General features: G+C 34.2%; 55 protein-coding genes and 2 tRNA genes (2 of these 57 only partly in view). 32 read left to right on the top strand and 25 right to left on the bottom strand.

Annotated elements, in window-relative coordinates; genetic code table 11:
• The 5 genes from MTX13_RS02765 to folE form a co-directional block, all read right to left on the bottom strand.
• On the bottom strand, positions 1-53 hold the 5' end (the start) of the coding sequence (locus MTX13_RS02765) for a DUF192 domain-containing protein (protein ID WP_250432888.1). Its footprint begins 445 nt before the window's first position; only the first 53 of its 498 coding nucleotides appear in the window; its start codon is at positions 51-53; its stop codon lies beyond the left edge, outside the window.
• A 5-nt stretch (positions 54-58) separates the two neighbouring features.
• Positions 59-985: a prolipoprotein diacylglyceryl transferase gene (gene lgt / locus MTX13_RS02760; RefSeq protein WP_250432887.1), complete on the bottom strand. Its 927-nt coding sequence runs from the start codon at positions 983-985 to the stop codon at positions 59-61.
• 194 nt (positions 986-1,179) lie between these two features.
• Entirely contained in the window at positions 1,180-1,416 is a 237-nt protein-coding gene (gene yidD, locus MTX13_RS02755) for a membrane protein insertion efficiency factor YidD (RefSeq protein WP_250432886.1), read from the bottom strand.
• Positions 1,417-1,418: 2 nt separating this feature from the next.
• Positions 1,419-2,900, bottom strand: a complete 1,482-nt coding sequence (gene cysS, locus MTX13_RS02750; RefSeq protein ID WP_250432885.1) for a cysteine--tRNA ligase — start codon at positions 2,898-2,900, stop codon at positions 1,419-1,421.
• Between the two features lie 22 nt (positions 2,901-2,922).
• On the bottom strand, positions 2,923-3,600 hold the full coding sequence (folE, locus tag MTX13_RS02745) for a GTP cyclohydrolase I FolE (RefSeq protein ID WP_250432884.1): 678 nt from the start codon (positions 3,598-3,600) through the stop codon (positions 2,923-2,925).
• Positions 3,601-3,803: 203 nt separating this feature from the next.
• On the opposite strand from folE, the gene MTX13_RS02740 reads away from it, so the two are divergent.
• Complete coding sequence (locus MTX13_RS02740) at positions 3,804-9,773, top strand: T9SS type B sorting domain-containing protein (protein ID WP_250432883.1); 5,970 nt, start codon at positions 3,804-3,806, stop codon at positions 9,771-9,773.
• A gap of 94 nt (positions 9,774-9,867) precedes the next feature.
• On the opposite strand, the gene MTX13_RS02735 is transcribed toward MTX13_RS02740, so the two are convergent.
• Complete coding sequence (locus MTX13_RS02735; RefSeq protein ID WP_250432882.1) at positions 9,868-11,391, bottom strand: OmpP1/FadL family transporter; 1,524 nt, start codon at positions 11,389-11,391, stop codon at positions 9,868-9,870.
• 29 nt (positions 11,392-11,420) lie between these two features.
• Positions 11,421-12,437, bottom strand: a complete 1,017-nt coding sequence (locus tag MTX13_RS02730; protein WP_250432881.1) for a hypothetical protein — start codon at positions 12,435-12,437, stop codon at positions 11,421-11,423.
• 100 nt (positions 12,438-12,537) lie between these two features.
• On the opposite strand from MTX13_RS02730, the gene proS reads away from it, so the two are divergent.
• The 3 genes from proS (at position 12,538) to rpsT (ending at position 14,513) form a co-directional block, all read left to right on the top strand.
• The gene (gene proS / locus MTX13_RS02725; RefSeq protein WP_250432880.1) at positions 12,538-14,016 is read left to right on the top strand and encodes a proline--tRNA ligase; all 1,479 of its coding nucleotides are present in this window, start codon (positions 12,538-12,540) and stop codon (positions 14,014-14,016) included.
• 148 nt (positions 14,017-14,164) lie between these two features.
• Positions 14,165-14,236: transfer RNA gene (locus MTX13_RS02720), tRNA-Glu, on the top strand.
• Between the two features lie 25 nt (positions 14,237-14,261).
• Complete coding sequence (rpsT, locus tag MTX13_RS02715; RefSeq protein ID WP_223033064.1) at positions 14,262-14,513, top strand: 30S ribosomal protein S20; 252 nt, start codon at positions 14,262-14,264, stop codon at positions 14,511-14,513.
• A 140-nt stretch (positions 14,514-14,653) separates the two neighbouring features.
• On the opposite strand, the gene rho is transcribed toward rpsT, so the two are convergent.
• Positions 14,654-16,273, bottom strand: a complete 1,620-nt coding sequence (rho, locus tag MTX13_RS02710; protein WP_250432879.1) for a transcription termination factor Rho — start codon at positions 16,271-16,273, stop codon at positions 14,654-14,656.
• Positions 16,274-16,473: 200 nt separating this feature from the next.
• Between rho and MTX13_RS02705 the strand changes: the two genes are divergently transcribed.
• Positions 16,474-16,884, top strand: a complete 411-nt coding sequence (locus MTX13_RS02705) for a DUF4293 domain-containing protein (protein WP_250432878.1) — start codon at positions 16,474-16,476, stop codon at positions 16,882-16,884.
• Positions 16,885-17,014: 130 nt separating this feature from the next.
• Positions 17,015-17,515, top strand: coding sequence for a hypothetical protein (locus MTX13_RS02700; protein ID WP_250432877.1), 501 nt, complete (start codon positions 17,015-17,017; stop codon positions 17,513-17,515).
• A gap of 44 nt (positions 17,516-17,559) precedes the next feature.
• On the opposite strand, the gene MTX13_RS02695 is transcribed toward MTX13_RS02700, so the two are convergent.
• Positions 17,560-18,051 carry a metallophosphoesterase family protein gene (locus MTX13_RS02695; protein ID WP_250432876.1) on the bottom strand — a complete coding sequence of 164 codons (492 nt, stop codon included), beginning with the start codon at positions 18,049-18,051 and terminating at the stop codon, positions 17,560-17,562.
• A 101-nt stretch (positions 18,052-18,152) separates the two neighbouring features.
• On the opposite strand from MTX13_RS02695, the gene truA reads away from it, so the two are divergent.
• Together truA and MTX13_RS02685 are read left to right on the top strand one after the other, a co-directional pair.
• Positions 18,153-18,899, top strand: coding sequence for a tRNA pseudouridine(38-40) synthase TruA (gene truA / locus MTX13_RS02690; RefSeq protein ID WP_250432875.1), 747 nt, complete (start codon positions 18,153-18,155; stop codon positions 18,897-18,899).
• Positions 18,892-20,667: an ABC transporter ATP-binding protein gene (locus MTX13_RS02685; RefSeq protein WP_250432874.1), complete on the top strand. Its 1,776-nt coding sequence runs from the start codon at positions 18,892-18,894 to the stop codon at positions 20,665-20,667. Before truA ends, MTX13_RS02685 begins: the two co-directional genes overlap by 8 nt.
• Positions 20,668-20,671: 4 nt before the next feature.
• On the opposite strand, the gene MTX13_RS02680 is transcribed toward MTX13_RS02685, so the two are convergent.
• From MTX13_RS02680 to folP, 4 genes are read right to left on the bottom strand one after another with little or no spacing between them, the layout of a single operon-like run.
• A complete protein-coding gene (locus MTX13_RS02680) occupies positions 20,672-21,463 on the bottom strand; it encodes a DUF3667 domain-containing protein (RefSeq protein WP_250432873.1) in 792 nt (263 codons plus the stop codon).
• Positions 21,463-22,248, bottom strand: coding sequence for a diadenylate cyclase CdaA (gene cdaA, locus MTX13_RS02675; RefSeq protein ID WP_250432872.1), 786 nt, complete (start codon positions 22,246-22,248; stop codon positions 21,463-21,465). Before cdaA ends, MTX13_RS02680 begins: the two co-directional genes overlap by 1 nt.
• 35 nt (positions 22,249-22,283) lie before the next feature.
• Complete coding sequence (locus MTX13_RS02670) at positions 22,284-22,943, bottom strand: hypothetical protein (protein WP_250432871.1); 660 nt, start codon at positions 22,941-22,943, stop codon at positions 22,284-22,286.
• A gap of 1 nt (position 22,944) precedes the next feature.
• On the bottom strand, positions 22,945-23,769 hold the full coding sequence (folP, locus tag MTX13_RS02665; protein ID WP_250432870.1) for a dihydropteroate synthase: 825 nt from the start codon (positions 23,767-23,769) through the stop codon (positions 22,945-22,947).
• Positions 23,770-23,875: 106 nt separating this feature from the next.
• Here folP and MTX13_RS02660 point away from each other — a divergent pair, with 106 nt between their 5' ends.
• From MTX13_RS02660 to MTX13_RS02625, 8 genes are read left to right on the top strand one after another with little or no spacing between them, the layout of a single operon-like run.
• Positions 23,876-24,415, top strand: coding sequence for a DUF1599 domain-containing protein (locus tag MTX13_RS02660; protein ID WP_250432869.1), 540 nt, complete (start codon positions 23,876-23,878; stop codon positions 24,413-24,415).
• A gap of 3 nt (positions 24,416-24,418) precedes the next feature.
• Positions 24,419-25,513, top strand: coding sequence for a BT_3928 family protein (locus MTX13_RS02655; protein WP_250432868.1), 1,095 nt, complete (start codon positions 24,419-24,421; stop codon positions 25,511-25,513).
• Positions 25,514-25,517: 4 nt separating this feature from the next.
• Positions 25,518-26,594, top strand: coding sequence for an ABC transporter permease (locus tag MTX13_RS02650; RefSeq protein ID WP_250432867.1), 1,077 nt, complete (start codon positions 25,518-25,520; stop codon positions 26,592-26,594).
• On the top strand, positions 26,591-26,905 hold the full coding sequence (locus tag MTX13_RS02645; RefSeq protein WP_250432866.1) for a hypothetical protein: 315 nt from the start codon (positions 26,591-26,593) through the stop codon (positions 26,903-26,905). Before MTX13_RS02650 ends, MTX13_RS02645 begins: the two co-directional genes overlap by 4 nt.
• 40 nt (positions 26,906-26,945) lie before the next feature.
• The gene (gene tpiA / locus MTX13_RS02640; protein ID WP_250432865.1) at positions 26,946-27,695 is read left to right on the top strand and encodes a triose-phosphate isomerase; all 750 of its coding nucleotides are present in this window, start codon (positions 26,946-26,948) and stop codon (positions 27,693-27,695) included.
• Between the two features lie 15 nt (positions 27,696-27,710).
• On the top strand, positions 27,711-28,118 hold the full coding sequence (locus MTX13_RS02635; protein WP_250432864.1) for a hypothetical protein: 408 nt from the start codon (positions 27,711-27,713) through the stop codon (positions 28,116-28,118).
• Positions 28,119-28,127: 9 nt separating this feature from the next.
• Positions 28,128-28,964 (top strand): 50S ribosomal protein L11 methyltransferase, encoded by an 837-nt coding sequence (gene prmA, locus MTX13_RS02630; protein ID WP_250432863.1) that lies wholly within the window; start codon positions 28,128-28,130, stop codon positions 28,962-28,964.
• A gap of 14 nt (positions 28,965-28,978) precedes the next feature.
• Positions 28,979-29,254, top strand: coding sequence for an ATP-dependent Clp protease adaptor ClpS (locus tag MTX13_RS02625; RefSeq protein WP_250432862.1), 276 nt, complete (start codon positions 28,979-28,981; stop codon positions 29,252-29,254).
• A gap of 182 nt (positions 29,255-29,436) precedes the next feature.
• Here the strand turns inward: MTX13_RS02625 and MTX13_RS02620 are convergent, their stop codons facing one another.
• The 3 genes from MTX13_RS02620 to MTX13_RS02610 form a co-directional block, all read right to left on the bottom strand.
• Positions 29,437-30,096 (bottom strand): hypothetical protein, encoded by a 660-nt coding sequence (locus MTX13_RS02620; protein WP_250432861.1) that lies wholly within the window; start codon positions 30,094-30,096, stop codon positions 29,437-29,439.
• Positions 30,097-30,291: 195 nt separating this feature from the next.
• A tRNA-Arg gene (locus MTX13_RS02615) sits at positions 30,292-30,365 on the bottom strand.
• 57 nt (positions 30,366-30,422) lie between these two features.
• Positions 30,423-30,575, bottom strand: a complete 153-nt coding sequence (locus MTX13_RS02610) for an SsrA-binding protein (RefSeq protein WP_223033080.1) — start codon at positions 30,573-30,575, stop codon at positions 30,423-30,425.
• Between the two features lie 95 nt (positions 30,576-30,670).
• Between MTX13_RS02610 and MTX13_RS02605 the strand changes: the two genes are divergently transcribed.
• The gene (locus MTX13_RS02605) at positions 30,671-32,638 is read left to right on the top strand and encodes an endonuclease (RefSeq protein ID WP_250432860.1); all 1,968 of its coding nucleotides are present in this window, start codon (positions 30,671-30,673) and stop codon (positions 32,636-32,638) included.
• A gap of 46 nt (positions 32,639-32,684) precedes the next feature.
• Here MTX13_RS02605 and MTX13_RS02600 read toward each other — a convergent pair whose 3' ends face one another.
• Positions 32,685-35,045, bottom strand: a complete 2,361-nt coding sequence (locus tag MTX13_RS02600) for a M56 family metallopeptidase (protein ID WP_250432859.1) — start codon at positions 35,043-35,045, stop codon at positions 32,685-32,687.
• Between the two features lie 3 nt (positions 35,046-35,048).
• Positions 35,049-35,408, bottom strand: a complete 360-nt coding sequence (locus tag MTX13_RS02595) for a BlaI/MecI/CopY family transcriptional regulator (protein WP_223033083.1) — start codon at positions 35,406-35,408, stop codon at positions 35,049-35,051.
• A gap of 131 nt (positions 35,409-35,539) precedes the next feature.
• Between MTX13_RS02595 and MTX13_RS02590 the strand changes: the two genes are divergently transcribed.
• The 7 genes from MTX13_RS02590 (at position 35,540) to MTX13_RS02560 (ending at position 44,911) form a co-directional block, all read left to right on the top strand.
• A complete protein-coding gene (locus MTX13_RS02590; protein ID WP_250432858.1) occupies positions 35,540-36,493 on the top strand; it encodes a calcium/sodium antiporter in 954 nt (317 codons plus the stop codon).
• A 122-nt stretch (positions 36,494-36,615) separates the two neighbouring features.
• A complete protein-coding gene (locus tag MTX13_RS02585) occupies positions 36,616-38,802 on the top strand; it encodes a glutamine synthetase III family protein (RefSeq protein ID WP_250432857.1) in 2,187 nt (728 codons plus the stop codon).
• Between the two features lie 182 nt (positions 38,803-38,984).
• Positions 38,985-39,122: a hypothetical protein gene (locus MTX13_RS02580; protein WP_250432856.1), complete on the top strand. Its 138-nt coding sequence runs from the start codon at positions 38,985-38,987 to the stop codon at positions 39,120-39,122.
• A gap of 146 nt (positions 39,123-39,268) precedes the next feature.
• Positions 39,269-39,967, top strand: coding sequence for a Curli production assembly/transport component CsgG (locus tag MTX13_RS02575; RefSeq protein WP_250432855.1), 699 nt, complete (start codon positions 39,269-39,271; stop codon positions 39,965-39,967).
• A 36-nt stretch (positions 39,968-40,003) separates the two neighbouring features.
• Positions 40,004-41,182, top strand: coding sequence for an AIR synthase related protein (locus MTX13_RS02570; protein ID WP_250432854.1), 1,179 nt, complete (start codon positions 40,004-40,006; stop codon positions 41,180-41,182).
• A 36-nt stretch (positions 41,183-41,218) separates the two neighbouring features.
• Complete coding sequence (locus MTX13_RS02565; protein ID WP_250432853.1) at positions 41,219-42,187, top strand: DUF3078 domain-containing protein; 969 nt, start codon at positions 41,219-41,221, stop codon at positions 42,185-42,187.
• A 165-nt stretch (positions 42,188-42,352) separates the two neighbouring features.
• Positions 42,353-44,911 (top strand): adenosylcobalamin-dependent ribonucleoside-diphosphate reductase, encoded by a 2,559-nt coding sequence (locus MTX13_RS02560; RefSeq protein ID WP_250432852.1) that lies wholly within the window; start codon positions 42,353-42,355, stop codon positions 44,909-44,911.
• Positions 44,912-44,958: 47 nt separating this feature from the next.
• Here the strand turns inward: MTX13_RS02560 and MTX13_RS02555 are convergent, their stop codons facing one another.
• Positions 44,959-45,621, bottom strand: coding sequence for an ATP-binding cassette domain-containing protein (locus tag MTX13_RS02555; protein WP_250432851.1), 663 nt, complete (start codon positions 45,619-45,621; stop codon positions 44,959-44,961).
• Between the two features lie 410 nt (positions 45,622-46,031).
• Here MTX13_RS02555 and prfA point away from each other — a divergent pair, with 410 nt between their 5' ends.
• Genes prfA through MTX13_RS02540 form a run of 3 tightly spaced genes read left to right on the top strand, consistent with a single transcriptional unit; the run spans position 46,032 to position 48,806 of the window.
• Complete coding sequence (gene prfA, locus MTX13_RS02550) at positions 46,032-47,108, top strand: peptide chain release factor 1 (RefSeq protein ID WP_250432850.1); 1,077 nt, start codon at positions 46,032-46,034, stop codon at positions 47,106-47,108.
• A 34-nt stretch (positions 47,109-47,142) separates the two neighbouring features.
• Positions 47,143-47,961 (top strand): orotidine-5'-phosphate decarboxylase, encoded by an 819-nt coding sequence (gene pyrF / locus MTX13_RS02545; RefSeq protein WP_250432849.1) that lies wholly within the window; start codon positions 47,143-47,145, stop codon positions 47,959-47,961.
• Positions 47,962-48,008: 47 nt separating this feature from the next.
• Complete coding sequence (locus MTX13_RS02540) at positions 48,009-48,806, top strand: ABC transporter substrate-binding protein (protein WP_250432848.1); 798 nt, start codon at positions 48,009-48,011, stop codon at positions 48,804-48,806.
• Here MTX13_RS02540 and MTX13_RS02535 read toward each other — a convergent pair.
• Both MTX13_RS02535 and MTX13_RS02530 read right to left on the bottom strand, forming a co-directional pair.
• A complete protein-coding gene (locus MTX13_RS02535; protein ID WP_250432847.1) occupies positions 48,769-48,972 on the bottom strand; it encodes a Lacal_2735 family protein in 204 nt (67 codons plus the stop codon). The two genes, MTX13_RS02540 and MTX13_RS02535, sit on opposite strands and share 38 nt — an antisense overlap.
• Before the next feature lie 73 nt (positions 48,973-49,045).
• Positions 49,046-49,243 carry a Lacal_2735 family protein gene (locus MTX13_RS02530; RefSeq protein ID WP_250432846.1) on the bottom strand — a complete coding sequence of 66 codons (198 nt, stop codon included), beginning with the start codon at positions 49,241-49,243 and terminating at the stop codon, positions 49,046-49,048.
• 260 nt (positions 49,244-49,503) lie between these two features.
• Between MTX13_RS02530 and MTX13_RS02525 the strand changes: the two genes are divergently transcribed.
• Positions 49,504-50,004 (top strand): hypothetical protein, encoded by a 501-nt coding sequence (locus MTX13_RS02525; protein WP_250432845.1) that lies wholly within the window; start codon positions 49,504-49,506, stop codon positions 50,002-50,004.
• Positions 50,005-50,059: 55 nt separating this feature from the next.
• Here the strand turns inward: MTX13_RS02525 and MTX13_RS02520 are convergent, their stop codons facing one another.
• A complete protein-coding gene (locus MTX13_RS02520) occupies positions 50,060-50,968 on the bottom strand; it encodes a T9SS type A sorting domain-containing protein (protein WP_250432844.1) in 909 nt (302 codons plus the stop codon).
• 76 nt (positions 50,969-51,044) lie between these two features.
• Entirely contained in the window at positions 51,045-51,752 is a 708-nt protein-coding gene (locus tag MTX13_RS02515) for a DUF4197 domain-containing protein (protein WP_250432843.1), read from the bottom strand.
• Between the two features lie 42 nt (positions 51,753-51,794).
• Between MTX13_RS02515 and MTX13_RS02510 the strand changes: the two genes are divergently transcribed.
• From MTX13_RS02510 to MTX13_RS02500, 3 genes are all read left to right on the top strand, one after another.
• Complete coding sequence (locus tag MTX13_RS02510; protein WP_250432842.1) at positions 51,795-52,094, top strand: hypothetical protein; 300 nt, start codon at positions 51,795-51,797, stop codon at positions 52,092-52,094.
• The gene (locus tag MTX13_RS02505; RefSeq protein ID WP_250432841.1) at positions 52,049-52,750 is read left to right on the top strand and encodes an MBL fold metallo-hydrolase; all 702 of its coding nucleotides are present in this window, start codon (positions 52,049-52,051) and stop codon (positions 52,748-52,750) included. Before MTX13_RS02510 ends, MTX13_RS02505 begins: the two co-directional genes overlap by 46 nt.
• Before the next feature lie 83 nt (positions 52,751-52,833).
• Positions 52,834-56,280 (top strand): methylmalonyl-CoA mutase family protein, encoded by a 3,447-nt coding sequence (locus MTX13_RS02500; protein WP_250432840.1) that lies wholly within the window; start codon positions 52,834-52,836, stop codon positions 56,278-56,280.
• 18 nt (positions 56,281-56,298) lie between these two features.
• Here the strand turns inward: MTX13_RS02500 and MTX13_RS02495 are convergent, their stop codons facing one another.
• A complete protein-coding gene (locus tag MTX13_RS02495) occupies positions 56,299-56,694 on the bottom strand; it encodes a hypothetical protein (protein WP_250432839.1) in 396 nt (131 codons plus the stop codon).
• A 118-nt stretch (positions 56,695-56,812) separates the two neighbouring features.
• On the opposite strand from MTX13_RS02495, the gene MTX13_RS02490 reads away from it, so the two are divergent.
• Complete coding sequence (locus MTX13_RS02490; RefSeq protein ID WP_250432838.1) at positions 56,813-57,256, top strand: Lrp/AsnC family transcriptional regulator; 444 nt, start codon at positions 56,813-56,815, stop codon at positions 57,254-57,256.
• A 105-nt stretch (positions 57,257-57,361) separates the two neighbouring features.
• On the opposite strand, the gene MTX13_RS02485 is transcribed toward MTX13_RS02490, so the two are convergent.
• On the bottom strand, positions 57,362-57,671 hold the 3' portion of the coding sequence (locus tag MTX13_RS02485; RefSeq protein WP_250432837.1) for a hypothetical protein. 98 nt of this gene lie beyond the right edge of the window; 310 of the gene's 408 nt are visible here — the last part of the coding sequence; its start codon lies off the right edge, out of view; its stop codon occupies positions 57,362-57,364.

The following is a 57,671-nucleotide window of genomic DNA, read 5'->3' as shown; positions in this document are numbered from 1 at the left end:
AACATTGAAATACCAAAGGATAAACAAACAACTTTAAAATACTTACGAATCATTGAAATTATGACTTGGTTTTAGGTTTGTAAATAAACATAAAGTAGAGTCCTATGATTATAAATGGAATACTCAACATTTGTCCGGTGTTTAATCCCATCATAGTAATATATTCTTCGCCTTGAGGCTCTTTTACGAACTCTACAAAAAATCGTATAGTCCATAGCATCACTAAAAAGGCTCCAAATAAAAATCCGGTTTGCTCGCTTTTCTGTGTTTTAGTGTATATATACCATAAAATTAGAAAGACAAAAATATAGCAGAAAGATTCGTACAATTGTGCAGGATGTCTATACGGAACAGCGTCGAGCAAATTCTGAAATTGTGGGTTCTTGGTAACAGCTGCATAGGCATCTTTATAATCCTGTATACCTGTTTCTGCCACAATTTGACGCTTGCCATAAAAATCCTGAATAAAGCGGACGCCAAAAGCCGAATCGGTTACCTTTCCAATGATTTCAGAATTAATAAAATTTCCAATTCTAATAAAAATAGCACCAGAAGCTACTGGAATCACAACACGATCTAATATCCACATCAGCGATTTGTACTTATATTTTCTTCGGTATAAATACATTCCGATTATAATTCCTATGGCAGCACCATGGCTTGCCAATCCTTGAAATCCAGTAAACTCAAATTCTGGATTGAACCTAAAAGGCAGGAAGATGCTAAAAAAATCTTGAGATATTAACTCCGATTGATAAAATAGAACATGTCCAAGTCTTGCTCCCAGCATTGTGGCCAAAACGGTATAAATAAATAACGGATCTAAATAATCTAAATTTATCTTTTCTCTTGTGAAAATACGTTTCATAATATACCAACCTAAAAGGAAGGCAACTATCCACATAACACTGTAAAAATGTAATTTAAAATTACCGGCAATATCAATACCAGTAATAGGGTTCCAATCGAATTTTAATAAATACATAGATTATTATTTAGCGAAGTAAATATATACAATTGAAAACGGAAACGAAAGCAATGAAATATAATGATATGTTATTTTTTATCAAGCTTTTCAGGAACAGGATCGTAACCGCTGCATCCCCAAGGCGACAGAACGTTAAGAAAATGTACAGTGTACATTTTTAGAGATAGGGCGAGCAGGCGCGTGGGAAATTTTTAGTTGTCATCCTTTTCAGGAACAGGATCGTAACCGCTGCGCCCCCAAGGATGACAACTAAAAATCCTTTTTAGCGCCAAGCCTCCACCTTTCCACAAGCCGTGTTTCAATAAAGCTTCTTTAGAATAATGAGAACACGTTGGCTGAAACCTGCAACTAGCTGGTGTAAGAGGTGATATTAATGTTTGATAGATTTTAATTAAAAATAGAAAAGGTGTAATTAAAATCTTTTTCATAATTAATTGATGGAAAACGTTGTGCCTTCTCGACTATCGTTAAGTTGTATGCCTGCTGCAGCTAATTCGTCTCTAATTTTATCTGACAAAGCAAAATCTCTATTGGCTCGAGCTTCTTGACGCATTTTAATTAAAAGTTCAACTGCGCCAGATAATTTATCAGAATTATTTTCGGTTTTTGATGTGTTTTCCAGACCTAAAATATCAAAAGTAAAAGTGTTAATGGTCTCTTTTAATAGTTTTAAATCTTCAGGAGTTATAGTAGATTTTCCGTCCTTTATTTGATTAATGTATTTAACGGCCTCAAAGAGATTGGCAATCAATATTGGCGTATTGAAATCATCATTCATAGCATCGTAACATTTTTGTTTCCAGTCAGAAACATTAATTGATGATGATGATGATGATTTTAGTTTTTCTAATAAGTTAATAGCATCTATTAACCTGTTATAACCTTTTTCAGCGGCCAATAAGCCATCATTGGTTAAATCTAAAACACTTCTGTAAGCCGCTTGCATCATAAAAAAACGAATAACACCAGGAGCAAAGCCTTTAGACATAATATCATTGTCGCCAGAGAATAATTCAGCAGGATTAATATAATTTCCAGTTGATTTACTCATTCTGGATCCATTTAGCTCTAGCATATTGGCATGCATCCAGTATTTAACTGGTGATTGGTTTTTAGCGGCTTGATTTTGTGCAATCTCACATTCATGATGTGGGAATTTTAAGTCCATTCCACCACCGTGAATATCAAATTGCTCGCCTAAATATTTAGTACTCATGGCCGTACATTCCAAATGCCAACCTGGAAAACCATCACTCCAAGGTGAAGGCCAACGCATAATATGACTAGGTTCTGCTTTTTTCCATAAGGCAAAATCTTGTGGATTCTTTTTGTCACTTTGGCCATCTAAAGCACGTGTATTATGAATTAAATCGTCAAGCTTACGTTTGCTCAAAATGCCGTACTCATGAGACTCATTATATTTGTGAACATCAAAATAAACAGAGCCATTAATAACATAGGCAAAACCGTTGTCAATAATGGTTTGAATAAGTTCTATTTGCTCAATAATATGACCTGTTGCAGTAGGCTCAATGCTTGGCGGAAGAAAATTAAGTATTCGTAATACATTATGAAAATCAACAGTATAACGCTGGACGATTTCCATAGGTTCTATAGATTCTAATCGTGCTTTTTTTGTGATTTTATCCTCTCCAACATCGGCATCATCTTCAAGGTGTCCAGCATCCGTAATATTTCGAACATAACGCACTTTGTAGCCTAAATGTCTAAAATATCTGAATATCATGTCAAAAGACATAAATGTTCTAACATTACCTAAATGCACATTACTATAAACCGTAGGGCCACAAACATACATACCAACGTAACCATCGATTAATGGTTTAAAATGTTCTTTTTCACCACTTAACGTGTTGTATATTTTTATGTCTTGCTGCTTAAATAATTGCATGAGATGAGTAAATGCTATTTTATTAGAATTGAGTGTCTAACTTGATGTAGTCTAAAAATTCGCGACGTGTTTCCTTTTCTTTGAATTTACCTCCAAATTCTGAAGTTACCGTACTACTTTCAGTATCTCTAATGCCTCTTGAATTTACACATAAGTGTTTCGCATCAATAACGCAAGCAACATCTTCGGTCTGTAAGACTTCTTGAAGCTCTTTTACAATTTGAATGGTTAATCGCTCTTGTACCTGTGGCCTTTTCGCATAATAGTCAACAATTCTGTTCATTTTCGAAAGGCCAACAACTGTTCCATGGGAAATATATGCCACGTGCGCTTTACCTACTATTGGTAACAAGTGGTGTTCGCAAGTGGAATAAACTGTAATGTTTTTCTCAACAAGCATTTCACCGTATTTGTATTTATTCTCAAATGTTGATGCATTAGGTTTGCGTTTTGGGTCCAAACCACCAAATAATTCTTTTACAAACATTTTAGCAACACGATGAGGTGTTCCATTTAAGCTGTCATCATTTAAGTCTAGTCCAAGCGTCTCCATAATATGGCGTACATCGTCTTTAATGATATCAATTTTCTCATCTGTACTCAACGAAAATGCATCCTTTCTTAAAGGTGTGTCAGAGGATGTGCCTATGTGGTCATTTCCTAATGCGTCCAAATCTTCAATGTTATTATTAAATTTCATGAAATTGAAAATATATTAGTCTGCAAAGATACACAATTCCGTTTTTTTGCACATTGTATTAACAAACAATTAATTTCATCGATTAATTAAGGCGTTTTTCCTAAATTTTTCTTAATTTTCACGCCTCATATTAATATTGGATTAATAATCCTTTAACCCTTTAGTAATATAGCCCTGAAAAAAAATATTAAAAGTTCTTGTTTATGAAAAAGATAGCAGTATTATTTCTTTTATTTTCCTCATTTGTTATATCTAATTCTTGGGCGCAATTAAGCGCGATTGATGATGTTTTGGTTGGAAGGGCAAATAACCCGAATCCGTCTAATTCAAGTGGAGATAGGATTTATTTTAACGATTTATTTAACGGCACACCTATTACCGTGGCAACAATAGGTAATTTTACGATGACTGAAACAGTGCCAGACCCAACGGGCTTTACTACATTGAATACAGCATTTGGTTTTGTTGGTATAGCGGCCAATACCCCTCCTGGATTATACTATATAACTTATGAGATTTGTGAAAATGCCAACCCAACTAATTGTGATACTGCTGTTATAGAAATTAGAGTTTTTGAATCCACTACAAGTTCTGGTAGCGGGTCTTTTGATATGAATGTAACATCAAGTGCAGGTTCAATAAATTGTAGTGGAGATGTTTGTATTACCAATGGCGGCTGTATTGATCAAGCAACAGGAACTATTCCACCAATCACTCTGTCAGCTACATATACCGAGGTGGGAGAGAGTAATACATATGGCGTGAGATCAATTCCATTTAACCCACCATTTAGTTTTGGAGATACTGCTGGTGATACCAATCTTAATGTAGATGATATTTGGAGTAGTGTTTTAAACTTTGCTTTCGATTTTGAGTTTTATCAAAATGATTATCAAAGTTGTGTGTTGTCAACTAACGGAGCTGTAAGTTTTGATTTAAGCAATGCCAATACCTTCCATTATTGGACACCTGCAGCTGGGGCAACCATACCTAACAATACTGATGCTGCATTGGGAGATGGAAATATCTTTGGTGCCGTTCATGATATTTTTCCAGGAGCAGGAGGAGTTGATCCTAATACATACAACATTACATTTGGGGTAAAAGGTACTGCGCCTTTCCGTGTGTTTGTATTTAGCTTTTTTAATCCTCCACAATTTGGATGTACTACATTGAGAACTTCTCAAATGATTTTGTTTTATGAGTCTACAAATGTAATTGAAACCTATATTTTTCAAAAACCAGTTTGTTCAACATGGGCTGGCGGCCGTGCAGCTATAGGTATACAAAATGATGCTGGAACTCAAGGCATTGCGCCACCAGGTAGAAATACTGGTGTCTGGGATGTTTCGATTCCTGAAGCTTGGCAATTTTATCCGAACGGTACTCCAATCTATGATTTTGAATGGTTAGATGAAACAGGAGCAGTAATAGGAACTGATCCCACAAATTTAACGGTTACACCGAATACAACAACAACTTATATTGCCCAACTTACTTATACCGACGCTATAACAGGAGATGAATATGTGGCGGTTAGGCCTATTACTGTTGTGGTTCAACCTACACCAGTAATTACTTTAACAAGTAATAATTCTGTTTGCTCTGGTGGAGATGCCGAGTTTACAATAACAGGTTCAGAAGGTGATGTTGTAGACTATAATGTTAATGGAGGAGCAACCCAGCAAGTTACATTAGATGCTACTGGAGTTTTTGTGGTTACTATTCCAGGAATTACGGCAGATCAAACATTGAACCTAGAGAACGTTTATAATCCTAATTCAGGATGTAATGGTGCGTTAACACAATCAGAGACTGTTACAGTAAATAACTCCGGAAGTGCAACATTTACCTTAACGCCTACTTGTGATGGTGCTACAGCAACAATTACAGGAACTTCTGGCGGAACTTTTACTTTTAATCCTGTACCCACAGATGGAGCAACTCTTGATGCAAATACTGGAACAATTACAAACGGTGTTCCGGGAACGCAGTATACTTTAGAATATACAATAACAGGAGCTTGTAGTGCAACATCTTCTGAAGATGTTACCGTATTAACCGCAGATGATGCTAGTTTTACAACGACTCCAACATGTGATGGTGGTACTGTTACTATTACAGGTACAACAGGAGGAACTTTTACCTTTAACCCTGCGCCTACAGATGGTGCGGTTATTGATGCAACAACAGGGACAGTTACTAATGGAACATCTGGAGCTACTTATACCATTGAATACACAACAATGGGGTCTTGTCCAGCTACAAGTACAGAAGATGTTACTGCACTAACTGCATCAGATCCTTCCTTTACAACCACACCAACATGTGACGGAGGAACTGTCACTATAACTGGAGATACTGGTGGAACTTTTGCTTTTAATCCAGTGCCTACGGACGGTGCTGTAATTGACCCAGCGACTGGTGAGGTTACAGGAGGAACATCTGGAGCAACTTATACCATTGAGTATACTATTTCTGGTGCATGTGGATCGAGTAGTACAGAAGACGTAACGGTGTTAGCAACTGCTAATCCAGCATTCACTACAACAGATACTTGTGATGGCGGAACAGTTACAATAACAGGAGACACAGGTGGAACTTTTACTTTTAATCCCGTGCCTACCGATGGGGCAACAATAGATGCAGCAACAGGAGTTGTTACCAATGGCGTTCCAGGTACAACCTATACTATAGAATATACTATATCTGGTTCGTGTGGTGCAAGTTCTACTCAAGATATAACCGTATTGCCTAATGATGATGCTAGTTTTACAACTTCGCCAACATGTGATGGCGGAACCGTAACTATTACTGGTACAGTTGGCGGAACCTTCGCATTTAACCCAGTGCCAACTGATGGGGCTTCTATTGATACTTCAACAGGAACTGTTACTGGTGGAACATCAGGAACAACTTATACTATTGAATATACAACAACAGGTGTTTGTCCTGCTTCCTCAACACAAGATGTAACAGTTTTAACTACTGCAAATCCTACATTTACTACGACGCCAACTTGTGACGGAGGAACTGTAACTATAACTGGAGATACTGGTGGAACATTTACGTTTAATCCAGTGCCAACAGATACAGCAGCTATAGATCCAGTAACTGGTGAAGTTACTAATGGGACTTCAGGAGCTACCTATACCATTGAGTATACTATTTTTGGTTCTTGTGGAGCAAGTAGTACAGAAGATGTAACAGTATATTCACAAGAGGATCCCGCATTTACTGTTTTAGAAAACTGTGATGGTGGGACAATGACCATTGTTGGCGATTCGGGTGGTACTTTTGTTTTTAATCCAGTACCAACAGATGGTGCTACTATAGATTCAAATACAGGAGAAGTAACAGGTGGGACACCAGGTGCTACTTATACTGTTCAATATACTACTAGTGGGCCTTGTCCAGAATCTAGTTTTCAAAATGTAACTGTTTTACCAGCAGATGATGCTAGTTTTACAACTTCGCCAACATGTGACGGTGGAACTGTAACAATTATAGGGAATACTGGCGGATCATTTGCATTTAATCCAGTGCCGACGGATGGTGCTGTAATTGATGTGGCAACTGGAGAAGTTACTAATGGAACTTCTGGAACAACTTACACCATAGAATATACAACAGTTGGAGCATGTCCTGCTACAAGCACAGAAGATATTACAGTTATTGCAATTGATGATGCGTCGTTTACTGTGTCTCCAACTTGTGATGGAGGTACAGCAACTGTCACTGGTTTACCAGGTGGAACCTTTGCTTTTAACCCAGTACCCCCAGATAGCGCTGTAATTGATGTTGCAACAGGAGAAGTTACTGGCGGAACTCCTGGAGCTACTTATACTATTGAGTATACAACAAATGGGACTTGTCCGAATACATCAACAACAACATTAAATGTACACCCATTACCAACTGTTGTGAATCCTACACCGCTTGTGGTTTGTGACGATGCTACTCCAGATGGAATGGTTGAAATGGACTTAACTGTTAAAAATGACGAAATTTCTGGAAGTAATTCAAATTATAGCGTAACCTATTATAACTCATTAGTAGCTGCTCAAATGGGAACACCACAAGTAATGCCTTCAGATACAGCTTATGTAGGAACAGATGGTGAAACCCTTTATGTTAGAGTTGAGGATAATATTACAGGGTGTTACGATACTACAACTTTAATTTTAGAAGTTACAAACGGACCTTCAGTGGCTACTCCAACTCCATTACAAGAATGTGATGTTGATAATGATGGTCTTGCTACTTTTGATTTGTCTAGTGCTAGAGATGAAATTTTGGCTGTAGATCCAACTTTAATTGTGTCTTTCCATTTAACTCAACAAAATGCTTTAGATAATGTAAACCCTCAAGGTGATACACTTTCTAATGTTGCTGGACAGATTATTTATATAAGAGTAAGTTTTGGTACTGGAGCTGATTGTCCAACAGTAGTTGAATTAATGCTTATTGTTGAACCATCACCAGACGTTCCATCAAATATTGATCCTTATGCTTTGTGTGATGACGATGACGATGGTATTGTATCATTTAACTTGAACACTATGAATGATACTATTTATGGTACTCAAAACCCAGCTGATTTCACACTTACTTATCATGAAACTTTAGCCGATGCTGAAGCTGTTCCTGGAATGAATCCAATAGTTGAACCTCAATTGTCAGACTACGTATCCGGAAACACAACAATATATGTTCGTTTAGAAGGTACCAATGGATGTGTTACAGTAGGTCAATTCGATTTAGTTGTAAATCCATTGCCTGTAATTCCAGTAGATGCTCAAGACAGTATTTATGAAATTTGTGATGATTCAAATGATAATGATGGCTTTGCAACATTTGATTTAACAACACAAAATGATGCTTTAACAGGGGGGAATGCTTCACTAGTGGTTGACTATTATGAAACAATGATGGATATTCCTAATAATCCAATTGCAGATTATACAGCTTATGATAATACTTCAGTAGGAGGTTTGCCTCATAACCCACAAACACTTTTTGTAACTGTGACTGAAACTACCAGTGGAAGTAGTTGCTATGCACTTACAACATTAACGTTAGTGGTTAACACATTGCCGACACCTAATGATGTATTGCCAGATTTAATAGAATGTGATGATAATGACCCTGGTAATTTACAGGAAGAGTTTGATTTGACCCAAAATGAAGGGTTGATGCTTAATGATTTTGATGAGTCAGTTACTTATTATGAATCATTTGCTGATGCAGAATCTGGAGATAATGAAATAGCTACACCAACAAATTATACTAATATTTCTACCCCTCAAACTATTTATGTTCGAGTAACTAATACGGGAGACCCTGCAGATCCTAATGACGATGGGACAGGTTGCTATACTATTATTACGTTTGATTTAATAGTTAATCCACTTCCTGTATTTATTCCAGATGATCAATATGTTATATGTATAAACACAAATGGAACTGAAGTTGTTGGACCTCCAACTATTGACACAGGTTTAAATCCTGCTGAATACACTTTTGAATGGGTAGACCCAAATGGAACGATTGTGAGTATAGATTCAAGTTACACGGCTACACAAGCAGGAACTCATACTGTAGAGATAATCAATATTACTACAGGATGCTTTAATATTATACCAGTGGTAGTAGAAGAAAGTTCCCCTCCAGTTGTTAATGCAGAAGTTGTTACTGAAGCATTTGCAGATAATAATGTAATTTCTGTTACGGCAACAGGTGAAGCGTCTGCGATTTTTGAGTTCAGTATTGATAATGGCCCTTGGGTGAGTAATGAGCCAAACGATAATACATATACTTTTACTAATGTATTATATGGTGAACATGAAATTCAGGTTAGAGATATTAATGGTTGTGGTATAGCAAGTGATACTGTGTTTGTTATAGATTACCCGCTTTTCTTTACGCCAAATAACGATGGAGATAATGACTTATGGCAAATTTCCGGTATCAATCCAGATGCCGTTATCAATATATTTGATAGATATGGTAAGCTATTAAAACAATTAAGTCCGACAAGTCCCGGTTGGGATGGGACTTTAAATGGATATCCATTACCTACTAGTGATTATTGGTTTACAGTTGTATATAAAGAATCGCCAGATGATGAAGCCATGAAAGAATTCAAAGCTCATTTTACTTTAAAACGATAAGTAAATAAGGAAACACCAAGCAAATTGGCTTGATGACAATAAAAAAAGCTTGAGCTAGTAGCTCAAGCTTTTTTTATGTAATTATTTATATTAACTAAAGATTGAAAACAACAGTCATTGTGAAATTTGAGATTGTTGTATCCAAATTAGCACGATCAACCAAGCCAACATTATATAGTTGAGGATTGCTTTCACGTTTAGACTGATCAAAAGATAAATCTAGTTTTACAATATTGTTAAAATTATAACCTAAACCTGTAGACCAAGAATTTAAATCTCCAACAGCAATTTCATTTTTATATGGACTTTCTTCAAAACGATAGCCTCCTCTTAAACTTAAACGGTTTAGTTTTATTTCTGCTCCAACTCTATAAATTGAAGCAGCTCTTAAATTATTATTAATAATGTTGTTTTGTTCAGAAAAATAAAGATCAGATTTAGGTTTGAATTTAGTATTGCCGTAATCTTTTACAGAGTAATCAAAACTAATTAGGCCATAATTTCCAAATACATAAGCCAAGCTACCTGTAATTTTTCCAGGTGTTTGTAACCTGTAAGTAGGATAAATATTGACGATTAATGGATCTATGACTTGTGAAACATTTGAACCATTGTCATCCCTGACTGTCCTAATATATTGTGTGGTTTCGTCAGAAATGTTCATCCAAGTAGGAGAGTTGTAAGTAACCCCAGCTCGTAAACCATTGGTTACTTTTACTATGGTTCCTAATTGAAATGAAAACCCAGAACCTATTGTATAAAGACTATTGCCAAAATTTACTTGGCTAACAATGGATCCTTGATTATTATTTGTTTCAGTTAAATATGTGTAACTACTATAGTTAATAAAGTGGGAATTCAAATTCAGACCTATATATAAGCGGTTATTATATTCTGCAGCGGCATTAAAAGTGAATTTTCCATTGTAACCCGAAGAACTGTAATTATAATTATGGTTGTAATTTCCTCCACTAATATTTGAGGTGTATATAGTATTGTCGTCATTAAAATCATCAGGTTCTAATATATAGGATTCATAACCTAAAAAAGCTTGCTGATTTCCGTAGCCATACAAACTGCCTATTTCAGAGTAGGCTTGAGAATACGTTTCGCCTGGTAAAGCCGATATTTCATCTAGTCTTAAGCCATTGGCGTATTCTAAAAAATAACTATCAATAGAATTGATTGGGTTTACGCCATAAGCATACCAATCATTATCAAAATCTTGAATTTGTTCGTAGGAAACTCCTATAGTGAATTTGTTCCATTTCGAATTTTGGTTTCTATTATTAAAAACAAAAGCAGCTCCAGATTGTCCTAAATCAATATTTGAAAATGAATTTCCAGAATAGCCATTAAAATATTGGGTTTCATTTTTAACATGTTTATTCGATAAAGACATAGAAATATGACTTGAAGAAAAAACAGCCGAACCTGCAGGGTTTATACTAACAGCACTCATATCTCCTCCTAAAGCACCAAAAGCGCCGCTTAACGCTCTAAAACGAGCAGTTCCTTTAATTTCATCTTGAGAATAACGCAAGGCATCTGTTATGTCTTGAGCGTAGGTTGAAGACAAGCACAATGCGCTAATGATTGGAATCATTAATTTTTTCATAACAATTTTTTACTTGATTTAACTACAGATTAAATACCGCCTCTACCGCCACGGCTAGAGCCACCTCCACCTCGAGAAAAACCTCCGCCACCACTACTGGGTCTTGGTGAACTATAACTTCTGCTTGGAGCTGAAGATCTCGGTCTGGGTGATGAATTGTACTGTGATCGTGGTCTAGTTGACGAGTTAGACCTTGGCCTGGAAGTTGTTCCATTATAATTAGATCTAGGTCTTGAGGTAGAATTTGTGTTTGTTCTTGTTCTACCACTTCTAGGCTTTACGGTAGAATTTGAATTTGTTAACGAATTATTTGGTCTTCCTTCAGAATTTATTCTAGTTCTTCCAGAAGTTGTATAGCGTCTAGTAGTTGTATTTAAATAGCGCGATCTGCCTCTGGTATTTAAGTAATTATTATTGTAGGCTGTACGCGAATATCCATTTCTGTAAGACGACACACCTCTTCTTCCATTTACATATGAATAGCGGTATCCATTAGAATAGTATGGTGTAGGATAATAACATCCATAATAAGGTGGGTAATATCCCCAACCGTAGCCTGGGTAGCCCCAACCTGGACCCCAAGCCCAACCTGGATAGCCCCAGCCCCAACCAGCATTCCAACCCCAATAGTTGTTCCAGTATCCAGCATAGCCAAGCCCAAAACCACTGTATACATTTATGGAAACGCTACTTGTTTCTTGTCCCCAACCAGCATAATTATTGTAATCAACTTGAAGTGAATCGTTTTCTTCAGCATAATCACCTTCATATTCATCAACATCTGTAAAGACTTCATCTTCGGTGTAAATATCATATTCTGAAGCTTTCTCGTTAAAATAGTTCTTGTAAAATGTACTATTAGGATTATATTGTTCTGAAGGTGCTTGTTCAACATCTACATAGGTCACATCGTTACCTGAGGATCCGTAAATTCCATCGCTATCTTGAACAACTTGCTGACTGGATCCACATGAAGTTAAGATAAGCAATGCACTAATTAATGTAAATGGCACAAATTTTATGCTTGGGTAGTTTTTAAATTGCATATCTTCTATATTTAATTGTTGAACATAACAAAAATAGTTAGTTTTGCTGAACTATTTTTTTATTTAACATAGTCACAATTTTTGTGCCAAAAGTCTGTATATGAGCAAAAAACTTACAAGTAGGGAAGAGGATTATTCTAAATGGTATAACGAATTAGTTGTAAAGGCTGACTTGGCCGAGAATTCAGCTGTTAGAGGATGTATGGTAATTAAGCCTTATGGCTTTGCAATTTGGGAGAAAATTCAAGCAGAATTGGATAGAATGTTTAAGGAGACAGGACATCAAAACGCCTATTTTCCGCTTTTTGTACCAAAAAGCTTGTTTGAAGCTGAAGAGAAAAATGCTGAAGGATTTGCTAAAGAGTGTGCAGTTGTTACACATTATAGATTACAAAATGATCCTGATAATGCAGGTAAATTGCGTGTGGATCCAGAGGCTAGACTCGAAGAAGAGTTAGTAGTAAGACCAACAAGTGAGGCAATTATTTGGAATACTTATAAAGGCTGGATACAATCTTATAGAGATTTACCTATCCTGGTTAACCAATGGGCAAATGTGGTGCGTTGGGAAATGCGCACACGTTTATTTTTGAGAACTGCAGAATTTTTATGGCAGGAAGGGCATACGGCTCATGCCACAGAAAAGGAAGCTATAAAAGAAGCTGAATTAATGAACAATGTATACGCTACTTTTGTTGAGAATTTCATGGCAATTCCAGTAATTAAAGGTATAAAATCTGATAGTGAGCGTTTTGCAGGAGCAGTAGAAACATATTGTATTGAGGCCTTAATGCAAGATGGTAAAGCTCTACAGGCAGGAACATCACATTTTTTAGGTCAAAATTTTGCAAAAGCGTTTGATGTGAAGTTTGCCAATAAAGAAGGTAAGCAAGACTACGTTTGGGCTACATCTTGGGGTGTTTCTACACGGCTAATGGGAGCCCTAATAATGACTCATAGTGACGATCACGGATTGGTCTTACCACCAAATTTAGCACCCAATCAAGTAGTAATTGTACCAATTTACAAAAACGAGGAACAATTGAATGAGATATCTAAACTTGCCGATGTTATTATTGATGAATTACGATCTAAAGGTATTACGATAAAATTTGATGATCGTGATACGTTGCGACCTGGAGCTAAATTTGCACAACATGAATTGCAAGGTGTACCTTTAAGAATTGCCATTGGCCCAAAAGATTTGGAAAACGGAACAGTTGAATTAGCGCGTAGAGATACATTGTCAAAAGAAATTGTCGCTATAGATAATCTAACAACAAAAGTTGTAGATTTAATGGATGAAATTCAAGGCTCGTTATATAAAAAGGCATTAGATTTTAGAGATTCACACATCACAGAAGTTGATTCTTATGAAGATTTTAAGCATGTCATTGAAGAAAAAGGTGGTTTTGTTTCAGCGCATTGGGATGGAACTGAAGAGACAGAATCTAAAATAAAAGAAGAAACTAAAGCTACTATAAGATGTATTCCTTTAGATGATAAGGTTGAACCTGGAGTTTGTGTGTATTCTGGACAGCCTTCAAAACGTAGAGTATTGTTTGCGAAGGCCTACTAATTAATTTTTTTTCAAAAAAGATGATTTAGTTGTTGCAACATTTAAAAATAGTTGTATTTTTGCATCCGCAATGGAAACATTGAGAGTTATTTGAAAAGTATTGCAAGTTTAGATTTTTAAATTTATATTTGCGCACTCAAAACCAAATGGCCCGTTCGTCTATCGGCTAGGACGCCAGGTTTTCATCCTGGTAAGAGGGGTTCGATTCCCCTACGGGCTACAATTTTTAATAAGAAAAGAAACAAATGGCAAATCATAAGTCAGCGTTAAAGAGAATTAGAAGTAACGAAGCAAAGCGCTTAAGAAATAGATATAAGCACAAGACTACTCGTAATGCAATTAAAAAATTGCGTGATACTACGAATAAGAAGGAAGCTGAAGAATTATTGGTTTCTGTATCTTCTATGATTGATAAATTAGCGAAGAAAAATATTATTCATAATAACAAAGCAGCTAACCTTAAATCTGGTTTAGCAAAGCATGTCGCTGCACTTTAATAAGTATAACTAAAAAAATATAAGTAAGCTTCTCATATTTGAGAAGCTTTTTTTGTTTGTATAGATAAGTGTTTGCTAATGTAAACAAAAAAAAGCCTTGATTTTACTCAAGGCTTTCTTTTGTATAATAATCAAAAGTTTTATCCATTCATAGAGATTAAAAACTCTTCATTGTTTCTAGTTTGTTTAAAACGTTCATTAATAAATTCCATGGCTTCAACAGGGTTCATGTCGGCTAAATACTTACGCATAACCCACATACGTTGAATGGTATTGTCATCTAGCAATAAATCATCACGACGTGTACTAGATGAAGTTAAATCTATAGCTGGGAAAATTCTACGATTAGAAATCTTACGATCCAATTGTAATTCCATATTACCGGTTCCTTTAAACTCTTCAAAAATTACCTCATCCATTTTAGAGCCAGTTTCCGTCAATGCAGTAGCAATTATGGTTAACGAACCTCCGTTTTCAATATTTCGTGCAGCACCAAAGAAACGTTTTGGTTTGTGTAGGGCATTGGCATCTACGCCACCAGATAATATTTTTCCAGAGGCGGGTTGAACGGTATTGTAAGCTCTTGCCAAACGAGTAATTGAATCTAATAAAATGACTACATCATGGCCACATTCAACCAATCGTTTTGCTTTTTCTAAAACAATATTGGCAATTTTCACATGCTCGTGTGCTTCTTTATCAAAAGTTGAAGCAATAACTTCACCTCGCACATTACGCTGCATATCTGTTACTTCTTCTGGACGCTCATCAATTAATAAAATCATTTGATAAACTTCAGGGTGGTTTGCTGCTATAGCATTAGCCACATCCTTAAGTAACATGGTTTTACCTGTTTTAGGTTGCGAAACAATCATACCGCGTTGCCCTTTTCCAATTGGCGAGAACAAGTCCATAATACGGGTAGATATAGTACTTTGGCGTTCAGCTATGTTGAATTTTTCTTTTGGAAACAAAGGAGTAAGATGCTCAAAGGAAACCCGATCTCTAACAACTTCTGGTTTCTGACCATTTATTTTACTCACCTTTATTAAAGGAAAATATTTTTCACCCTCTTTAGGTGGTCTTACATGACCTAAAACTGTATCACCGGTTTTCAAACCAAATAAACGGATTTGCGATTGTGAAACATAAATATCATCAGGTGAAGACAGATAATTATAATCAGAAGATCTTAAAAACCCATAGCCATCCTGCATGATGTCTAATACACCTTCACTTTCAATAATGGCATCAAATTCAAAATCAGGTTCGCGATAGCGATTTCTGTTGTCTTTATTGCCATTGTTACCTTGCGAATTGTTTTTATTCTTGGTGTTATCGCGTTTTTGACGATTTTGATTATTGTCTTTTTTCTTATCGTCTTTAGTATTGGTATTGTCAGCATCCTTTTTTTGATTGGTATGCTGAGGTGCTTTTTGCTGACCCTTATCTTGTGTTGTTGTTTCTTTAACTTCAGGCTTATTGTCTGTACTTGAGCTGCTATCCTGTTTTTGTTTTTGAATTCGTTGTCTCGGGCGTTTTTGAGCAGGCTTTTTGTTGGTGTTATCACTTGAATTATCAGAAGATTTTTCGGCTGATACAACTTCTTTTACAGCTTTAGGATTGGCTGCTTGATGATCTAGGATTTGATATACTAAATCTAATTTTTTTAAGGAACGATATTTGGAAACGTTCAGTTTTTTAGCAATTTCCTGTAGTTCAGGAAGCTTCATTTCTTTTAATTGTGCTATTTCAAACATTGATGTTGAATTGAATGTTTTGATTAATTATTTTAAGTTGAATTATTCCGAAGAAAAATTGATCTTATCTTGAAGAATTAACAACTTACAACTGTGGCAGTTGCAAATTATTACTGCAATTATACAACTTTATTTTTATTTTTTTCGGCTAATTTTAAAAAAGAAACTATTATTTTTGTGCTCGATAAATTAAAAATGTAATGCTTCAAAGAATTCAAACGGTATACTTATTTATGGCTGCTGTAGTTTCAGCAGGATTAATTTATGTGTTTGAATTATGGACCAACCCAGAAGGTGTAAAGGTTTATGCGAATGACGTAAATTATGTGTTTGCTATTTTTTTAGTTTCAGCATTTTTTTCAATTTTATCAATATCAAGGTATAAAAACAGGAAGTCGCAATTTGTGTTGGGACGACTAAACATCATATTAAACTTTATTTTACTAGGAGTATTTGTGTATCAATCTCTAAATTTATCTGGAGAAACAGTAGTTTCAGAGAAAGGTATTGGGATTTTTCTTCCTATCGTTTCTATCGTGTTTTTGGCCTTGGCCAATAAAGCCATTAAAAAGGATGAAGATCTCGTAAAATCTGTAGATCGATTACGATAAACCTATTATCTTAGTATATTAGTGCGTGAGCCCAAGGTGAAGATCTTGGGCTTTTTTTTGTAAGAAAAGTTTGCTGATTATTATTATTATTATTATTGAAGTATATAAACTTAATCTAAAATATACTATTATGAAAAAAATCAATTTGCTTTTAACTTTTATTCTTTCCTCTTTTATTTTTATTTCATGCAACAAAGATGATTCTGATTTTGTTGTAGGTCAAGAATCCTTAACGATAGAGGAAATTTCAAACGTTAACTTAGTAAATACAGAAGGGAAACTAATTTCGACATCTACCTTAAAAACTAATTGGGAAGAGCAAATGAAAGAAGAAGGTTTTTTTGTTGAATTGAATACGTTTGAGATTATTGAAACTTATGATGAAAATAATAATAAATTGTATTTTTTAAAGACTACGAGTAAAGATGGTACAATTGAGACAGGAGCCTTTTTGTCTGTGGAAGATAATAATGTATACAAAGTAGGACAAAAGCAGTGTACCTGTACGGGTTGCCCAAATGGTTGTCATTTAGAGGTAAATGGTAACGAATGTACATGTTCAGGATGCCCTGAAGATACCAGTAAAAAATGTACAAAAACGGAATCTGTTATAATAGATACTGAACCATAATATAAACTTAAATAAAAAGCCCAAGGTGAAGATCTTGGGCTTTTTTATTTCTTAAGCTCTATCACTTCCAAATTTTCAATCTTTCTGCCATCAATGGTGAAGCGCAACATAGTGCGTACTTTATGAAAACCATGTTTGCCAACCGCTCCAGGGTTCATGTGCAATAAATTCAATTTTTTATCAGGCATGACTTTTAGTATATGCGAGTGCCCTGAAATAAACAATTGGGGTGGATTTTCTTCAATTTTTTCGCGAATGCGTGCATTATACTTATCGGGATAACCGCCTATGTGGGTTATCCAGACATCAACACCTTCGCACATAAATCTGTTGTCTAATGGAAATTCCAAACGTGCTTTTTCATCATCAATATTACCATAAACAGCCCGTAATGGTTTTAAGTTTTTAATACTGTCTGTTACTTTTAAATTACCAATATCGCCAGCATGCCAAACTTCGTCAGCTTGATTTACATGTTTGAAAATAGCATCATCTATGTAGCTGTGGGTATCAGAAAGTAAAAGGATTTTTTTCATGTTAGTTTCCTGTTGAATGCGGAATCTAGTTATATTAACGTTTTATTGAAATTTAAAGTTGGATAAAGTTTTATCTTTGCCTCTCACAAAAATAGACTTTCTTGCGATATTTTTTAGAACTTTCATATAATGGTAAGGCTTACCACGGTTGGCAAAATCAACCCAACGCTATTTCTGTACAGGAAGTTGTTGAAAATGCCTTGAGCAAATTATTGAATGCTGAAACTAAAATTGTTGGTGCTGGGCGCACAGATGCTGGTGTACATGCCAAACAAATGTTTGCCCATTTTGATTCGAATATCAAAATAGAAAACGATCATTTAAAATATAAGCTTAATGCGTTTTTACCACAGGATATAGCTGTCCACAATATTTTTCAGGTTCATAAAGATACGCATGCACGTTTTGATGCTATTGGTAGAACGTATTTATATCGTGTAGCTATAGAGAAAGATGCGTTTAATTTTGATTCAGCGTATTTCATGAAAAAACCATTGGATATAAATTTAATGAATCAAGCAACAAATCTATTATTGGGTCATAAAGATTTTCAATGCTTTTCTAAAACGCATACAGATGTAAAAACGTATTATTGTGATGTGAAAAAGGCAAAATGGGAACAGATTGGCAATGAACTACATTTCACAATAAAAGCAGATAGGTTTTTACGCAATATGGTTCGTGCCATAGTAGGAACATTGGTAAATGTTGGTTTAAAAAAAATAACAGTTGAAGATCTAGAAACTATAATAGCTTCGAAAAACAGAAGTGAAGCAGGGTATTCTGTTCCAGCACATGGCTTGTATCTAACTAAAATTGATTATCCAGAAACAATAATTAATGACTGACAAAAAGCAAAATAAAATATTCGATACGCAATTATTTAAAAAGCTAATGCTATTTATATCGCCTTATAAAAGTGTGTTTGTTGGTGTTTTGGATGCTGTTATCTTATTGGCTGTTTTGGGCGCAGCTCGACCCTATATCTTGCAGCAGGCGATAGATAATAACATTACAACAAAAACATTTGAAGGCTTTTTGCCCTACATCTTGTTAATGGGAGGCATGTTGTTGGGTGAGGTTATTTTTCAGTTACTTTTTATTTATTATGCTGGTTGGTTAGGACAAACGGTAGTAAAGGATATACGCGTAAAATTGTTCAACCATATGTTGGGCTTTAAAATGAAATATTTCAATAATTCTTCTGTAGGTGTACTAATTACAAGGGCAGTAACAGATATGGAGCGGATAGCTGATATTTTTGGGCAGGGCTTGTTTATGATATTTCGTGATTTGCTTACCATGTTGGTTGTTTCTGGCGTTATGATTTATATGAATTGGGAATTAAGCGTTATCGTATTTTTAATGTTGCCTTTGGTGTTGTATGCTACTCGTATTTTTCAAAAGTATATGAAAAAAGCTTTTGAAGAAGTGCGAACCGAAGTGTCCAATCTTAATTCTTTTGTTCAAGAGCGTGTTACTGGAATGAAGATTCTACAATTGTTTACGCGAGAAGATACCGAGTACAAAAAATTCAAAGCAATAAACGAAAGGCATAAACAAGGTTGGTTAAAGACCGTTTGGTATAACTCTATATTTTTCCCAATAGCTGAATTGTCATCATCGATAACCATTGGGCTTATAGCCTGGTATGGTGGTCTTAATACGGTTATAGGTCAAACCGCATCATTAGGTGATTTAACTGCCTTTATTATGATGATTCCTATGCTATTTAGGCCATTACGTCAAATTGCAGATAAGTTTAATACGCTACAGATGGGTATGGTCGCGGCAACACGTGTGTTTAAAGTATTGGAAACTACCTCACAGATTGACGATACCGGAACTCAAGTTGCAACACACTTTAAAGGCGAAATAACATTCAGTGATGTACATTTTAGCTATGTTGAGGATGAAGAGGTTTTAAAAGGCGTTTCTTTAAATCTCACCGCTGGTGAAACCATAGCGATTGTTGGTGCTACAGGAGCAGGTAAATCTACCATCATAAATTTATTAAATAGGTTTTATGATATTCAAGCGGGTAGTATTTTGATTGATAATATCAATATAAAAGATATGACATTAGCGTCATTGCGTAGCCAAATAGCTGTTGTACTTCAAGATGTATTTCTTTTTGCTGATACTATTTTAAACAATATTACATTAAACAATCCGCATATTACGGAACAGGAAGTTGTTCAAGCCGCAAAAGATATTGGTATTCATGAGTTTATTATGAGTTTGCCTAATGGTTATCATTATAACGTAAAAGAACGTGGCGTTATGCTTTCGTCGGGTCAGCGACAATTAATTTCATTTTTAAGGGCTTATGTTACCAATCCAAGTATCTTGGTCTTGGATGAAGCGACATCTTCGGTTGATTCCTATTCAGAACAGCTTATTCAAAACGCAACTGACAAGATAACCAAAGGAAGAACTTCAATTATCATTGCTCATAGATTGGCCACTGTAAAGAAAGCTGACAAAATTGTAGTTATGGATGCTGGGCAAATAGTTGAAGAGGGGACACATAATGAGTTGCTGCAAAAAACTGATGGGTATTACAAAAACCTATATGAAGTGCAGTTTTTAAAAGAAGAGGAAGAAGTGGCCTAATAAATTATTGACTTATACTTCCAAAAGCTTCAGCAAAACCTTCTAAACCACCATAAATCATAATCATTATGGCTATAAAAAGAATAATAGCCAGTACATATAAAAGACTAAAAACCACAAAAAATAATAGTGTCTTTAAAAGTAGCTTCTTAAAGCTCAATGCAAATACTCTTTTTAAACAATAGGCAGAGTAAGTTATTTGAAATATTATAGTAAACATGGTAAAATCTCCATAGGTATACCCTAAACCAGTAAAAGTAATAACAGGTAAAATCATTGCTATTGTCAGCTGTGATAAAATATACAAGAAGGTCACCAAATGTTCGGTGTAATTGTATTTTTTGTAGTTGTAAAAGACAATTTTAGACATTAAAGCATAGGCAGGAACAAACAATGGCAATATTAAAGATTGATAATCTTGAATAAAACTGAAATACGAATTAGCAAATTCTTCTTGCCCTTCTATGGTTATATTAGATAAATCAAGGCCTTCAGGAAAAAAAGTTTTAATAATATAAATTTGGAATCCTGCAAGGGTAATAGCTAAAGCAAAATAGCTTATAGGATTAATATACTTTTTTCGAACACCATCAATATAACCACCAATTACATCTTCGGGCTTTGTGAATAAACAAATGAATGTTTGTAGAAACAGGTTGTCGTAATTTAAAAACTGGGCACTAAAATGTTCAAATAAATTTTGAATGGTTAGTCTCTTCTTAATTATTTTTCCACCGCAGTTTTTACAATAATTATCAGTGCTGTCAATAGCTATTTTACAGTTTTTGCATAGCATTACCCTAAATCTTCTTTAATAATATGGGTTAGGTCTTGTGTGTCTTTAAACATGACAAATTTACCATCTTTAAAATACGATATTTGACCAGTTTCTTCGCTAACAACTAAAGCCAATGCATCGGTTTTTTCAGTAATACCAACAGCGGCACGATGTCTTAATCCAAAACGCTGCGGTAATGTTTTTTCGTTGTTAACAGGCAGTATAACCCGAGTTGCTTTAACCACATTATTTATAATGATAATGGCGCCATCGTGTAAGGGACTGTTTTTGAAAAATATACTTTCAATAATAGGTTGCGTAACCCTTATATTCATCTCATCGCCAGTGTTGGTCAAGAAATCAAGATTATTATTGCGTTCAAAAACTATTAAAGCTCCAGTTTTTGTGGTGCCCATTTTATTGCAGGCGTTAACAATGGCGCTAACATCTGTTTCTGTGGCAGATTCAGTTTTTAAAAATTTTAATTGCCTAAAGAATTTTCCGCGTTTACTAAAGTTGGTTGAGCCAATCATAAGTAGAAATTTCCTGATTTCTTGTTGAAATACCACAATAAGCGCAATTAAACCCACACTCATAAAGCCGCCAAGTATTTTACTTAACATCTTCATTTGTAGGGCTTCCGTGATAAGATAGATGAAGTAAATTATTACAATCCCAATAAAAATATTTATAGCTACAGTACCTTTTACTAATTTATAGACATAGTAGAGTAGAAGGGCTACCAAAATAACGTCTATAATATCAACTATTGTGAATTTTAGTAAGTCATCAAAAATTTCCAAAGGCAGTGGGTTTTGGTAAATTTAACAAAATAAGCTTAATAAATAAATTCGTTGTTGTCTATTGTAATGTCTTCAAAATTAATTGAGGTCAATTTATCTTTTAATGAAATATAATCCTGAAAAGAAAGATCCTTACTAAAAGACAAAATTATTGTATCATAATTTTTATACTCTAAATGATCAAGCTTAAATACTCCACGATTTATTAGTTTGTTATCTAAAATGTCCACCATTGTTAGCGACCTGTCTTTATTGTAATCAATTAAAAGAACACTTTGATTTTTATTGATTAATTCAAATGAATTTGAGTTAATCATTTTTAAATGATATACAACATTGGTAAATTCAATAAACCCTAAGTTATTCTCACTTAAATCATGGCAGGTGTAGTAATTCTTTGCAGCCTCATTCTTATGACTGGAATTGTTTTTTTTCTGTTGTAAAAATTGAATTTTAGGAATGGCTTGCCCTAGAGTCAAACGTTTGTCAACATTTACAAGCCAATTAGTCGTACTAATTAAATTTTTACGGTTTAACTCTACCCTGTCAGGCTGCGTTTCATCGTAAAACAAATATGCAGGTGAAACGTCATTAATTTCAGTGATTGTTGCTTGCTTAATTTCAGGTAGCTCAATTATTTTTTCTGAATTACAGGACATGAAAACAATAAGGATTAATACTAGTGAAATTCGCATATTAGTTTTGTAATTGATTAATAAGTTGAACACATTCCACAGCTTCTTTAACATCATGAACACGTAAAATATTTGCTTTTTTTTGTAGGGCTATAGTGTTAAGTACGCTTGTGCCATTCAAGGCCTCGTTAGGCGAACTATTCAAGGTTTTGTAAATCATAGATTTTCTGGATAGACCAACAAGCATTGGTCTTTCTATTGTTTTAAATAATTCTAAATGATTTAATAAAGCAAAATTCTGTTCCCGAGTTTTTGCAAATCCAAAGCCAGGATCAATTATAGTATCTATTATGCCATAACTACGAGCCAAAGCTAAACGCTCTGAAAAGTAATACATAAGGTCTTCAATAAGATTATCATACTGTGTCTCTTTGGCCATGGTTTGTGGTGTGCCTTTCATGTGCATCATAATATACGGGACACGTAGTTTTGCAACTGTCGGCATCATATTATCATCTAATTGCCCAGCGCTTATATCATTGATTATTGAGGCACCAGCTTCAATACCCAATTTGGCAACTTGACTTCTAAATGTGTCAATTGATAACAATGCATTTGGAAACTCCTTAAGAATTAATGTTATAATAGGAGAGAGGCGCTTTTTTTCTTCATCTTCACTAATATCAATAGCTCCTGGCCTGGAACTATAAGAACCAAGGTCTATAAAAGTAGCGCCATTTTTTAGCATCATGTAAACTTGTGATAGTATTTCACTTTCATTTTTATATTTCCCACCATCATAAAAGGAATCTGGAGTAAGATTAAGAATGCCCATTACTTTTGGGGTGCTTAAATCTATGAGGCTGCCTTTGCAATTAATTGTCATTTATACCTAGTTTGAGGTTGTTGGTAAAGGGTTTTGAAACTTTAAACCGGAAACTTTGAACATTAAAATTATTTATGCGAAATTTACGGAAAATTCAATTTAATTCATGCAAGATACTTCAAAACAATACGATCTCGTAATTGAAACCTGTAGAAGTTTATTTATAAAAAAAATGTCTGATTATGGTAGCGCTTGGCGTATTTTAAGGCTACCATCTTTAACCGATCAAATTTTTATTAAGGCACAGCGCATACGTAGCTTGCAAGAAAATGACGAACGCAAAGTAGATGAAGGTGAAGTGAGTGAGTTTATTGGTATTGTCAACTATTGTATTATGGCGTTAATCCAGTTAGATAAAGGTGTTGTAGATCAACCAGATTTGTCAACTGAACAGGCAACGGAACTTTACGACCAACAAATAACCACTACAAAACAGTTAATGCTAGATAAAAACCATGACTATGGCGAAGCTTGGCGTGATATGCGTGTTAGCTCATTAACCGATTTAATTTTGCAGAAATTATTACGTGTAAAGTCAATTGAAAACAACAAAGGCAAAACTTTAGTTAGTGAAGGTATCGATGCTAATTATCAAGACATGATTAATTATGCTGTATTTGCCATGATTCATTTAAACGAAAATTAGCATATGAAATATTTAGTAAGCATTAGTAGAATATTAGTAGGCGTTTTATTTATAATTTCAGGGTTTATAAAGTTGAACGACCCATTGGGTTTTTCCTATAAGTTGCAAGAGTATTTTAGTGTCGATGTTTTAAATATTCCATTTTTGGAGCCTTATGCGCTTATAATTTCAATATTGGTTGTTGTTTTTGAAGTTGTTCTTGGTATTTTTCTACTCATAGGATATAAACCCAAGTTTACAGTGTGGAGCTTGTTGGGAATGATTGTGTTTTTTACATTTTTAACCTTTTATTCGGCTTATTTTGATAAAGTAAAAGATTGCGGTTGCTTTGGCGATGCACTTAAATTGACACCATGGGAGAGTTTTACCAAAGATGTTATACTATTGGTATTTATCTTGATTTTATTCAAGGGTGTAAAACACATTAACCCTATAATGAATAAATTAGGTTTAACCGTTGTTGCTCTTGGGAGTTTTATAGCGAGTTTGGGCTTTGCCTATTATGTGTTAATGCATTTGCCAGCAATAGATTTTAGGGCTTATAAAGTAGGAGCTAATATTCAGGAAGGTATGATTATTCCAGACGATGCGCCTAAACCAGTTCAAGAATTCACTTGGACATTTAATGTTAATGGTGAAGAAAAAGAATATGTTACAAATGGTAGTTATCCAACGGTAGACGGTGAATATGTTGGCGTAGAAACCAAAGTAATTGAAGAAGGTTATGATCCACCTGTAAAAGATTTTTCAATTGAAACCGATGATGCCGATTATACTGAAGCTTTTTTAAATGAAGAAAACCTTATCATGATAATCATGTACAATTTGGCAACAGCAGAACCTGAAGGTGTTGCTAAACTCAAAGCATTTTCTGATAAAGCCATAGATGCAGGATATGTTGTAATAGGCCTGTCGGCTTCTGGTACTGAAGAAAAGCAAGCTTTTAAAGCTGAACATAACTTAAGTTTTGATTTCTATTTATGCGATGAAAAAGCATTAAAAACAGTTGTGCGTGCAAGTCCTGGAATTGTAAAACTCAATAAAGGTACGGTGGTGCAAAAAGCACATTGGAATGATATAGACGATATAGATTTGTAAATATTTGATAAGCTATTTTTTAAATAAACTGTTTTACGCTTTTCTCACCTTATTTGGTGTTGTTACGGTAATTTTCTTATTGTTTAATGTGCTTCCTGGTGACCCTGCTAAAATGATGTTGGGTCAAAATCAGTCAGCAGAACAAGTTGAAGCCGTCAGAAAAAAGTATGGTTTTGATAAACCTAAACTAACACAGTATTTTTATTATTTGAATGATTTATCACCTGTATCTTTTCATTCCAATCAATCTGAAGATTATACATTTTTAAGAAAAAACAAGTATTCGGCAGCAAAACTGTTTACGGTTGCAAATACAACAGTAGTTTTAAAATGGCCTTACTTGCGCGAATCATTCACCAAACAAGGCAAGCCTGTTTCCCAAGTTATAGGTGAAACTTTACCCAATACGTTTGTGCTGGCGGTTTCGGCTATCATTATAGCTATGTTGTTAGGGTTGATTCTTGGTGTTATTTCGGCTATTTATAAAGACACATGGCTTGATAAACTCATTCAAATTTTGAGTACAGTTGGCATGAGCGTGCCTTCGTTTTTTAGTGCCATATTATTTGCTTGGTTCTTTGGTTTTGTATTGCATGAATATACCAATTTAGAAATGACAGGAAGCCTTTATGAGTTAGATGATTATGGCGAATCGTTACATATTCAATGGAAGAATTTAATACTTCCTGCTGTAGTGTTGGGAATAAGGCCTTTGGCGGTAGTCATTCAGTTAATGCGTAACTCGTTGTTGGAAGTTTATAATCAAGATTACATTCGTACCGCTAGGGCAAAAGGTTTAAGCGAATATCAAATAATTAAAAAACACGCCATAAAAAATGCCATGAATCCCGTGGTAACTGCAATTTCAGGATGGTTTGCATCTATGCTTGCTGGAGCTGTTTTTGTAGAGTATATTTTTGGCTGGAATGGTTTGGGGAAGGAAATAGTTAATGCCTTAAACACATTGGACTTACCAGTTATTATGGGAGCTGTATTAATTATTGCTATTATATTTATTATAATCAATATTTTTGTAGATATTATTTATGCTTGGTTGGATCCTAAAGTGAATTTAACATGAATGAATTAACTTATTTAGTTGCTGAAATGTCATATCCGTTTCCTGCTAAATTCTTAGAAAGAGAATTACTAAATAATAATATAGAATTTAAACAAATTGAACGAGATTCTTATGAGGGTGATATAGGTTCAACACTATTTTATATTCATGAAAAAGATATAGATAAAGCAAAGCAGATTAAGGATGTAATTGTAAAAGAAAATGCTGAATCAGAATTACAGCATATACAGCCCATAAAGAAAGTATTTGCATATGTAGCTTTACTTTTAATAGCTGTTTATTTAATTTACAAGATGTATAAAATTTTTTAAGATAATCAATAGATAGTTGAACCAAAACAAAACGAGTATCATGAGAAAACATATAGTTGCTGGAAACTGGAAAATGAATAACGGTTTAATTCAAACAAAGACATTAATTACTGAATTAAAGCAACAGAAAAAAACTTCAGATGCCGAAGTTATGATAGCACCAGCGTTTACTAATCTTTGGCCAGCATTTGAGGAAACAAGACAATTTCCTATAGAAGTGGTTGCACAAAATATGCATTTTGCTGAAGATGGTGCATATACGGGTGAAATTAGTGCTGGTATGTTGAAAAGCATTGGTATCCAGTCTGTGATTCTGGGGCATAGTGAGCGTCGTGCATATTTTAATGAAACAGATGAGGCTTTAGCAAAAAAAATTAATACAGCTTTAGAGCATGATATGCGTGTGATATTTTGTTTTGGTGAGGAGTTAAGTGATAGAAAATCTGGTCATCACGAATCAGTAGTGGAGCGTCAGATAAAAAATGCTTTATTTCATTTAGAAGCATCAGCCTTTAAAAATATTGTTTTGGCTTACGAACCTGTTTGGGCTATTGGTACAGGAGAAACAGCGACCCCAGAACAAGCGCAGGATATGCATGCTTTTATAAGAAAAACCTTGTCTGACAAGTATGGAAGTGATACATCAAATTCAGTTTCAATCTTGTATGGTGGTAGTGTGAAGCCTAATAATGCCAAGGAAATTTTTTCGAAGCCAGATGTTGATGGTGGGCTTATAGGCGGTGCATCTTTAAAAGCCTCAGACTTCTTTGCTATTGTTAATGCTTTTTAGTGCAAAAAACATATTTTGGGAGCGAGATTATTTACTAAACCTCATTTGTACTTCTGGATTTCTATTCCAATACTGCTCCTTTATGGGTTTTTGAATGGTGACGGTACACTCTCGGTTTATTATTATGATACGTATTTCATAATTAAAAACGCTTATTTAGTTGTAATACTTGCTATAGCTTTCAGCATAATTGGTTTTTGGTATTGGTTAATGCGAAAACTTAACCGGAAACTAGTTATGTGGATGACAATAATCCATGTGATTATCACAATCGATGGTATCATTGTCGCATTCTTGCTTGAGCATTTTTTTAAAGATTCTGATATAAATTCCATAATGGCTATTATTGTAATGCTAATTTTTGCCGTTCAAGTCGTTTTTCCATTAAATTTAATGCTTAACTTTTTAAAGAAATCTAAATAAAATTAATTCATGAGCAACACTATTTACATTGGTTACGATTTTAAAGTTTCACCATTACAGCCAGGTGTAGAAATACTAATTGCAGAATTGGGCTACGCAGGTTTTGAAAGCTTTGTGGAAACCGATGAAGGTGTAACGGCATATATTCAAAAAGAAGATTGGAATGCCGATATTTTAAGCGATATTCAAGTACTTCATACCGATGAATTTTCAATTTCATATACATTTAACGAAATTGAACAAACCAATTGGAATGCCGAATGGGAACGCAATTTCCATCCTATTGTTGTTAGTGATTTATGTACAGTACGTGCGCCTTTTCACGAATCGTTTAATACGCAATATGATATTGTTATTGAACCCAAAATGAGTTTTGGTACTGGGCATCATGAAACCACACACATGATGATTCAGCATATTTTAAAAAATGATTTTCACGGGAAATCGGTTTTAGATATGGGTTGCGGTACAGGAGTTTTGGCCATACTAGCTGAAATGAAAGGAGCAAGCATGATTGATGCTATAGATATTGATAATTGGTGCTACTTAAATAGTTTAGAAAATGTTGCCCGTAATAAATGTAAAAACATTGCTGTTCTTGAAGGCGATGCTAGCTTATTGAAAGACAAACGGTACGATATTGTTATTGCCAATATAAACCGTAATATTTTGCTTGAAGATTTAGATAGTTATGTGGCTTGTTTAAATGCTAACGGTTTAGTATTTTTAAGTGGATTTTATAAAGATGACATTCAAATTATAAAAGAAAAGTGTAATATATTAGGATTGCAACACGTTGATACTATAGAGCAAAATCATTGGGTTGCCCTAAAATTTATAAATTAGTAGTAAAAATTGCCATGAGCCTTAAAGAAAAAACTTCAGAAGCTACGCTTCTCGATGAAAAAACCTTAAAACAAAACGAAATTATACTCTATAATGATGATGTCAATACTTTTGACCATGTTATAGAGACTTTAATCTATGCCTGCGACCATACACCAGAACAAGCCGAACAATGCTCCATTATTGTGCATTATAAAGGTAAGTGTGCTGTAAAAACCGGTCCTTATAAAGAGTTGGAGCCACGTTGTTCCATGCTTCAAGAAGCGGGTTTGAGCGCAGAAATTGTATAAAAAAGGCATCTACAGACTAAATAGATGCCTTGTTTTAAGAAACCAATCTGGTAAATAAGTTTCTCGATTAATAGCTTATTAAAGGTCTGTATTACTATTGAAATAACCTATGACTTTTATCAGGTTTGGGAAAAAGTCTAGATAAAAGACTTTAACAATTTTAATTAACAGGCTTTTACTAACTAAAGATAAAAAGATACTCCTAAATATATCGTTGATGGATTAAAAGCAAAATAGAATGAATTTGAATTCGATTTATGCGGATCATTATTAACTTGAGATTCAGAATATTCATATCGTAATGTTCCGAATTTACCTTCTATGGCAAAATGTTCAGTGATAAAATAAGTTATGCCAGGTCGAATACCTGAAAAAATAGTATTTGTTTCAATTTTAGTTGTTGTTCTGCTACCTTGGTCCAGACGTTCATTTTTCTCATATAATTTAGAATATCCAAGTTCTCCTAGAAATACTAAAGCGAATTTTCCTTTTATTGGAATGAACTTTTTTACGAATGCATGGGCTCCATATAAATTTTTATTTTTAGATAGCTCATAATTAAAGACAGGTTCAGTATTTCGAAAATCATAATCACTAAAGCTATATCCAAGACCTATTCCAAGAATGAGATTGTTTTTAATTGTGTATCCAACATTTGAGGAGAACGAAAAAATAGTTTCACGCATATCATCATTTATATCAGAATTTTTGTTGTACACAGAAACAAACCCATCAATATTCCATGTGCCTTGTTGAATACTTACTTTTTTTTCTTTTTCTTTTTCTTGGCTAAAGGTAATTCCAGTTGCAAATAAAAATGTGACAATAATTAATTTTTTCATAATAAATTTTTAAAGTTAGGTTTTTTTGTTATCAATTTCTGTTCCAAAAGCTGCAATTATTAATTAGAATAGTTCTAGATATTTTTTTTAAAATTCAAGCATTTGATAGAGAAGTATTTATCCATTTGAATGGATTTTTACCAGATTTGAGAAATAAAAAAAGCTTTCAAGTTGTTGAAAGCTTTTTTTTGTTAGTGACCACGGCAGGATTCAAACCTGCAACCTCTTGAGCCGTAATCAAGTGCGCTATTCAGTTGCGCCACGTGGCCAATTTTGTGGGTGCAAATATATTCCTTTTTTAGATAAACTGCCAAATAAATTTTAAATTAATCTAAAGCATTTTTGGTTACATACAATTTCCACCCAAATATGGCCATTTGTAATTTGCTGGCCTTGCTTAAATCTAAACGTTGTTTCGTATAGCTTGGTAATACGGCTTTGTTGACTTTTGCTAAAAACTTAAAAAAGGATTTTCTCATTCTGATTTTTTTTCAAATGTTAAAATTAATGATTTATTAAACCAATTAATAATTTAATGATAAACAGATGATTACTTTTGCAAAAATGCTTTTTTATGAAACAAATTTTACTTTGTATTGCGCTTCTAGCTTTTTCTTGGCAATCAGTTGCCCAAATTGTTATTAACGAACTGGATTGCGATACGCCAGGAATAGACGATAAGGAGTTTGTTGAATTAAAATCTGATACTCCCAATATGGCTTTAGATGGTTATGTTATTGTCTTTTTTAATGGGTCTACTTCAGGTGCTAATTCAAGTTATTTTACAATAGATTTAGATGGTTATTCAACAGATGTTAACGGCTTGTTGCTTATAGGTAGTGAAACGGTTACGCCTTTTCCGCAGCTTTTAATTTCTGCTAATGTTATTCAAAATGGAGCCGATGCAGTAGCCATATATCAGGCCAATGATTTTGATTTTCCTGAAGGAACCGTAGCCACCATTACAAACTTGGTTGATGTTTTAATTTATGATACATCGGATTCTGATGACGTAGATATGATTGACATATTTAACGACGACCCAAGATTTGTAGATATTCAGCAAATAAATGAAGGGTCTGGTAATAACACCAATTCCATTCAGCGTAATAATGATGGTTCGTATACATCAACAACGCCAACACCTCGCGCTTTAAATGATGGAAGTGGTATAGTTTTCAATCCCATTGAAATATCAGTTATCCAAACGCAATTTGATGAAGGCGATAGTTTTGATATTACCTTTACAGCACAAGATGATGTTACTTCAGATTACCAGTTTAGTTTTTCATTAGATAACGGAGGATTTAATGCATCAGATTTTACAGGAAATACAACGCTTACCATTTTAAATGGAACAAACACGGTTTCTACAACTATTTCTTTAATAAATGATACTGATGATGAAGGAGACGAAGAACCCTTAATAAAGTTTTTAAATTTACAATCGCCATTTATTCCGTTTAATAATTTTATTAAACTTCGAGTAATTGATGATGATTTTACTATGGCTAGTTTTGGTACGCCAACCAATCCAACTTATGGAATTGTAGAGAGTACTCAAACTAGTAGTTATTATAATAGTCTTGATGGGTTGGCTGATATAGAATTAAGACAAGCCTTGCAAGATATTATTGCAAACCCTGGCGTTGTAAGAGCACAAACCTATAATGATTGTATTGATATTTTAAAGGAAGCCGATCAGAATCCTGAAAATAGCAATCAAGTTTGGTTGGTTTATTTAGAAGAAGGTCGAGCCAAATTAGATTTTCAAACGACTTCAGTTAATACTGGTAAATGGAACAGAGAGCACACATTCCCAAGGTCTAGAGCTGGATATTTTAGTATAGAAGAAGATGAAATAGCTGATGGTATAGACGTATTTTGGGAAACAAAAGCAGATTCGTTACGTCATGGTAATTCAGATGCACATGCTTTGCGAGCCGTTGATGGACCAGAGAACAGCAGTCGTGGCAATCAGTTTTACGGAGAATATAATGGTCCTGTTGGCACTCTTGGTAGTTTTAAAGGTGATGTAGCTAGGAGTGTTTTTTATTTGGCTGTAAGGTATAATGGGTTGGAAATTGTTAACGGATTTCCTGATGGCATGGTTGGCCAATTTGGTGATTTGGCGACATTATTGAATTGGCATAGAAACGACCCTCCCGACGATTTTGAAATGAATAGGAATAACATAATTTATAATTGGCAGTTTAATAGAAACCCGTTTATAGATCAGCCAGATTTAATAGAATATATGTGGGGAAATATGGTTGGCGAAACTTGGAGCCAACCCTTAAGCATTGATGAAGTAAATGCGAATCTGGTTAATATTTACCCCAACCCATCAAATGGAAGAATTAACTTTAAACTAAATACAGAACGTATTCATGTTAAACTATATACTGTTGACGGCCGATTTTTGGAGTCTCATGATGTGGTTAACAATAGTTCTATTAATTTAGATTTTTCGTCCGGTATTTACATTATGAAAATAACTAGTAATGGGATAACTCAAGTTCGGAAAATTATTATAGAATAAAAAAAATCCTAGGTCAAAGCCTAGGATTTTTTTGTTGAGGTTTTGTTTATTCTTTTGAGGTTATAATAATAACACCATCTTTTGCTTTGTTGCCATATTTGCTAACAGCATCATCACCTTTAATTACATTAATGGTATCTATATTATCAGGATCCAGTTCATCCATTTCTTTTTTTGTAATTTCCTTACCATCTTTTAGTATGTAAGGCGTGCCTTCGCTATCAGTTGAGATGAAGAAATTTTTGCCTTTACCTTTAGACCTTATTTTGTATTCAAATTTTTTGTTTTTGTCATCAAGCCATACTGCATTTTTAGAGCTGATTTTACCATCTTTGGATTCAAAGAAATAAACATTGTTATTGCTTTTTAACTCTATGACTTCATCTTCACCATTTTCATTGGTTATAGTTACTGTGCGTTTACCGTTGTTGGTGTTGCTGTTTTTTATAACATAGGTATTATTGCCTCTAACAATTACATCTTCATCATCTCCATCATGTGCGTCGGTACGAAATTCAAATTTCACATCATGGTCGTGGTCGCAATCGGTATCGCACGCATGTATGCGATGACTGCTACCTGAAACGGCTCGCGCACGACTACGCGTTCTATATACTCTGTTCTCTCTTGCGTTTCGAGCACGAGTGCTATATACATGGGTTCTATGTTGTCTGCCAGAACCAATGGTAATATTTTTTCCGCCTTCATCAAATGTAATTTGAATTGGGTTTATTGGGCCATCATCGTTCAAGTTAAAGCTTGCTTTTGAGTGGTCTGAACTAACCTCAATTTTAATAGCGATAATCTCTCCATTGCTATTACGCTTTATGCCTCTTATTTTAGTTTTTAACCCTTCTTTTTCTAATTGTGCTTTAACTAAATTAATATCAGCTTCACTAAAATCTTTAGTGATAATAAATTCACTAAGTCTTAAATAGTTAGTGGTTTCAGCTTTTCCAAAAGACGCATGGCCATTAAATATTATAGCTCCATCTCTACCATCGCTTCCAAATCGTTTTTTGCTTTCTTTTTTGTTTAAAATTTCAATGGTGCCTTCTGTTGAAATTTTACTGCTGGGAAGATCTTCTTTTTTGTATTGTTTGCTGCCAATAACATAAAGTGGGTTTTCGCCTAAAGAATTATCTTTAGTTTCTTCTCGTGTTTTTTTTGATGTTGGAACAATTTTACCAACAGTTGTGTTCTTATTAAAGCTTACTTTATGTTTACTGATGTTGTCTTGAGAACTTTCTTCTAAAAAGTTTAATGTTATATCATCTTGACTAGAGTCGAACGATACTTTAAAAGGCGTTATCACATCAGTATCAGATTTTGAAACTGTAATACGTTTAGTGTAATCTTTTCCGTTGTCATGTTTGGTGTTTAAAGACAATGATTTCAATTGATTTTCAGAATTTCTAACAACTTCAGAAAACAATAGCTGTACAGGTTTGTTTTTAAAATAGTTGGTAATTAACTCTAAATCATTATCGGTACTTGCAGATGAAATAATAAAGTCTTTTTTAACAACTGGCACGGTTTCTATATCCTTTGAAATATAAACCTCTTTAGTATTAAAGCTCATTAAGAACAATGCTAAAATAGGGACGACAAGGGCGTATTTCCAAGCATTTAATTTGTTTGATTTTGATTTGTGTAACATAATTATTCGTTTTTTGATTAATGAATTGTAAAAATTATTTGTGAGAACCAATGGGTGATGAGGCACACTGGTTTTTAATAACAGCTTTTGGTAGCTGGTTTTACAGTCAGATATGGTTTGGGCTTTCTTGTCTGCAATAAACTCCAGGTTTTGCTGTAATTCATTTTTATACAACCAAACTAATGGGTTGAACCAAAATATAGCACAGCATATTTGAGCAATTAATACATCAATCGTATGATGTTCATTGGCATGGATTTTCTCGTGATTAATAATGTAGTTTAACTCCGTTTTTTTGAATTGATTGGGATTGTAAACTATCCATTTAAAAAACGAAAAAGGTGCGACGCGGTCAAATATTTCTATTAATGAATAGCGTCCAACTTTCTTTTTTGGATTTCTTTGTATCAATCTGTGTAAAGAAGCCAGCTCAATAAAAAGTTTTACTAAAAAGAAACTAACACCCATTATATATAGGTAAGTTAAAACCTGTATCCAATTAAAGGAGTCAGCTTCGGCAACTGTATTGTTGGAAACAGCTTCAGTAATCAATATTGGAGTGCTAGATGCTATGGGTGTGTATTCTATATATATAGGTATAACTATCGAAGGTAGCAATAATGCTATTGCCAATCCAATAATTAAAAACCATCTATTAGATTGAAAAAAGGTCTCTCGTTGCAGGAATACTCGATAAAACAGATAAAAAAGGGCAATAATGGCTGATGATTTTAGTAAGTAATCCATTGCTTATTTATTTTTTTCAATTAATTCAATAATTTCTTTTAATTCACTAACGCTTATTTTTTCTTCTTTAGCAAAAAATGATACGACATTTTTATATGAATTATTAAAGTAATTTTCAATTGCTGTATTCATGTACTTCTCTTTATAAAGCTCTTTGCTTACAATAGGGTAGTACTGATGTGTTTTGCCGAAAGCATTGTAACTTACATAGCCTTTTTCTTCTAAATTTCTAATTATAGTAGATAAGGTGTTGTAATGTGGTTTGTCTTCTTTTATTTCAGCTAGCACATCTTTAACAAAAGCTTTTTCTAGCCTCCATAGAATGTGCATGATTTCTTCTTCTTTGTTTGTTAATTTTTGCATGACAGATAAATTATTAGTTCAAACATATAACTATTTTTATAGTTATACAACTATGCATATAGTTATTTAACGAAATTTTTAGTTTTTATTGTAGAATAAAATGAAATAGTATCTTCGCAAAAAATAGTTTTATGAGCTTAATTTGGGTTTTGTTGGGATTGGTTTTATTGGTAGTTGGTGGTGAGTTTTTGGTGCGTTCTTCGGTTGCTTTATCCTTTAAGTTTAATATTTCAAAGTTAGTGATTGGTATGACGGTTGTGTCCTTTGCAACTTCAGTGCCAGAGCTTTTAGTTAGTTTACAAGCGGCTTTGGATGGTTCGCCAGATATTTCACTTGGAAACGTAATTGGCTCAAATATTGCCAATATTGGGCTGGTGTTGGGTATAACCGCTTTTATATCGCCATTGGCCATTAGTAGGGATTTTTACAAGCTGAATTGGCCCATGATGATGCTATTGTCATTAGCGCTTTACTATATTTTAGAAAGTGGTTTGGTAATTAATTTTCGAGAAGGGGCAGCTTTGGTTTTGTCGCTTATTATATTTCTGTACATATTAATCCGTAATTCACGAAGTAGTGGAGTGGGCATCCCTGAAGAAATAGATGATGCTTTACAGACGACTTCAAATTTTAAGATTATAATTTGGTTAACTATTGGTGGAGCGGCTCTTTACTTTGGTAGCGAATGGTTGGTGGAAGGTGCTAAAGAAACAGCTGTCTCTCTAGGTGTAAGCGAACGTGTTATATCTGTAACTATGGTTGCTATTGGAACTAGTGTACCAGAATTGGCTGCTTCAGTTATTGCAGCATTAAAGAAAGAAAAGGCTATTTCGTTGGGAAACTTAATAGGTTCTAACATTTTTAATATAGCTTCTGTTTTGGGTTTGACCGCAATGGTTCATCCTATTGAAGTAAAAAACGAAAATATTTTAGGTCAAGACATTTTTTGGATGCTAGGTTTTGCGGCCATATTACTGCCTTTAGCATTTTTACCCAAGCGGTTTACTATTGGACGTTGGAAAGGTATGTTAATCCTCACTGCTTATATTATTTTTATTTATTCTGCTTTTTTGGGAGATAAATAGGGTCTGTTTTATAGTAATTAACAAATGTTGACAACTAACCCTAAAAAAAACAGGGTTGTTTATGTTGATTTGATTAAAATAACTATTTTTGCCCTGTAAAAAATAATCCTAAACTGTATTTTATGTCAACTTTAAGATTTCATGCTATTAAAGAATCGTTAACAAGAAAACCGGTTCGCATTGAAGAAAATGAGAGACGCTCATCTATTTTTGGGTCTAATGTGTTTAACGAGGATACCATGCGTCAATTCCTTACAAAAGAAGCGTTTAGTAGTGTTATGGATGCGGTGCAAAACGGAACTAAAATTGATCGTGTAGTTGCAGACCACATTTCTACTGGAATGAAAGAATGGGCTATCTCTAAAGGGGCAACACATTATACGCACTGGTTTCAACCTTTAACTGGAGCCACCGCAGAAAAGCACGATGCGTTTTTTGAACCAATTGGGAATGGTAGAGCTATTGAAAAGTTTGGAGGGGGACAATTAGTGCAGCAGGAACCAGATGCATCAAGTTTTCCTAATGGAGGAATTAGAAACACATTTGAAGCTCGTGGATATACGGCTTGGGATCCAACATCGCCAGCGTTTATCTATGGTACAACATTGTGTATTCCAACTGTTTTTGTCTCTTATACAGGTGAAGCTTTAGATTATAAAACACCATTATTGCGTGCTTTACAAGCAGTGGATCATGCAGCAGTAGATGTGTGTAAGTATTTTGACAAAAATGTAAAAAAAGTAAATGCATCATTGGGATGGGAGCAAGAGTATTTTTTAATTGATAGTTCTTTGGTTGCTTCTAGACCAGACCTTGTGCTTACAGGTAGAACCTTATTAGGGCATTCTCCTGCTAAAGGACAGCAGTTGGACGACCATTATTTTGGGACAATTCCAAACAGGGCCATGCAATACATGCGTGATTTAGAAACAGAATGTATGCTTCTTGGTATACCAGTTAAAACAAGGCATAATGAAGTTGCGCCAAATCAATTTGAATTGGCGCCTGTTTACGATGAAGCCAATTTAGCTGTAGATCATAACTCGCTGTTAATGGATGTTATGGATAAGGTTGCAGAAAGACATAATTTTAAAGTTTTGTTTCACGAAAAGCCTTTTGCTGGTGTAAATGGTTCGGGTAAGCATAATAACTGGAGTTTGAGTACGGATACTGGAGTCAATTTATTAGGACCAGGAAAAACACCTATGAGTAATTTACAGTTTTTAACATTTTTTATTAATACAATAAAGGCTGTAAATGATAATGAAGAGTTGTTGCGCGCTGCTATTGCATCGGCAAGTAATGATCACCGATTGGGAGCTAACGAAGCACCTCCAGCAATAATTTCTGTATTCATTGGTGAGCAATTAACAAATGTACTTAATGAATTAGAGCATGTTACTAATGGCAAATTGTCTCCTGAAGAAAAAACAGACTTAAAATTAAACGTTGTTGGTAAAATCCCTGAAATTTTATTAGATAACACAGACAGAAACAGAACATCTCCTTTTGCGTTTACAGGTAATAAATTTGAATTTAGAGCTGTTGGGTCTAAAGCCAACTGTGCTAATGCCATGACGGTTTTAAATACAATTATGGCCAACCAGTTAATTGAGTTTAAAGCAGAAGTTGATGCTTTGATTAAGAAAAAGGATTTAAAGAAAGATGAAGCTGTTTTTAACATCTTAAGAGAGTATATCAAGAAATCTAAAAACATATTGTTTGAAGGAAACGGTTATGGAGAAGCTTGGGAAAAAGAAGCCAAGAAGCGTGGTCTTAGTAATAATAAAACCACTCCAGAAGCTCTTAAGGCTAAAATATCTGATAAAACAATAAAGATGTTTGAGCAGCTTGGTGTAATGAATAAAGTAGAAGCAGAAGCGCGTTATGAAATTGAAATGGAAGAGTATGTGCTCCGTATTCAAATTGAAGGTCGTGTGTTGGGTGATATCGCGAGAAACCACGTGGTACCTACAGCTGTACGATATCAAAACATCCTTATAGAAAATGTAAAAGGGTTAAAGGAGATTTATGGTAACGATTTTAAGAAGTATGCTCAAGAGCAAATGCAATTGATTGAGGATATTTCGAAACATATCGAATTGATAAATTCTAATGTTACCAAAATGACAAATGAGCGCAAAAAAGCTAATGGAATTGATGATATAGAAAAGAAAGCTAATGCTTACTGTTTTAAGGTAAAATCAATTTTTGATGACATTCGATATAGCTGTGATAAATTAGAGCTGTTGGTTGATGATGAGTTATGGCCATTAACGAAGTATAGAGAATTGTTGTTTACTAAATAATTGGTATATAACAACTTATAAGAACTCCATCATTTAAATGATGGGGTTTTTTTATGGAAGCTACCGTGTAGCTTGCATTTCGTCTGAATAAAAATGTATGTCAACGAAAAATTAAAGTAGAATTCAATATTAGGCTAAAACTTGTCTATTTTTGTTATGCTATTAATCATTAATCTATTGACATGAAGAGGCTTATATTAAGTGTTCTTATGCTTTTGGCTGCAACCCTCATTTTTTCGCAAGCAAATGAAACTCTTGAAGATGGTGTATCCGCTCAAGAAATTGTGAAAGAAGAAAATAGTTCTTTGGCTGCTAGGTAGAGCACTCTAAAATGTTATTACAATTCCCTTTATATTTAATCATGGTTTATATTACCATGATTTTTTATTTTAATTATTTATCTTTCTCGTTATTAGTGATATAAAAGCTTTTGTTATATTGCGCGAGATATTTTTGTAAAACTTTTATGTCAATGTTAATAAAGCATATGTTTAGCAAGTTTAAAGTCTTTAGCTCTGTATTTCTTTTTGCTTGTTTGTTTAGTGTTAATTTTCTAGTTGCCCAAGATGATATTAAGACTACAAGTTCATCAAGTATTCCTCAAACAGATTTTTATGATTACAGAGGAACAAATGTAATAGATATTTCTATTGGTTCATCTGTAATAAACGGTGATTATCCAGATCCGCTTTTTGATGTGTATTGGCATTTTGGATATAAACGCTACATCATCCCGTATGTTAGTGTTGATATAGGATATCATAAGTTTAATTTAGCTTATAAAGATTTGTTTAATAATGGCTATATGTCTTTTGATATGAATGTTGAGGTGTTGCCGTTTCCTCATGAACGTTTTTCTCCATTCGCTTATTTTGGCGGCGGAATTCATGCGTCCAATTATTTTAACGAAGTTGCTCCAAAGGTTCAAGGGGGTGTAGGTGTTGAATACATTGTTTACGAGGGCATAGGTTTAACGTTGTATTCAGATTATAATGCTGTATTTAGCGATGAGGTTGATGGTAGGATATTTGGAGAAACTGATGATGCCTACTGGCGAATGGCTATAGGACTTAACTTTTATTTTGGTGGTCAAAAGAAAAAGCAAAAATTACTGGAAAATGTTCCATCAGTAATCAAAACAAATCCAATTACTTCCCAAAAATAGATAACAATTCCTATTTTTGCATTTCAAACTAGTTCCATGAGTCAAGAAGTAAGTAAGCGTTATGCGCAAAGAGGTGTTTCTGCATCAAAAGAAGATGTGCACAATGCCATTAAAAATATTGATAAAGGCTTATTCCCTAAGGCATTTTGTAAAATTGTTCCAGATTATTTAACCAATAGTGATGAGCATTGTCTTATCATGCATGCCGATGGTGCAGGAACAAAGTCATCGTTGGCGTATATGTATTGGAAAGAAACTGGAGATCTTTCGGTTTGGAAAGGTATAGCTCAAGACGCTTTAATTATGAATATAGATGATTTGTTGTGTGTTGGTGCTACAGATAATATCATGCTATCTTCAACTATAGGAAGGAATAAAAATCGTATTCCGGGTGAGGTTATTTCGGCAATTATAAACGGAACTGAAGAGCTAATTCAAGATTTAAAAGAGTTTGGTGTAACTATCTATTCTACAGGTGGAGAAACAGCTGATGTGGGTGACTTGGTTAGAACTATTATTGTTGACTCGACTGTTACTGCCCGAATGAGAAGAGCTGATGTTATAGATAATGCCAATATTAAAACAGGTGATGTTATTGTTGGGCTAGAGTCTTTCGGTCAGGCAACTTACGAAACCGAGTATAATGGTGGAATGGGAAGTAATGGGCTTACTTCTGCAAGGCATGATGTATTTCATAATTATTTAGCAAAAAAATATCCCGAAAGCTTTGATGCTTCAGTACCAGAAGAGTTGGTGTATTCTGGAGGAATGAAGTTGACGGATTCTGTAGGGGGTTCTCCAATTGATGCCGGTAAATTAGTGTTGTCGCCAACTAGGACATATGCGCCTATAATAAAAGCGGTTTTAAATAAGTTTAATAAAGAAACTGTACATGGTATGGTGCATTGCAGTGGAGGTGCCCAAACAAAAATTCTTCATTTTATTGATGATTTGCACATTGTAAAAGATGATTTATTTGATGTACCTCCATTATTTAAATTAATTCAGGAGCAATCCAAAACAGATTGGAAAGAAATGTATCAAGTGTTTAACTGTGGACATAGAATGGAACTTTATGTGTCCCCAGAAGTGGCTAATGATATAGTGTCAATTTCGAAATCCTTTAATGTAGATGCCAAAATAATTGGTCATGTAGAATCAGGTCCAAAGAAGAAGCTTACAATAAAAAGTGAATTTGGTGAGTTTGTATACTAATTTGATTAATAGCTAACGTTTAATATTTTTTTAACTATGACTAGAATTGTAGTTATTTTCTTTTTTATAATTTCTTCTAAAGTTTTTGCCCAACCAGACTCTTTGTTTTTTAAGCAGGCTACTATTCCATTGAAACCTATTTGGCATCAAGACAATAAATTTGGTGTTGATATTAATCAGGTGGCTTTTGTTAATTGGAATTCTGGAGGTGTGAATTCTATTGCGGCCCTTTTTGCTCTTAAAAGTACTTTGAAGTATCAATACCGTCATTTTATTTGGGATAATCTTTTAGATGCTAGATATGGTGTTAACAGTCAGCAAAACCAAGAATTAAGAAAAACAGATGATTTACTTGAGGTACGTTCCAGTCTAGGGTATCGTAAAAACAAATTCACGAATTGGTATTATTCGGCACGATTTAGCTTTAAGACTCAATTTGCAAAAGGATTTAATTATCCTAATACTGATAATGTTATTTCTAAATTTATGGCTCCTGGTTATTTGTTTGTGGGAGGAGGGGTAGAATATGGTAAAAATATTGAAAAACTTTCAACCTATTTTTCGCCATTAACGCTAAAGTCAACTTTTGTTTTGGATGAAGATTTGTCTAATGCAGGCTCCTTTGGTGTTGCTCCGGCCGAATTTGATGATGATGGGAATTTGATTGCAGAAGGTGAGCGTGTTAGGAATGAATTAGGGATTTTATTAACTAGTGCCTACGAGGCAGAAATTTTTCAGAACATAGCTATTAGAAATTTAGTTAGTTTTTATACGGACTACATCAACGATTTTGGAAATATTGATGTTGACTGGGAATTAGTCTTTGATTTTAAGGTAAACAGTTTTGTTAGGGCTACTTTAGGGTCGCATTTAAAGTATGATAACGACGTTAAGTTATTGGTTGAAGTTGAGGATCCTGAAAATGATGAACTTGAATATGCGGAAGAAGGTGCGCGAGTTCAATGGAAGCAAATTCTGGGAGTAGGCGTGATAGTAGGGTTTTAAAAATTTGTTAACTTTTTTTTGTTGATAAATTTTAAATAATTGAATATCAATAAATTAAAAATAAAATCTGTAAACTTTATGATTTTTATCATGTTTTAAGTTTATTTTTTTTGCTTTATTTACATCTTGTAAAAAGCTATTAAAAAATAAAACTTAAACCCTCACATGCCAACACAAATTAAACCTAATGTTACAGAAAAAACGTTTACTCAAGAAGAAGCTTTAAAAGCGTCCATTGACTATTTTAATGGAGATGATTTAGCTGCACAAGTTTGGATAAATAAATATGCTCTTAAGGATTCGCATGGCAATTTATATGAACTTACACCAAACGATATGCATCGTCGCATTGCTAAAGAAATTGCCCGAATAGAATCACGTTATCCCAATCCGTTATCAGAAGATGAGGTATTTAATCTCATAAAGAGTTTTAAATATATCGTACCTCAAGGGAGTCCGATGGCAGGAATTGGTAATCCTTACCAAACCGCTTCGCTTTCTAATTGTTTTGTTATTGGTAATGATGGTAATTCTGACTCTTACGGTGGTATTATGAAGATAGACCAAGAACAAGTGCAGCTTATGAAACGTCGTGGAGGTGTTGGTCATGATTTATCACATATTAGACCCAAAGGTTCGCCTGTAAAAAATTCGGCTTTAACCTCTACAGGTATTGTACCGTTTATGGAGCGCTACTCTAATTCAACCCGTGAAGTTGCACAAGATGGGCGTAGAGGTGCGTTAATGTTGTCGGTTTCAATCAACCATCCTGATTCAGAAGATTTCATTGATGCTAAATTGGAACAAGGAAAAGTAACTGGAGCTAATGTTTCGGTTCGAATTGATGATGCGTTTATGCGAGCCGTAAAAGAGAATGCTAGTTACACACAGAAATATCCTATCTTCAGTGATTCCCCTAAATTATCCAAAACCATTGATGCGAATGGTATTTGGAAAAAAATTGTGCATAATGCATGGAAATCTGCTGAGCCTGGAATCTTGTTTTGGGATACTATTATTAACGAATCGGTTCCAGATTGTTATGCCGATTTAGGATATAAAACGGTATCAACCAACCCTTGTGGAGAAATACCACTTTGTCCTTACGACTCATGCCGCTTATTGGCCATCAATTTATTTTCTTATGTAGAAAAACCTTTCACAAAAGAGGCTACTTTCAATTTTGAATTGTTTAAGCAGCATGTGGTTTATGCGCAATGCATAATGGATGATATCATTGATTTAGAACTGGAGAAAATAGACGGAATTTTAGAAAAAATTGATGCTGACCCAGAGCTGGATGATATTAAGGCTACAGAGCGAAACTTATGGTTAAATATTAAAAAGAAAGCTGAAGAAGGTCGTCGTACGGGAATTGGTATAACTGCCGAAGGCGATATGTTGGCTGCCTTGGGAATACAATATGGTAGTCAGGAAGGTAACGATTTTTCTGTCGAAGTTCACAAAACATTAGGAATTGAAGCTTACAGAGCTTCTGTTCAAACGGCTAAAGAACGTGGTGCTTTTTCCATTTTCGATTCGGATAGAGAAAAAAATAATCCATTTATTCAACGTCTAAAAGCTGAAGATGAAAAGTTATACTATAATATGCTCGAGTATGGTCGCCGTAATATAGCTTTATTGACCATTGCACCCACAGGAACAACAAGCTTAATGACACAAACGTCTTCAGGTATTGAACCCGTGTTTTTGCCCGTTTATAAACGCAGGAGAAAAGTTAATCCTAATGATAAAAATGTAAGAGTTGATTTTGTAGATGAAGTTGGTGATTCGTGGGAAGAATATGTGGTTTTTCACCATAAATTCAAGCAATGGATGGAAGTCAACGACATCGATACTTCAAAAAACTATTCTCAAGACGAATTAGATGCTATTGTTATGCAATCGCCTTATTATAAAGCCACTTCAAATGATGTGGATTGGTTGAGTAAAGTGACCATGCAAGGTGCTGTTCAGAAATGGGTGGATCATTCAATAAGTGTGACCATCAATTTACCAAACGACGTGAGTGAAGAATTGGTGGGTGAATTATACTTAAAGGCTTGGGAAGTTGGCTGTAAAGGTGTTACGGTTTATCGTGATGGTTCACGTTCGGGTGTGTTGATTTCTAACGATGACAAAAAAGATGAGGAACAAACAGAAACCTTAACGAATTTCCCTGTAAAAAGACCAGAGATTTTAGAGGCTGATGTTGTGCGCTTTCAGAATAAAAAAGAAAAATGGATTGCCTTTATTGGATTGATTGATGGAAAGCCTTATGAAATATTTACTGGCTTAGCAGATGATGAAGACGGTATTTTAATTCCGCGTTGGGTAGAAAATGGCCTCATTATTAAAAACCGAAATAGCGATGGTACGTCGCGATACGATTTTCAATATCAAAATAAACGAGGTTACAAAACCACTATTGAAGGCTTGTCGCATAAGTTTAATCCAGAGTTTTGGAATTATGCCAAATTAATCTCAAGTACTATGCGTCATGGAATGCCTATTGATAACATTGTAGAGTTAATTAACAGTCTTCAGCTAGATAGTGAGTCTATTAACACATGGAAAAATGGTGTAGGTCGTGCTCTAAAACGTTATGTAGCCGATGGTACTAAAGTAAAAGGTCAAACCTGTGCTAATTGTCAATCCGAAAATTTAATTTATCAAGAAGGTTGTTTAACCTGTAAGGATTGTGGGTCTTCTAAATGCGGTTAGAATAATTAAAATTTTTAATAAAAAGGAAGCCAGTTGGTTTCCTTTTTTTAATGACTAATGTCTTGTGTAAGATATTTGTAATCTTTTAATTCACTCAAATTATTTATAAGCTTACTACAGCCATTTGTTATTAGGTAGATAGTATCAGAAACATTAATAACTTCGGTATATCTATGGTCGGTTAGGATAATAATTTTATGTTTCTTCTCTTGATTTATGATGGTCTGTATCGTTTCAATATACAATGGTGCAACACCATTAAAAGGCTCGTCCAACAATACTATTTGACTTGCTTTTTTGAGGATTAAATAAATTTCTATAACCCGACGTTCACCACCCGATAATCTGTTAAATCGCGTATTCTTAAAAATTTCAAACTGGGGAAACTTATTAATAAATACATCCCAATCAACTTGATATAGCTTAAAAGCCATTCCAATTTTGATCTGATCGGGAACAAAATGATGTTGAGGTAAAAACGAAATCTTTTTGGAGCGATATAAGGGTTTCAAAAAAGGCTCATTATTCAAGCGAATAAGTTTATACTTTGGTTTTAAAGAGCCAAATATAATTTGAAGCAAACAACTTTTTCCGCAGCCATTACTACCTAATATAGATGTGACTTTACCAGTTTCTGCCTTTAAATAAATACCGTTTAAAATGCGTTTTCCGGAAAAATTTAATTCAACATTGTCTACCTCTAAAATCATATAAACTCTTTAACCAATAATAAAAAGCAAGATGTTATAAAGATATCAATTAAAAAAATAGTACCGAATAATTTGAGTGATGAGATTCCTAAATTGTTATAAAAAATCAACTTTCGTTTGGACCGTGTTTCAGTTATAATGTACCATAGAAAAACAACGAGGAAAAATTTTGAAATCAATATAGGCGGAATGTTTGGGCTAACAATTAATAGAAAAATGTTAATCCCAATGGACCATAAAAAGTATGGCTTATAAAACAACAGTATAGCCCCAAAGCGTTGCATGATAAAATAAAAACGTAAATCCAGAAGTATTATTTTTAGCTAAAGCAAGAATAAATATTTTGATTACAACAAAAAACTATCAATTCATAAATTATCGTATTTTTGCCACACAATTTAAATTGGTAAATGTTAGAAAAACTTCAAATTATAAAACAGCGCTTTGATGAGGTGAGTGATTTAATTATTCAGCCAGATATTATATCAGACCAAAGGCGTTATGTGGAATTAAATAAAGAGTACAAGGATTTACGTGTTCTAATGGATAAGCGTGATGCTTATATAGAATTGACTAATAATTTAAAGGAAGCTGAAGAAATTATTGCTGATGGCGGCGATGATGAAATGGTGGAAATGGCAAAAATGCAATACGATGAAGCTAAAGAAGGTATCCCTAAATTAGAAGAAGAAATCCGTTTTCTATTAATACCGAAAGATCCTGAAGATTCAAAAAACGCTGTTGTAGAATTACGCGCTGGTACAGGTGGAGATGAGGCTAGTATTTTTGCGGGCGATTTATTCAGAATGTATTCTAAATATTGCGAAAGTAAGGGTTGGAAGGTTGACACAGTTGATTTTAGCGAAGGTACCAACGGTGGATTTAAAGAAATTCAATTTGAAGTATCTGGTGAAGATGTTTATGGAACTTTAAAATTTGAAGCTGGCGTGCATCGTGTGCAACGTGTGCCACAAACTGAAACGCAAGGTCGTGTACATACTAGTGCAGCGACGTGTATGGTGTTTCCTGAAGCTGAAGAATTTGATGTGGAAATCGATCCGAAAGATGTAAGAATTGATTACTTCTGTTCATCTGGTCCAGGTGGTCAGTCGGTTAATACAACGTACTCGGCTGTGCGTTTAACGCATATTCCGACCGGATTGGTGGCGCAATGTCAAGATCAAAAATCACAGCATAAAAACAAAGAAAAGGCTTTTAAGGTTTTACGATCACGTTTGTATGATTTGGAATTGGCTAAAAAACAAGAAGAAGATGCAGCCAAGCGTGGAAGTATGGTTTCATCTGGTGATAGAAGTGCCAAAATTAGAACCTATAACTATCCGCAAGGGCGTGTAACCGATCACCGAATTGGTTTAACGCTTTATGATTTACAAAATATTGTGAATGGTGACCTTCAAAAAATAATAGATGAACTTATGTTGGCTGAAAACACTGAAAAGTTAAAAGCTAGCGACGAACATATTTAATTCAAGGCCTCTTTTTTGAGGCTTTTTTTATAGCATGACAACACAACAACTAACTGAACAAATTAGAAAAAAGAAATCCTTTCTTTGTATAGGATTGGATGTTGATTTAAATAAAATTCCACAGCATTTATTAAAAGAAGACGACCCTATTTTTGCCTTTAATAAAGCTATTATAGACGCAACAAACCATTTGTGCGTAGCCTATAAACCCAATACGGCTTTTTACGAGGCTTATGGCATAAAAGGTTGGAAAGCCTTGGAAAAAACCATCAATTATCTTAATGCCAATTATCCTGAAATCTTTACCATAGCCGATGCCAAGCGAGGAGATATAGGAAACACCAGTAGTATGTATGCCAAAGCCTTTTTTGAAGATTTAGCTTTTGACAGTGTTACCGTAGCGCCATATATGGGTAAAGATTCTGTTGAGCCATTCCTCGCTTTTAAAAATAAGCATACTATTATGTTAGCCTTGACTTCCAATCAAGGCGCATTCGATTTCCAAACACAGAGCGTTAGTGGAGTTGAGCTTTATAAACAGGTTTTAGAAAAGTCGAAGACTTGGAGCAATTCTCAAAACCTTATGTATGTTGTAGGAGCTACTAAAGCGGAGTATTTAGCCGATATTAGAAAAATAATTCCTGAAAGTTTTCTTCTTGTTCCTGGAGTGGGTGCACAAGGTGGTAGTTTACAGGATGTTTGTAAGTATGGCATGACAGAACAAATAGGATTACTAATAAATTCTTCTAGAGGTATTATTTATGCCTCTAATAAGGAAGATTTCGCCGAGGTTGCTTCACTAAAAGCTTTAGGACTTCAAAGGCAAATGGAAGCAGTTTTATTAGCGAATTAAAATACAATTGTCATTCAAGAGAGTGAAACGACGAAGGAATCTTTTAAATGAAGTTCACCGATCAATTAAATAGAACGTTAGTGTTTTCAAAATCGCCAACTCGAATCGTGTCTTTGGTGCCAAGCCTTACCGAGCTTATTTGTGATTTAGGGTTGGAATCTTTTTTAGTTGGCGTAACAAAGTTTTGTGTGCATCCAAAAAATATAAGAGATAAAGCCACTATTGTTGGTGGTACTAAGCATGTACATTGCAATAAAATTAGGGCATTAGATCCAGATATCATTTTATGTAATAAGGAAGAAAATACTCAAGAAATGATACAGGATCTGGAGAAACTAGCAGCTGTACACATTAGCGATATTAACACTATTGGGGGTTGCTTGGAAATTATTGAAATGTATGGTGAGCTGTTTGGAGTTGAAAAAAACGCTAAATCAATAGTTTTAAAAATAATAGACGAGCAGAGTAAGTTTGAGTCTTTTATTAAAACAAAATCTACTAGTTCAGTAGCTTATTTTATTTGGAAAGATCCTTGGATGGCAGTTGGAAAAGGCACCTTCATAAATTACATGCTTAACCTTAATGGGTTTAAGAATTTTTTTGGGAATCAATCGCGTTATCCTGAAGTAAGCTTGGAAATATCATACCCAGAGGTTGATATGGTTTTGCTTTCAACAGAACCGTTTCCTTTTAATGAAGATCATTCTAAATTCATAAAGCCTAAATTTCCTAACGCCAAAATCCTTTTGGTTGATGGCGAAATGTTTTCATGGTATGGAAGCAGATTAATAAAGGCTTTTGAATATTTTAAAAAGTTGCATGACTATTATTCGATTCAAAAATAGCCTTCTTGATTTTAAAGGCTTTGTAGTAAAGAATGTCACTTAATCCAGCATCGGTCATGCTAATGTTATAAGCTTGCTCAATTAGCTGCTTATAGCGTTTTCTTAATTTTAAAATTTCTTTAGATATAGGACTTGACCTGCCTATTTTACAAAATTGTGGGCTCATATCGTATGTTTATATTATATACGTATATGATTATTGTGGTGGATATGGTGTAAAGTTAAAGTTTTGGTAATTTTTAAAGAGAGGGCTTCATGTTGTCTCTATGTAAAAAATTTAAACGATTTAACTTGTCAAGTAATTGTAAGGCTTGGTATTCGGAGATATCACTTTCAGCCGAATCGGTTTGTCTTAAATTATAAGCTTGTTCAATAAGTTGCTTGTAGCGTTTTTGCAGCTTAAGTTTTTGTTTTTTGATTTCGGTTAGTGTTTTCATTTTTAAGCCCAATGGAATTTTAAATATATTTAAAATATTGTAATTCAGCAAACTAAAAAGCTAATTTGTGACAAAAAAAATCGGACTTGAAGAAAGACCGATTTTTTAACTAACTAACTCTTACTAATCCAAATTTTGGGTTGTAAATTCTTTTATGAGAACACTGCAAATTTGCGAGATATTTCAAAAACTAATGTTATGTTAATATTAGCATTATATTAAATATCATTTAATAACTTTTTGGCACTAAACTGTTTATTATGAAAAATGTATTATTTGCTGTTATAATGTTTTTGGGTGTATCTGTTTTTGCACAAAAAGAAAATTGTATTTGTTGTACCGAGAAACATGCTGAATTTGATTTCTGGATAGGAGATTGGAATGTTACTAATCCAGACGGTTCTAAGGCAGGAACAAATACTATTGTAAAACTCCAAGATAATTGTATGTTACGTGAAAATTGGGCTAGTGCTAACGGTAAAGTTACTGGCACCAGCACTAATTTTTATAATTATAAAACAGAGCAATGGGAGCAGATATGGGTTGATAATAGAGGGGGAAATTTGCATTTAAAAGGGAACCGGGTGGGTAATCAAATGATTTTAAAAACTGACCAAGAATTTAATAAAAAGGGACAACCATTTTACCATCGTGTAACATGGACTTTAAACCCAGACGGTTCAGTGCGGCAATATTGGGAAACTATTACAAATGATAAAGATGTTACTGTCGCTTTCGATGGGCTTTACAGAAAAAAATAAAGACATAAAAAGGGAGAACTAGTTCTCCCTTTTTTATTTTATGAATTTAAAAAACTTATTTAATAACTTTAATTGTTTGGGTTTTATTTTCTGCACTTACTTTTATTAAATAAATGCCGTTAGATAAAGATGTCATGTCTATTTCTTTAATCGGATTGTCCGACTGTATTTCTTTTACTTTTTTACCAAGAATATTATAAATAGAAATACTCGTAACTGGTGAAGTGGATTCTATATTTAGCCTATCAAGAACGGGATTAGGATAAACACTAACTTCTTCTTTAGAAAATTCATCTACACTTAAACTGGTTACATCAAAAACAATATCATCATAAAAAGCAGTAGTTGAAGAACTGGCAGAATAGAAATCAATTCCTCCCAATATAGGGTCTGATTGAAAATCAGTAGGAATTGGATTAGCAACCGTACCATTTATAGTCATTTGATAGGTATGAGATGGAGAATCTAAATCAAATGCAATTGAAACAGGAAACCAAACATCATGAGGGAAATTAAAGGTTACGTTAGTAGCTAAATCAATCCCTACACCTGGAGCTGCGTTTCCTTGGTTAAAGTAAATGTCTCCAGAGTTCCAAATGCCAGATAAAGCTCCTCCTGGAATTGTACCTTGGATATTAAAATAACCTTCGCTTCCAGATGGGACGTACATATTAAATTCTAAAGTATATTGTCCAGATGATAAATTACCTAGAAGCAATATAGCGTCTTGAATGCCACCATTACCAATAAATCCAGATTTGGTTCCAGAGCTTGCTTGTGTGTCAGATATAATTATGTTTTCTGCATTGTTTGAAGGTGATGGGTTTTGACTCCAGTTGGTCCAATGTGCAGTTGGTAGGAATGGGCCTAAATTGTACGATTCGAAATCATCGTCTATTATTTGAGAAAATCCCGTCAAAGCTAGTAATGTAAAAAGAACTGTAAAAAAGTAGTTTTTATTCATAACGCTGTCACTTAATCGATTAATAATGAGTACAATATAATCAAAAATAGCGTTAAAAACTAAACTTATTCATAAACTAATCCTGTAAAGCAAACACCAGTTGTAATAAATCAGTGGTTCTGGACGATACTTTGGTTCTAATTTCTTTTTCTTCAATAGCAATCATGGTATAAACACCTTTTAACGCTTCTTGTGTTACGTAATCTGTTAAATCAGGATTAACATTATTTGTAAATGGTATAGCGTTATACTTATTAATTAAGTTTGTCCAAATATCATCAGCTCCGACTTTTGCAAATGAATTATTTATGATAGGATGAAATTTATTGTAAAGACTTGTTTGCGTTCTGCTTTCTAAATATGTGGTTGCTGATCTGTCATCTCCCAACAAGATGTTTTTCGCATCATTAAAAGTTATGCTTTTTACAGCGTCAACAAAAATAGGGGTTGCTTCAGTAACGGCATCCTCGGCAGCTCTATTTAAAACTTTAAGGCCTTCATCGGCTAAATTACCTAAACCAATATCTCTTAACGCTTTATCAACTTTTTTAAGTTCATCAGGTAGCAATATCTTAACTAATTCATTACCATAAAAACCATCTTTGTTTCCTAGTAGTGTTACTTGTTCATCTATGCCTTTATCTAATGCTTGCCTTAATCCTTCTGCAATATCGGCATTTGTAATTCCGGTTGAGTTTTCAGGAAGTTCATCAATTACTTGTTGTAATTCGGCACAGGATGAAAGTATTAAAAAGCTAATAAAGAAAAGAATGTTACGATGCATAGTATGGGGTTTGTTATCTTTAGCAAAGATAAAAGTATTATTATGAAACCAATTCAATTATCGTGCATTATATTCTTGATTCAATTGTTTTCTTGCCAAGAAAAATTAAAAACAGAAATTGAAGTTAAAAAGGTAACGCCTAAACAGTACATTACCATTTTGGGTATAGCTCAAGATGCCGGTTACCCACAAATAGATTGTAGTAAATCCTGTTGCCAATCATATCATGATGGATTAGAAACAAGAAAATTGGTCTCGTGCTTGGGTTTAGTTGATTTGGAATCTAAAAAAAATGGTTGTTTGATGCTACACCAGATATTACAGAGCAGGTTGAAAATTTAAAAACTAACCATTTAAATAATAATAAAGTTATTGATGGTGTGTTTTTAACCCATGCCCATATTGGGCATTATACTGGTTTAATGTATTTTGGGAGAGAGGCTATTGGAGGAAAAAGCATACCTGTTTACGCCATGCCAAGAATGAAGTCGTACATTGAGAATAACGGACAGTGGAGTCAATTGATTACGTTAAAAAACATTGATATTAGTCCGCTGCATAATGATTCTACGATTGTTTTGAACTCTAACTTAAGGGTTACACCTTTTTTAGTGCCGCATCGGGATGAGTTTTCAGAAACAGTTGGTTATAAAATAGAAGGTAAAACCAAATCTGCTTTATTTATACCAGACATCGATAAATGGGATGTTTGGGAACGAGATATTATAGATGAAGTCAATCAGGTTGATTATGCGTTTTTGGATGCTTCTTTTTTTGCTGATGGTGAGTTGGAGCGCGATATGAGCAAAATACCGCATCCATTTACCAGTGAGACGACCACGTTGTTTGAAAATGAATCCGAGGCTACTAAAAATAAAATCCATTTTATTCACTTCAATCATACAAATCCTGCAATTAAGGATTCCCATCCGTTGAAAGATAGTATTCAAAATTTAGGCTTTCGTTTCCCAAAAGAAGGTAGTGTATTTGAATTATAGGCTGTTAGATAATTATTAAATATGCGGCAAATTTTTTGAATATTTCGTAATTTTGCCGCACTAAAAAATCAGATCAATAATCCATGAAACAAGTAGCACCATATAAACCAAAACATAAAGTCAGAATTGTAACAGCAGCCTCCTTATTTGATGGTCATGACGCTTCAATTAATATTATGCGTCGAATTATTCAAGCTACAGGTGTTGAAGTTATTCATTTAGGTCATGATAGAAGTGTAGAAGAAGTTGTCAACACGGCCATTCAGGAAGATGCTAATGCTATTTGTTTAACGTCATACCAAGGTGGTCATAATGAATATTTTAAATACATGCATGACCTTTTAAAAGAAAGGGGAGCTGGTCATATTAAAATCTTCGGAGGAGGAGGAGGTGTTATTTTACCTTCAGAAATAAAAGAACTCATGGACTACGGAATAGATCGTATCTATTCACCAGATGATGGTCGTGAAATGGGCTTACAGGGTATGATAAATGATTTGGTTGAACAATCTGATTTTGCTATTGGCGACTCGCTTAATGGAGAAGTGAAGACATTAGCAAATAAAAATCCAAGAGATATAGCACGTGTTATTTCATCTGCTGAAAATTTTCCAGACGTCGCGAAAGATGCGTTAGATGAAATTCACATGAAGAATAAAAATTCAGTAACACCCGTATTAGGAATAACTGGTACTGGTGGTGCTGGGAAATCTTCTTTAGTTGATGAATTGGTTCGTCGTTTTTTAATTGATTTTCCGGAAAAAACAGTGGGTTTAATTTCGGTCGATCCATCAAAACGTAAAACAGGAGGAGCCCTTTTAGGTGATAGAATTCGTATGAACGCCATTAATTCACCACGTGTTTATATGCGCAGTTTAGCAACGCGTCAATCTAATTTGGCTTTGTCAAAATACGTTAATGAAGCTGTGGAAGTTTTAAAAGCTGCTGAATTCGATTTAATAATTCTTGAAACTTCAGGTATTGGTCAATCTGATACAGAAATTATTGAACATTCTGATTTGTCACTTTATGTTATGACACCTGAATTTGGTGCAGCTACACAATTAGAAAAGATTGATATGCTTGATTTTGCTGATTTAGTAGCTATAAACAAGTTTGATAAACGCGGTTCTCTGGATGCCTTACGCGATGTGAAAAAACAATACATGCGTAACAATAATCTTTGGGATACACCACAAGATGAATTGCCTGTATTTGGAACTATTGCGTCTCAATTTAACGATCCAGGGATGAATACGCTTTACAAAGCAGTTATGGATAAGTTGGTTGAGAAAACAGATGCTGATTTAAAATCTACTTTCCATATTTCTAATGAAATGAGCGAAAAGATTTTTGTTATTCCACCAGCTAGAACGCGTTACTTATCAGAAATTGCCGAGAATAATCGTGCTTACGATAAAACTGCCAATGAACAAGTTGAGGTAGCTCAAAAACTATATGGTATTTATAAAACTATTTGTTCTGTTGCTAATGTTGCTTCAAGTGCAGTCGAAAAGTCTATTATAATTAAATCGGGTTTAAATCAAGATGAGATTTTGAATCAAGTTCAGAATGACAGCGATAAGGACTTTTTAAAACTATTACTTAAAGAATTTGATCGTGTTAAATTAAATCTAGACCCATATAACTGGGAAGTTATTACTGGTTGGGATGAAAAAGTCAATAAATACAAAAATCCAGTTTATTCTTTTAAAGTTCGTGATAAGGAGATTAAGCTAGAAACGCATACTGAATCGCTTTCACATACCCAGATCCCTAAAGTAGCTTTACCAAAGTATCAAGCTTGGGGTGATATTTTACGATGGACCTTACAAGAAAATGTGCCTGGTGAGTTTCCTTATGCTTCTGGTTTATATCCTTTTAAACGAACAGGAGAAGATCCTGCTAGAATGTTTGCAGGTGAGGGTGGTCCAGAACGTACTAACAAACGTTTCCATTATGTGAGTCAAGGTATGCCAGCAAAGCGTTTATCTACAGCTTTTGATAGTGTAACTTTATATGGTAACGACCCAGATTACAGACCAGATATCTATGGTAAAATTGGAAATGCTGGTGTTAGTATTTGTTGTTTAGATGATGCTAAAAAATTATATTCTGGTTTCAATTTAGCAGATGTCATGACATCAGTAAGTATGACCATTAATGGACCTGCACCCATGTTACTTGGCTTCTTTATGAATGCAGCCATAGATCAGCAATGTGAGATTTATATTAAGGAAAAAGGTCTTGAAAAAGCGGTTGAGGAAAAAATCAACAAAATTTATAAGGAGAAAGGTGTAGAACGACCAAAATATAATGGTGATTTGCCAGAGGGTAATGATGGATTAGGATTAATGCTATTAGGCGTAACAGGTGATCAAGTATTACCAGAAAAGGTTTATAATGACATTAAAGTTAAAACCATTGCTCAAGTTAGAGGAACGGTTCAAGCCGATATTTTAAAAGAAGACCAAGCGCAGAACACTTGTATATTCTCAACCGAATTTGCCTTACGTTTAATGGGTGATGTTCAAGAATATTTCATTGAAAATAATGTGCGGAACTTTTATTCAGTTTCCATTTCTGGGTATCATATAGCTGAAGCAGGCGCCAATCCTATTTCGCAATTGGCATTTACTTTAGCAAACGGATTTACTTACGTAGAATATTATCTGTCTCGAGGTATGGATATCAATAAGTTTGGTCCAAACTTATCGTTCTTTTTCTCAAACGGAATCGATCCTGAATATGCTGTTATAGGTCGTGTGGCCAGAAAAATTTGGGCAAAAGCCTTAAAACATAAATATGGCGCCAATCCACGTGCCCAAATGTTGAAATATCATATTCAAACATCTGGTCGCAGTTTACATGCACAAGAAATTGACTTCAACGATATTCGTACAACGCTTCAAGCCTTGTATGCCATTTACGATAACTGTAATTCGTTACATACCAATGCTTACGATGAAGCCATTACAACACCTACTGAAGAAAGTGTACGTCGTGCTATGGCCATTCAGTTAATTATAAATAAAGAACTAGGTTTGGCCAAAAATGAAAACCCAATACAAGGCTCGTTTATTATCGAAGAATTAACTGATTTGGTTGAAGAAGCTGTCTTGGCTGAATTTGATAGAATTACAGAACGTGGTGGTGTTTTAGGAGCTATGGAAACCATGTACCAACGTAGCAAGATACAAGAAGAAAGCTTGTATTACGAAACTTTGAAACACAATGGTCAATTCCCGATTATTGGTGTGAATACATTCTTAAGTTCTAAAGGTTCTCCAACGGTTCAACCAGCTGAAGTAATTCGTGCCACAGAAGAAGAAAAAGAACACCAAATTAAAACTTTGGAAAATCTTCATAAAGGAAATGATACCAAAGCATTATTGAAAGACTTACAAATGAAAGCCATTAACAATCAGAATATTTTTGAAGCCTTAATGGATGTTTGTAAAGTGTGTTCTTTGGGTCAAATTACTGAAGCTTTGTTTGAAGTAGGAGGACAGTATCGAAGAAATATGTAAATCTATTAAAACAACTTTTTATAACGTCAACATCCAGCTACGTTGTAACTTTTTAAACGTTTTTAATTCAGAATTCAAAAGCGGAAGATAGTCTTTGCCATTGCTATTACATTGCTCTAAACGTTTTATGTTTTTGTTGAGTAAGTAGGTTAGTCGCTTAACCGATGCCATATGTTTGTACTTTTTATCGGAATGGCGCTCTTGTTCTGCTTTAACAATCTCTGGAGCTAAAGACACTGATTGTTGTACAATATCACCTGAAAAATAAATGTGACTGTTTTCTGATCCATCTTCTAATAAAGATGATAGATCTTGATTTAAATACGTAGAAATACTTCTGGACAATGTAATAATTTCCATAGCCTTTTGATAAATAGGCAGGTAGTACAGATTTGATGGAATATTCGGTAACATGTTTCTAATAGCAATTTCATCAAAATTAGTGACAAGAAAGTATATTTTGCTTTAGTTATTAAGGTAAAATTGTATATTTGATTTAATTATTAAGTTATTTACATATAATTACTTTAAAATGAGTATTGATTCGCTTAACTGGAAAATTTTAACCTGTTTACAGCAAAATGCGCGGCTCTCGAACGCCGAAATTGGGAGGCAAGTTGGTATAAGTTCGCCAGCGGTTTCTGAACGTATAAAAAAAATGGAAGACCTTGGAATTATTCAAGATTACCACACAACCGTCTCGCCATTTGAAGCAGGCTATCAACTAAAGGCTTTAATAACCATTCGGGCTTTTATGGGTATGCTAAAACCATTTTTGGATAAGGTTAAAACTTATGATGAGGTTATTAACTGTTATCGTATTACAGGCAATGAAAACATTGTTATGGAAGTCGTCTTAAAAAACCAAAAACATTTGGAGGCTTTTATTGACCAACTTATTGTATATGGTGAGACCAAAACACAAATTGTGCTCTCTCATGTTATTAAACATAACCCTGTTAAGCCGCTGAAATAGTATTAACATATCATGGTTCTCGATACAATTTTTCGTTCCTCAAAATCACTCGAACTGACGTCTACTTATTGTTTAGATAGTTTAATAAGCTTATAATAGATTAATTTAGTCTTCATCTTCTTCAAATTCATTAAAAGGAAGATCATCATCAGAATCATGGTCGTCGTAATTAATTCCAGGTGGATTAAACAAACCCCAACGATCTATCATATAATTCCAAGGGTCGAATGTTTTTACCCATTCAGCAAATAAAACTCTGAATTCTTCCATCTCATTTCGCAATACTTCTAAATATTCGATGTCTTTAAACCCAAAATGCTCTAAAGTTGATAAATCGGTTAAGATATCTCTGGCAGCCTTTCTAATTATGGTCGCATGTTCCATTTTTATATCATAAAAAACATCTTCGTCAGAA

The organism is Hanstruepera flava (assembly GCF_023634025.1).
GTDB lineage: Bacteria > Bacteroidota > Bacteroidia > Flavobacteriales > Flavobacteriaceae > Hanstruepera > Hanstruepera flava.
This window is presented reverse-complemented; position numbering and strand designations above follow the sequence as displayed.

Coding starts and splice junctions, on each gene's coding strand:
- lgt (WP_250432887.1), bottom strand. CDS start 985: ATGTATTTATTAAAATTCGATTGGAACCCTATTACTGGTATTGATATT.
- yidD (WP_250432886.1), bottom strand. CDS start 1,416: ATGAAAAAGATTTTAATTACACCTTTTCTATTTTTAATTAAAATCTAT.
- cysS (WP_250432885.1), bottom strand. CDS start 2,900: ATGCAATTATTTAAGCAGCAAGACATAAAAATATACAACACGTTAAGT.
- folE (WP_250432884.1), bottom strand. CDS start 3,600: ATGAAATTTAATAATAACATTGAAGATTTGGACGCATTAGGAAATGAC.
- MTX13_RS02740 (WP_250432883.1), top strand. CDS start 3,804: ATGAAAAAGATAGCAGTATTATTTCTTTTATTTTCCTCATTTGTTATA.
- MTX13_RS02735 (WP_250432882.1), bottom strand. CDS start 11,391: ATGAAAAAATTAATGATTCCAATCATTAGCGCATTGTGCTTGTCTTCA.
- MTX13_RS02730 (WP_250432881.1), bottom strand. CDS start 12,437: ATGCAATTTAAAAACTACCCAAGCATAAAATTTGTGCCATTTACATTA.
- proS (WP_250432880.1), top strand. CDS start 12,538: ATGAGCAAAAAACTTACAAGTAGGGAAGAGGATTATTCTAAATGGTAT.
- rpsT (WP_223033064.1), top strand. CDS start 14,262: ATGGCAAATCATAAGTCAGCGTTAAAGAGAATTAGAAGTAACGAAGCA.
- rho (WP_250432879.1), bottom strand. CDS start 16,273: ATGTTTGAAATAGCACAATTAAAAGAAATGAAGCTTCCTGAACTACAG.
- MTX13_RS02705 (WP_250432878.1), top strand. CDS start 16,474: ATGCTTCAAAGAATTCAAACGGTATACTTATTTATGGCTGCTGTAGTT.
- MTX13_RS02700 (WP_250432877.1), top strand. CDS start 17,015: ATGAAAAAAATCAATTTGCTTTTAACTTTTATTCTTTCCTCTTTTATT.
- MTX13_RS02695 (WP_250432876.1), bottom strand. CDS start 18,051: ATGAAAAAAATCCTTTTACTTTCTGATACCCACAGCTACATAGATGAT.
- MTX13_RS02685 (WP_250432874.1), top strand. CDS start 18,892: ATGACTGACAAAAAGCAAAATAAAATATTCGATACGCAATTATTTAAA.
- MTX13_RS02680 (WP_250432873.1), bottom strand. CDS start 21,463: ATGCTATGCAAAAACTGTAAAATAGCTATTGACAGCACTGATAATTAT.
- MTX13_RS02670 (WP_250432871.1), bottom strand. CDS start 22,943: ATGCGAATTTCACTAGTATTAATCCTTATTGTTTTCATGTCCTGTAAT.
- folP (WP_250432870.1), bottom strand. CDS start 23,769: ATGACAATTAATTGCAAAGGCAGCCTCATAGATTTAAGCACCCCAAAA.
- MTX13_RS02660 (WP_250432869.1), top strand. CDS start 23,876: ATGCAAGATACTTCAAAACAATACGATCTCGTAATTGAAACCTGTAGA.
- MTX13_RS02655 (WP_250432868.1), top strand. CDS start 24,419: ATGAAATATTTAGTAAGCATTAGTAGAATATTAGTAGGCGTTTTATTT.
- MTX13_RS02645 (WP_250432866.1), top strand. CDS start 26,591: ATGAATGAATTAACTTATTTAGTTGCTGAAATGTCATATCCGTTTCCT.
- tpiA (WP_250432865.1), top strand. CDS start 26,946: ATGAGAAAACATATAGTTGCTGGAAACTGGAAAATGAATAACGGTTTA.
- prmA (WP_250432863.1), top strand. CDS start 28,128: ATGAGCAACACTATTTACATTGGTTACGATTTTAAAGTTTCACCATTA.
- MTX13_RS02625 (WP_250432862.1), top strand. CDS start 28,979: ATGAGCCTTAAAGAAAAAACTTCAGAAGCTACGCTTCTCGATGAAAAA.
- MTX13_RS02620 (WP_250432861.1), bottom strand. CDS start 30,096: ATGAAAAAATTAATTATTGTCACATTTTTATTTGCAACTGGAATTACC.
- MTX13_RS02610 (WP_223033080.1), bottom strand. CDS start 30,575: ATGAGAAAATCCTTTTTTAAGTTTTTAGCAAAAGTCAACAAAGCCGTA.
- MTX13_RS02605 (WP_250432860.1), top strand. CDS start 30,671: ATGAAACAAATTTTACTTTGTATTGCGCTTCTAGCTTTTTCTTGGCAA.
- MTX13_RS02600 (WP_250432859.1), bottom strand. CDS start 35,045: ATGGATTACTTACTAAAATCATCAGCCATTATTGCCCTTTTTTATCTG.
- MTX13_RS02595 (WP_223033083.1), bottom strand. CDS start 35,408: ATGCAAAAATTAACAAACAAAGAAGAAGAAATCATGCACATTCTATGG.
- MTX13_RS02590 (WP_250432858.1), top strand. CDS start 35,540: ATGAGCTTAATTTGGGTTTTGTTGGGATTGGTTTTATTGGTAGTTGGT.
- MTX13_RS02585 (WP_250432857.1), top strand. CDS start 36,616: ATGTCAACTTTAAGATTTCATGCTATTAAAGAATCGTTAACAAGAAAA.
- MTX13_RS02580 (WP_250432856.1), top strand. CDS start 38,985: ATGAAGAGGCTTATATTAAGTGTTCTTATGCTTTTGGCTGCAACCCTC.
- MTX13_RS02575 (WP_250432855.1), top strand. CDS start 39,269: ATGTCAATGTTAATAAAGCATATGTTTAGCAAGTTTAAAGTCTTTAGC.
- MTX13_RS02570 (WP_250432854.1), top strand. CDS start 40,004: ATGAGTCAAGAAGTAAGTAAGCGTTATGCGCAAAGAGGTGTTTCTGCA.
- MTX13_RS02565 (WP_250432853.1), top strand. CDS start 41,219: ATGACTAGAATTGTAGTTATTTTCTTTTTTATAATTTCTTCTAAAGTT.
- MTX13_RS02560 (WP_250432852.1), top strand. CDS start 42,353: ATGCCAACACAAATTAAACCTAATGTTACAGAAAAAACGTTTACTCAA.
- MTX13_RS02555 (WP_250432851.1), bottom strand. CDS start 45,621: ATGATTTTAGAGGTAGACAATGTTGAATTAAATTTTTCCGGAAAACGC.
- prfA (WP_250432850.1), top strand. CDS start 46,032: ATGTTAGAAAAACTTCAAATTATAAAACAGCGCTTTGATGAGGTGAGT.
- pyrF (WP_250432849.1), top strand. CDS start 47,143: ATGACAACACAACAACTAACTGAACAAATTAGAAAAAAGAAATCCTTT.
- MTX13_RS02540 (WP_250432848.1), top strand. CDS start 48,009: ATGAAGTTCACCGATCAATTAAATAGAACGTTAGTGTTTTCAAAATCG.
- MTX13_RS02535 (WP_250432847.1), bottom strand. CDS start 48,972: ATGAGCCCACAATTTTGTAAAATAGGCAGGTCAAGTCCTATATCTAAA.
- MTX13_RS02530 (WP_250432846.1), bottom strand. CDS start 49,243: ATGAAAACACTAACCGAAATCAAAAAACAAAAACTTAAGCTGCAAAAA.
- MTX13_RS02525 (WP_250432845.1), top strand. CDS start 49,504: ATGAAAAATGTATTATTTGCTGTTATAATGTTTTTGGGTGTATCTGTT.
- MTX13_RS02520 (WP_250432844.1), bottom strand. CDS start 50,968: ATGAATAAAAACTACTTTTTTACAGTTCTTTTTACATTACTAGCTTTG.
- MTX13_RS02515 (WP_250432843.1), bottom strand. CDS start 51,752: ATGCATCGTAACATTCTTTTCTTTATTAGCTTTTTAATACTTTCATCC.
- MTX13_RS02510 (WP_250432842.1), top strand. CDS start 51,795: ATGAAACCAATTCAATTATCGTGCATTATATTCTTGATTCAATTGTTT.
- MTX13_RS02500 (WP_250432840.1), top strand. CDS start 52,834: ATGAAACAAGTAGCACCATATAAACCAAAACATAAAGTCAGAATTGTA.
- MTX13_RS02495 (WP_250432839.1), bottom strand. CDS start 56,694: ATGTTACCGAATATTCCATCAAATCTGTACTACCTGCCTATTTATCAA.
- MTX13_RS02490 (WP_250432838.1), top strand. CDS start 56,813: ATGAGTATTGATTCGCTTAACTGGAAAATTTTAACCTGTTTACAGCAA.